Annotated in this window: 47 protein-coding genes and 5 pseudogenes (1 of these 52 running past the window's edge); 31 read left to right on the top strand and 21 right to left on the bottom strand. The window is 71.0% G+C overall.

Annotated elements, in window-relative coordinates; all coding sequences use genetic code 11:
• Together IEY99_RS31660 and IEY99_RS31655 are read left to right on the top strand one after the other, a co-directional pair.
• A pseudogene (locus IEY99_RS31660) lies at positions 1–936 on the top strand (MmpA family trehalose lipid delivery protein) (its annotated part extends 615 nt beyond the left edge of the window); the annotation flags it as partial.
• Positions 937–1,010: 74 nt separating this feature from the next.
• On the top strand, positions 1,011–1,187 hold the full coding sequence (locus tag IEY99_RS31655; protein ID WP_189207782.1) for a hypothetical protein: 177 nt from the start codon (positions 1,011–1,013) through the stop codon (positions 1,185–1,187).
• On the opposite strand, the gene IEY99_RS31650 is transcribed toward IEY99_RS31655, so the two are convergent.
• Positions 1,172–2,338 carry a glycosyltransferase family 4 protein gene (locus IEY99_RS31650; RefSeq protein WP_189207808.1) on the bottom strand — a complete coding sequence of 389 codons (1,167 nt, stop codon included), beginning with the start codon at positions 2,336–2,338 and terminating at the stop codon, positions 1,172–1,174. The two genes, IEY99_RS31655 and IEY99_RS31650, sit on opposite strands and share 16 nt — an antisense overlap.
• A gap of 187 nt (positions 2,339–2,525) precedes the next feature.
• On the opposite strand from IEY99_RS31650, the gene IEY99_RS31645 reads away from it, so the two are divergent.
• Entirely contained in the window at positions 2,526–6,749 is a 4,224-nt protein-coding gene (locus IEY99_RS31645) for an alpha-(1->3)-arabinofuranosyltransferase (protein WP_189207781.1), read from the top strand.
• Here the strand turns inward: IEY99_RS31645 and IEY99_RS31640 are convergent.
• Positions 6,638–7,837, bottom strand: a complete 1,200-nt coding sequence (locus IEY99_RS31640) for an acyltransferase family protein (RefSeq protein WP_189207780.1) — start codon at positions 7,835–7,837, stop codon at positions 6,638–6,640. The two genes, IEY99_RS31645 and IEY99_RS31640, sit on opposite strands and share 112 nt — an antisense overlap.
• 111 nt (positions 7,838–7,948) lie before the next feature.
• Here IEY99_RS31640 and pgfA point away from each other — a divergent pair, with 111 nt between their 5' ends.
• Positions 7,949–9,025, top strand: a complete 1,077-nt coding sequence (pgfA, locus tag IEY99_RS31635; RefSeq protein ID WP_189207779.1) for a cell envelope lipid trafficking protein PgfA — start codon at positions 7,949–7,951, stop codon at positions 9,023–9,025.
• Between the two features lie 92 nt (positions 9,026–9,117).
• Positions 9,118–11,352 carry a penicillin acylase family protein gene (locus IEY99_RS31630; RefSeq protein WP_189207778.1) on the top strand — a complete coding sequence of 745 codons (2,235 nt, stop codon included), beginning with the start codon at positions 9,118–9,120 and terminating at the stop codon, positions 11,350–11,352.
• Positions 11,353–11,709: 357 nt separating this feature from the next.
• On the opposite strand, the gene IEY99_RS31625 is transcribed toward IEY99_RS31630, so the two are convergent.
• Positions 11,710–13,152 carry a hypothetical protein gene (locus tag IEY99_RS31625; protein ID WP_189207777.1) on the bottom strand — a complete coding sequence of 481 codons (1,443 nt, stop codon included), beginning with the start codon at positions 13,150–13,152 and terminating at the stop codon, positions 11,710–11,712.
• 745 nt (positions 13,153–13,897) lie between these two features.
• Between IEY99_RS31625 and IEY99_RS31620 the strand changes: the two genes are divergently transcribed.
• A complete protein-coding gene (locus IEY99_RS31620; protein WP_189207776.1) occupies positions 13,898–15,628 on the top strand; it encodes an AMP-binding protein in 1,731 nt (576 codons plus the stop codon).
• 58 nt (positions 15,629–15,686) lie between these two features.
• Here IEY99_RS31620 and IEY99_RS31615 read toward each other — a convergent pair whose 3' ends face one another.
• The 3 genes from IEY99_RS31615 to IEY99_RS31605 all read right to left on the bottom strand — a co-directional run bounded on the left by IEY99_RS31615 (position 15,687) and on the right by IEY99_RS31605 (position 20,472).
• Entirely contained in the window at positions 15,687–16,184 is a 498-nt protein-coding gene (locus IEY99_RS31615) for a peptidoglycan-binding domain-containing protein (protein ID WP_189207775.1), read from the bottom strand.
• A gap of 44 nt (positions 16,185–16,228) precedes the next feature.
• Positions 16,229–17,125: a GNAT family N-acetyltransferase gene (locus IEY99_RS31610; RefSeq protein ID WP_189207774.1), complete on the bottom strand. Its 897-nt coding sequence runs from the start codon at positions 17,123–17,125 to the stop codon at positions 16,229–16,231.
• Positions 17,126–17,247: 122 nt separating this feature from the next.
• The gene (locus IEY99_RS31605; protein WP_189207773.1) at positions 17,248–20,472 is read right to left on the bottom strand and encodes an AfsR/SARP family transcriptional regulator; all 3,225 of its coding nucleotides are present in this window, start codon (positions 20,470–20,472) and stop codon (positions 17,248–17,250) included.
• 614 nt (positions 20,473–21,086) lie between these two features.
• Here IEY99_RS31605 and IEY99_RS31600 point away from each other — a divergent pair.
• The 4 genes from IEY99_RS31600 (at position 21,087) to IEY99_RS34725 (ending at position 23,662) form a co-directional block, all read left to right on the top strand.
• On the top strand, positions 21,087–21,608 hold the full coding sequence (locus IEY99_RS31600) for a hypothetical protein (protein ID WP_189207772.1): 522 nt from the start codon (positions 21,087–21,089) through the stop codon (positions 21,606–21,608).
• Complete coding sequence (locus tag IEY99_RS31595) at positions 21,584–21,826, top strand: hypothetical protein (protein ID WP_189207771.1); 243 nt, start codon at positions 21,584–21,586, stop codon at positions 21,824–21,826. The genes IEY99_RS31600 and IEY99_RS31595 overlap by 25 nt, the downstream gene beginning before the upstream one ends.
• A gap of 85 nt (positions 21,827–21,911) precedes the next feature.
• Positions 21,912–22,286, top strand: a complete 375-nt coding sequence (locus tag IEY99_RS31590; protein ID WP_189207770.1) for a hypothetical protein — start codon at positions 21,912–21,914, stop codon at positions 22,284–22,286.
• Positions 22,287–22,876: 590 nt separating this feature from the next.
• The gene (locus IEY99_RS34725) at positions 22,877–23,662 is read left to right on the top strand and encodes a hypothetical protein (RefSeq protein WP_229799436.1); all 786 of its coding nucleotides are present in this window, start codon (positions 22,877–22,879) and stop codon (positions 23,660–23,662) included.
• Between the two features lie 161 nt (positions 23,663–23,823).
• Here the strand turns inward: IEY99_RS34725 and IEY99_RS34720 are convergent, their stop codons facing one another.
• Together IEY99_RS34720 and IEY99_RS31580 are read right to left on the bottom strand one after the other, a co-directional pair.
• Positions 23,824–24,111 (bottom strand): DUF4913 domain-containing protein, encoded by a 288-nt coding sequence (locus IEY99_RS34720; protein ID WP_229799435.1) that lies wholly within the window; start codon positions 24,109–24,111, stop codon positions 23,824–23,826.
• 150 nt (positions 24,112–24,261) lie between these two features.
• Positions 24,262–25,149 (bottom strand): hypothetical protein, encoded by an 888-nt coding sequence (locus tag IEY99_RS31580; protein ID WP_189207769.1) that lies wholly within the window; start codon positions 25,147–25,149, stop codon positions 24,262–24,264.
• A 277-nt stretch (positions 25,150–25,426) separates the two neighbouring features.
• Between IEY99_RS31580 and IEY99_RS31575 the strand changes: the two genes are divergently transcribed.
• Together IEY99_RS31575 and IEY99_RS31570 are read left to right on the top strand one after the other, a co-directional pair.
• Entirely contained in the window at positions 25,427–26,869 is a 1,443-nt protein-coding gene (locus IEY99_RS31575) for an ATPase domain-containing protein (protein WP_229799434.1), read from the top strand.
• 76 nt (positions 26,870–26,945) lie between these two features.
• Entirely contained in the window at positions 26,946–28,007 is a 1,062-nt protein-coding gene (locus IEY99_RS31570) for a sensor histidine kinase (RefSeq protein ID WP_189207768.1), read from the top strand.
• A 204-nt stretch (positions 28,008–28,211) separates the two neighbouring features.
• Here the strand turns inward: IEY99_RS31570 and IEY99_RS31565 are convergent, their stop codons facing one another.
• Together IEY99_RS31565 and IEY99_RS31560 are read right to left on the bottom strand one after the other, a co-directional pair.
• A complete protein-coding gene (locus IEY99_RS31565) occupies positions 28,212–28,595 on the bottom strand; it encodes an STAS domain-containing protein (protein ID WP_189207767.1) in 384 nt (127 codons plus the stop codon).
• Complete coding sequence (locus tag IEY99_RS31560; protein ID WP_189207766.1) at positions 28,541–28,879, bottom strand: ATP-binding protein; 339 nt, start codon at positions 28,877–28,879, stop codon at positions 28,541–28,543. The genes IEY99_RS31565 and IEY99_RS31560 overlap by 55 nt, the downstream gene beginning before the upstream one ends.
• Positions 28,880–29,175: 296 nt before the next feature.
• Here IEY99_RS31560 and IEY99_RS31555 point away from each other — a divergent pair, with 296 nt between their 5' ends.
• From IEY99_RS31555 to IEY99_RS31530, 6 genes are all read left to right on the top strand, one after another.
• Entirely contained in the window at positions 29,176–29,901 is a 726-nt protein-coding gene (locus IEY99_RS31555; protein WP_189207765.1) for a VOC family protein, read from the top strand.
• Positions 29,902–30,218: 317 nt separating this feature from the next.
• Positions 30,219–30,698 (top strand): ATP-binding protein, encoded by a 480-nt coding sequence (locus IEY99_RS31550; protein ID WP_189207764.1) that lies wholly within the window; start codon positions 30,219–30,221, stop codon positions 30,696–30,698.
• Positions 30,699–30,965: 267 nt separating this feature from the next.
• Positions 30,966–31,523, top strand: a complete 558-nt coding sequence (locus IEY99_RS31545) for a hypothetical protein (RefSeq protein ID WP_189207763.1) — start codon at positions 30,966–30,968, stop codon at positions 31,521–31,523.
• A 176-nt stretch (positions 31,524–31,699) separates the two neighbouring features.
• On the top strand, positions 31,700–33,046 hold the full coding sequence (locus IEY99_RS31540) for a PrsW family glutamic-type intramembrane protease (protein ID WP_189207762.1): 1,347 nt from the start codon (positions 31,700–31,702) through the stop codon (positions 33,044–33,046).
• A gap of 213 nt (positions 33,047–33,259) precedes the next feature.
• The gene (locus IEY99_RS31535) at positions 33,260–33,952 is read left to right on the top strand and encodes a GNAT family N-acetyltransferase (protein ID WP_229799433.1); all 693 of its coding nucleotides are present in this window, start codon (positions 33,260–33,262) and stop codon (positions 33,950–33,952) included.
• A 520-nt stretch (positions 33,953–34,472) separates the two neighbouring features.
• Positions 34,473–34,982, top strand: coding sequence for a hypothetical protein (locus IEY99_RS31530; RefSeq protein ID WP_189207761.1), 510 nt, complete (start codon positions 34,473–34,475; stop codon positions 34,980–34,982).
• A gap of 192 nt (positions 34,983–35,174) precedes the next feature.
• Here the strand turns inward: IEY99_RS31530 and IEY99_RS31525 are convergent, their stop codons facing one another.
• The 6 genes and pseudogenes from IEY99_RS31525 to IEY99_RS31505 form a co-directional block, all read right to left on the bottom strand.
• Positions 35,175–35,483: a hypothetical protein gene (locus tag IEY99_RS31525; protein WP_229799439.1), complete on the bottom strand. Its 309-nt coding sequence runs from the start codon at positions 35,481–35,483 to the stop codon at positions 35,175–35,177.
• A 249-nt stretch (positions 35,484–35,732) separates the two neighbouring features.
• Positions 35,733–35,858, bottom strand: a pseudogene (locus IEY99_RS34715) (response regulator); the annotation flags it as partial.
• 216 nt (positions 35,859–36,074) lie between these two features.
• The gene (locus tag IEY99_RS31520; RefSeq protein ID WP_189207760.1) at positions 36,075–36,284 is read right to left on the bottom strand and encodes a hypothetical protein; all 210 of its coding nucleotides are present in this window, start codon (positions 36,282–36,284) and stop codon (positions 36,075–36,077) included.
• A gap of 115 nt (positions 36,285–36,399) precedes the next feature.
• Positions 36,400–36,930: a Crp/Fnr family transcriptional regulator gene (locus IEY99_RS31515; protein ID WP_229799432.1), complete on the bottom strand. Its 531-nt coding sequence runs from the start codon at positions 36,928–36,930 to the stop codon at positions 36,400–36,402.
• A gap of 32 nt (positions 36,931–36,962) precedes the next feature.
• Positions 36,963–37,100: a hypothetical protein gene (locus IEY99_RS31510; protein WP_189207759.1), complete on the bottom strand. Its 138-nt coding sequence runs from the start codon at positions 37,098–37,100 to the stop codon at positions 36,963–36,965.
• 45 nt (positions 37,101–37,145) lie between these two features.
• Positions 37,146–37,835 (bottom strand): CBS domain-containing protein, encoded by a 690-nt coding sequence (locus tag IEY99_RS31505; RefSeq protein WP_189207758.1) that lies wholly within the window; start codon positions 37,833–37,835, stop codon positions 37,146–37,148.
• A 248-nt stretch (positions 37,836–38,083) separates the two neighbouring features.
• Between IEY99_RS31505 and IEY99_RS31500 the strand changes: the two genes are divergently transcribed.
• On the top strand, positions 38,084–40,621 hold the full coding sequence (locus IEY99_RS31500; protein WP_189207757.1) for a cation-translocating P-type ATPase: 2,538 nt from the start codon (positions 38,084–38,086) through the stop codon (positions 40,619–40,621).
• A pseudogene (locus IEY99_RS31495) lies at positions 40,618–40,734 on the top strand (mycothiol transferase); the annotation flags it as partial. The gene IEY99_RS31500 and the pseudogene IEY99_RS31495, both read left to right, overlap by 4 nt.
• 38 nt (positions 40,735–40,772) lie before the next feature.
• On the opposite strand, the gene IEY99_RS31490 reads toward IEY99_RS31495, so the two are convergent.
• Positions 40,773–42,494: a sensor histidine kinase gene (locus IEY99_RS31490; RefSeq protein WP_189207756.1), complete on the bottom strand. Its 1,722-nt coding sequence runs from the start codon at positions 42,492–42,494 to the stop codon at positions 40,773–40,775.
• A 196-nt stretch (positions 42,495–42,690) separates the two neighbouring features.
• Here IEY99_RS31490 and IEY99_RS35150 point away from each other — a divergent pair.
• From IEY99_RS35150 to IEY99_RS31450, 9 genes and pseudogenes are all read left to right on the top strand, one after another.
• Positions 42,691–42,839 (top strand): annotated as a pseudogene (locus IEY99_RS35150) (putative PEP-binding protein); the annotation flags it as partial.
• Positions 42,840–42,931: 92 nt separating this feature from the next.
• The gene (locus IEY99_RS31485) at positions 42,932–43,447 is read left to right on the top strand and encodes a flavodoxin family protein (protein WP_189207755.1); all 516 of its coding nucleotides are present in this window, start codon (positions 42,932–42,934) and stop codon (positions 43,445–43,447) included.
• Between the two features lie 217 nt (positions 43,448–43,664).
• A pseudogene (locus tag IEY99_RS31480) lies at positions 43,665–43,982 on the top strand (universal stress protein); the annotation flags it as partial.
• Between the two features lie 231 nt (positions 43,983–44,213).
• Positions 44,214–44,576, top strand: coding sequence for a hypothetical protein (locus tag IEY99_RS31475; protein WP_189207754.1), 363 nt, complete (start codon positions 44,214–44,216; stop codon positions 44,574–44,576).
• 406 nt (positions 44,577–44,982) lie between these two features.
• Positions 44,983–45,567, top strand: coding sequence for a DoxX family membrane protein (locus IEY99_RS31470; RefSeq protein ID WP_189207753.1), 585 nt, complete (start codon positions 44,983–44,985; stop codon positions 45,565–45,567).
• A 78-nt stretch (positions 45,568–45,645) separates the two neighbouring features.
• Positions 45,646–46,647: an Acg family FMN-binding oxidoreductase gene (locus IEY99_RS31465; RefSeq protein WP_189207752.1), complete on the top strand. Its 1,002-nt coding sequence runs from the start codon at positions 45,646–45,648 to the stop codon at positions 46,645–46,647.
• A gap of 29 nt (positions 46,648–46,676) precedes the next feature.
• Positions 46,677–47,666 carry an Acg family FMN-binding oxidoreductase gene (locus tag IEY99_RS31460; protein ID WP_189207751.1) on the top strand — a complete coding sequence of 330 codons (990 nt, stop codon included), beginning with the start codon at positions 46,677–46,679 and terminating at the stop codon, positions 47,664–47,666.
• A gap of 214 nt (positions 47,667–47,880) precedes the next feature.
• Positions 47,881–48,747, top strand: a complete 867-nt coding sequence (locus IEY99_RS31455) for a universal stress protein (RefSeq protein ID WP_189207750.1) — start codon at positions 47,881–47,883, stop codon at positions 48,745–48,747.
• A 134-nt stretch (positions 48,748–48,881) separates the two neighbouring features.
• Entirely contained in the window at positions 48,882–51,131 is a 2,250-nt protein-coding gene (locus IEY99_RS31450; protein ID WP_189207749.1) for a putative bifunctional diguanylate cyclase/phosphodiesterase, read from the top strand.
• 101 nt (positions 51,132–51,232) lie between these two features.
• Here the strand turns inward: IEY99_RS31450 and IEY99_RS31445 are convergent, their stop codons facing one another.
• Positions 51,233–51,856, bottom strand: a complete 624-nt coding sequence (locus IEY99_RS31445; RefSeq protein WP_189207748.1) for a carbonic anhydrase — start codon at positions 51,854–51,856, stop codon at positions 51,233–51,235.
• Positions 51,857–52,110: 254 nt separating this feature from the next.
• On the opposite strand from IEY99_RS31445, the gene IEY99_RS31440 reads away from it, so the two are divergent.
• The gene (locus IEY99_RS31440; RefSeq protein WP_189207747.1) at positions 52,111–52,482 is read left to right on the top strand and encodes a hypothetical protein; all 372 of its coding nucleotides are present in this window, start codon (positions 52,111–52,113) and stop codon (positions 52,480–52,482) included.
• A gap of 14 nt (positions 52,483–52,496) precedes the next feature.
• Here the strand turns inward: IEY99_RS31440 and IEY99_RS31435 are convergent, their stop codons facing one another.
• On the bottom strand, positions 52,497–52,844 hold the full coding sequence (locus tag IEY99_RS31435; RefSeq protein ID WP_189207746.1) for an ArsR/SmtB family transcription factor: 348 nt from the start codon (positions 52,842–52,844) through the stop codon (positions 52,497–52,499).
• A 436-nt stretch (positions 52,845–53,280) separates the two neighbouring features.
• Here IEY99_RS31435 and IEY99_RS31430 point away from each other — a divergent pair, with 436 nt between their 5' ends.
• Complete coding sequence (locus tag IEY99_RS31430; protein WP_189207745.1) at positions 53,281–53,934, top strand: adenylate kinase; 654 nt, start codon at positions 53,281–53,283, stop codon at positions 53,932–53,934.
• A 147-nt stretch (positions 53,935–54,081) separates the two neighbouring features.
• Here IEY99_RS31430 and IEY99_RS31425 read toward each other — a convergent pair whose 3' ends face one another.
• Both IEY99_RS31425 and IEY99_RS31420 read right to left on the bottom strand, forming a co-directional pair.
• Positions 54,082–54,408, bottom strand: coding sequence for a hypothetical protein (locus tag IEY99_RS31425; protein ID WP_189207744.1), 327 nt, complete (start codon positions 54,406–54,408; stop codon positions 54,082–54,084).
• A gap of 212 nt (positions 54,409–54,620) precedes the next feature.
• Positions 54,621–56,999, bottom strand: coding sequence for a glycosyl hydrolase (locus IEY99_RS31420; RefSeq protein WP_189207743.1), 2,379 nt, complete (start codon positions 56,997–56,999; stop codon positions 54,621–54,623).
• Positions 57,000–57,671 lie beyond the last annotated feature (672 nt).

Genomic DNA, 57,671 nt, shown 5'->3' with positions numbered 1-57,671 from the left:
GCCCTGACCGACGCCGACGCGCGCAGCGACCCGGCCGGCGTCGCGGCCTTCGCCGTCCGCGGCGAGGGCTGGAGCGGTCCGCTGGGCGCGCTGGCCGGCACCGGCGGGATCTGGAACGCGCAGACCACGCTGCCCAGCCGGGCCTCGGTGCTGGCTCCCCTCGGCACTGCGCTGCTCGTCGGGCTCGCGGTGGCCGGCTGGCGTCCGCTGCGGGACCGCTGGCCGGCCGGCGTCGCGGCACGCCTGCTCGCACTGGCCGGCGGCGGCTTCCTGATCGCCGCGTTCGTGGTGCTGCCGGGGGGCCGGGCGGCACTGGAGTGGCTGGTCGCCACGGTGCCCGGGGGCGGCATCCTGCGCGACGGTCACAAGTTCGTCCTCCCGTACGCTCTCCTGCTCTGCCTGCTGGCGGCCCTCGGCGCGGAACGGGCCGCGGCCACCGCCCGGGATCGCGCGGGTCAGGAGAGCGCGGCGCGGGTGGTGCTGGCCGGCATCCTGCTGCTGCCGGTGGCCTCGCAACCGGATCTCGCCTACGGCGCCGCCGGCCGGCTGCGGCCGGTGCCCTACCCGGCGGACTTCGCGGCGGTGGCCCGGATCGTCGCCGACCGCCCGGGTCAGGTGCTCTCCCTGCCGTTCGCCGCTTATCACACCTACTCCTGGAATCTCCGGCGGACCGTGCTGGATCCGCTGCCGCGCTATCTCGACGCCGAGGTGGTGACCGACGACCGGTTGGTCGTGGGCAAGGTGGTCGTGGCCGGGGAGAACCGGCGGGCCACCGCGGTCCGGCAGGCCCTCGCCTCCGGTGCTCCGCTGTCCGGCCTGGGGGTGCGCTGGGTGGTGGTGCAGCAGGTCGCCGGAGGGGGCCGGGTGCCGGATACCGCCCTGGCCGGCCTGCGGCTGATGCACGACGGACCGTACTTAGACCTGTACGAGAACCCTCTTCGCAGGGAAGTTACTAGGTGGTAGCGTCCCCGCCCACGCACAGCCCACAAGCGTCGAAAAGGAGTCACATGATGAGCAGAGCCCTTCCGCTGCTCCTAGCTGGGGTCGTCGCCCTCAGTCTGGGCGCGCTTGGTACGGCGGCGCTGGTCAACAGCCTCGCCGGCTCGTCGGAAGCGACGGCGGGAAGCGTGAACGAGGAACAGGTGACCCGGGACGTCTTGCAGACGGGCGTCTACGGCACCAGGTGAGTGCGTGGTCCCGGCGTGCGAGGCGCCGGGACCGCCCTCGGCTGCTCCAGCAGAGCGGCGAACTTCTCCCCCGCCGACGGCCAGGTGAACCGGTCCGCATGTGCCCGCGCCGCGCTGCCCATCTCGGTGCGCAGTGCGTCGTCGGCGAGCAACAGCCGTACCTTCGCGATGAAGTCCGCCTGGTCCTCGGCCAGCAGGCCGGTCCGGCCGTCGACGAGCGACTCCTCCACCCCACCGGCGCCCCGGAACGCGATGTTCGGTGTGCCCACCGCCCCCGCCTCCACGATGGTGAGGCCCCAGCCCTCCTTGAGCGAGGGAGTCAGCGCGAGCCACGCCTCGCTCATCATGACGCGCTTCTCCTCGTCGCTGACGAAGCCCGCGAACCGCACCCGGCCGGCGATGCCGAGGTTCTCCGCGTACTCCCGCAGCTCGTCCTCCCACCAGCCCTGACCGGCCACCACGAGGCTCAGGCCGGGGAACTGCGGGGACAGGGCGGCCACCGCGTCCAGCGCCATCTCGACCCGCTTGTGCGGCACGAGGCGGCCCACCACGACGAGCGACGGCTCCGGCGTACGGGCCACCGGCGCGGCCGGGACCATCTCCGGCGTGCCGTTGTGCACGATCGTGACGCGTTCCGGGTCGATGCCCAGCACGGCCAGCTCGTCGCGGGTGGCGGCGGAGACGGTGACGTAGCGGCACCGGCGGTAGACCCGCGGCGCCAGCCACGACTCGATCCACCAGCCGATCCGGGCGAGGCGCGGCGTCAGCACGACGGGCCACTGCTCGCGGTGCACGTGGTGCACGAGGGCGATGACCGGACGACGGCACCACCACGGCGACAGAAAGGGCAGACCGTTACCGACGTCGACCAGCACGTCCGGCCGGCCACCGCGGCGCCGGCTCAGCGGGCCGAAGCCCGCGATGCCGAGCAGGTAGGTGAGCGCGGCATGCAGGTAGACCGTGTGCCGGCCGCCGCGGCGCAGCACGCGCAGCCCGGCGGCGGTCGTCTCAGCCGCCGGACCCTCGCTGTGAGCTGCGCAGAAGAGCGTGGCCCGGTATCCCCTGCGGATCAGCTCCTCGGCGATCTTCTCCACGTAAACTTCGGATCCGCCACCATGGGGATTGCGAGTATCCCGCCAGTTGAGGAACATGACGTGCCGCTGCGCGGTGGCTGGAATGTCCACATTCACCTCTACTGGTGAGTAACATTTGTTGGCCGCGTCACACTATGGGGCTCCCGAGGGCCCCACATCCGCGAAAAGGAGGAGAATGCATCACCCACTGAACCGTGCCGGCGCCGCCGAAGTGGGTGGTAGCGTTCCGCCTTCGGTCTGGCGGATGCGCCTGGTCACGGCCTGTCTGGGCCTGACCGCGCTGGCGTTCCTGCAAGATCCGGGCCTCACCGTGATCGACACCAAGGTCGACCTGGCGGTCGACCCGGCCGGATGGCTGGCCCGGGCGCTGCACGTCTGGGATCCGGCCGGCACTTTCGGGCAGCTGCAGAACCAGGCGTACGGCTACCTCTGGCCGATGGGCTCGTTCTTCCTGGCCGGCAAGCTGCTCGCGATCCCGGCCTGGGTGATCCAGCGGCTCTGGTGGGCCGTGGTCATGACGGTCGCGTGCACCGGCCTGGTGAAGCTGGCCGAGCGGCTCGGCATCGGCTCGCCGTGGGCCCGGCTGATCGCCGGTGCCGCCTTCGCGCTCTCCCCGAGGATGATCACCGAGCTCGGCCCGATCTCGGTCGAGGCGTGGCCCAGCGCGCTGGCGCCGTGGGTGCTGGTCCCGCTCGTCGGACTCGCCCACGGCGCACCGCTGCTGCGCTCGGTGACCCGGTCCGCCCTGGTCGTGGCCTGCGCCGGCGGCGTGAACGCGACCGCCGTCATGGCCGTGATCCCGCTCGCCGGCCTCTGGCTGCTCGGGCTGCGTCCGGCCCGGCTGCGGATCAAGGCGCTGGTCGCCTGGGGCATCGCGGTCGGCTGCGCCACCGCGTGGTGGGTGGTGCCGCTCCTGCTGCTGGGCCGGTACAGCCCGCCGTTCCTGGACTACATCGAGACCGGGACGGTGACCACGGCGCCCACCGACATGGTCTCGGTGCTGCGCGGGGCGTCGCACTGGCACGCGTACCTGAGCAGCTCGTTCGGCGCGCCGTGGACAGCCGGCTGGCGGCTGGCCACCGAGCGACCGCTGGTCCTGGCCTCCCTGGTGGTGGCCGGCCTCGGCATCGCCGGCCTGGCCCGCCGCGGCATGCCGCACCGGTGGTTCCTGATCACCGGCCTGCTGGTCGGCCTGGCCCTGGTCGGCCTCGGGCACGTCGGGACGGTCTCCGGACTGTTCGCCGAGTCTCAGCGGGCGTTCCTCGACGGCGCCGGCGCACCGCTGCGCAACGTGCACAAGTTCGACGTGATCGTCCGGCTGCCGCTGATCCTCGGCATGGCGCACCTGCTCACGGTGTTCGCCCGGGCCGCGCGCACGGCCACCGGCCCGCGGGTCGGCCCGGCCCGGTGGCGGGCGGCCACGTTGACCGGCCTGGCCCTGATCGGCGTGGCCGGGGTGGCGGCGCCCGCCCTCGGCGGCGGGCTGGCCGCGCAGGGCAGCTTCCAGAGCGTGCCGGGCTACTGGCAGCAGGCGTCGGGCTGGCTCAACCGGCACCTCGACCGCGAACACGTGCTGGTGATCCCGGGCAGCCGCTTCCCGCGCTACCTGTGGGGCAGCCCGAGTGACGAGATCACCCAGCCGTTGCTCGACAAGCGGTGGGGCGTACGCAGCTCGATCCCGCTCACTCCGCCGCAGACCATCCGGGTCCTGGACGCCATCGAGCACACCCTGACCAGCGGCGCCGGCTCGGCCGGGCTGGCACGGTTCCTGTCCCGCTCCGGGGTGCGCTATCTGCTCCTGCGCTCGGACCTGGACTACGGCCGCTCCGGCGCCACCCAGCCGGCGATCGTCCGGCAGTCGCTGGCCCGCTCGGCGGGACTGCGCCAGGTCGCCGGGTTCGGCCCGTACCTGGGCGGCGGCAACCTGCCCGGCATCTTCGTCGACAACGGGCTCAACCCGCGGGTCCGGGCGCTGGAGGTCTGGGAGGTCACGCCGTCCGTCGCGCCCGTGGTGGCGTACGACTCGCGCGATCTCACCACGGTGGTGGGCGGCCCGGAGTCGGTGCTCGACGCGGAGGCCGCCGGAGTCCTGCCGGCGGGGCCCACGGTGCTGGCCGGGGACCGGACCGAGGAGACCGACGACGGGCCGGTGCTGCTCACCGACGGGCTGCGCCGCAAGGAGGTGTCCTTCGGCCTGTCGCACGACAGCGCCTCGGCCACCATGCAGGCCGGCGAGCAGGCCCGGCTCGGCGCGCCGGCCCGCGACTACCTGCCCGCGTGGAGCGAGGGCAACGAGACGGTGGTCGACTACCGGGGCATCGAGGCGGTCACCGCCTCGAGCTCGTTCGCCGAGGCGCAACCGCTGGTCGGGGCGCGGCCCGGCTACCAGCCGTTCGCGGCGCTCGACGGCGACAGGGACACCTCGTGGCGCTCGGCCCCCGGCACGTTCGCCACCGAGCAGTGGTTCGAGGTACGCCTGCCGAGCGCCCAGCCGATCCGCGAGGTACGCCTGACCTTCGACCTGGGCACCGACTCGATACCCACCCGGATCACCGTGACCTCCGGGCCGAACCCGCCGGTCAGCGCGGATGTCACCGGCACCACGATGACGGTGCCGCTGAGCACCGCAACGCGCTCCGACCGGATCCGGGTCGAGTTCGACGAGGTGAAAGACGTGCGCCTGGGCTTCGGCGGCGTCGGCATCAGCGAGCTGACCATTCCCGGAGTACGGGCCGAGCGGACCCTCGTGGTGCCGCCCAGCCCGGTCGCCGGCGTGGCGCCCGGCATGGTCTTCACCGCGGCGCCGGCCGTGCCCGCCTGCTACTTCGTGAACGGCCGCCCGGTCTGCAACGGCGACCTGGCCCGCGCCTCGGAGGACGGCACCCGGATCGACCGGACCGCTACCGTGCCGGTCGCCGCGCCCTACGGGCTCACCGTGAAGGCCCGCCCGCGTCCCGGCTCGGCGCTCAACGCGCTGCTCGACGCCGGCGGGCGAGCCGCAGTGGCCGAAGGCATCACCCCGAGCGTCACCGCGTCCAGCATCGGCGTGCTGGAACCGGCCGCCCGCCCCGGCGCGGTCGCCGACGGCGATCCGGACACCGCCTGGTACGCCGCCGACGAGGATCAGCATCCGTGGCTGCGGATGGTCTGGCCGGCGGCCAGGAAGATCTCCGGGGTGCGGCTGACGGTCGGCGCCGAGACCGCGGCGGCCCGGCCGTGGCAGATCACCGCGATCGGCGACGGCGACGTCCGCAACGGCTTCCTGGACGACGGCGGGACGCTGATCTTCGACCCGCCGATGACCACCGACGAGCTGACCGTGCTGATCGCCGACACGGTGACCGCGGCGTCCTACGACCCGTACCGCAACATGCAGCGGGAGCTGCCGGTGGCGGTCGGCGAGTTCACCGCGCTGCCGGACACCGCGCCGGCCCGGGCGCCGGAGACCACGAAGGTCGACCTGGGCTGTGGCAGCGGGCCGAACGTCGTGGTGGACGGCGTCGCCCGCGCCACGGCGCTCGTCGCCAGCCGCCGCGACCTGCTCGAACTGCGCGAGGTCGAGGCTGAGGTGTGCGGCGCCGGCGCGGCCGACCCGGTGCCGGTAGCCTCCGGCGAGACCCGGATCGTGGCCACCGCCTCGAAGCTGGGCACGCCCAGCAGCCTGGTCATGACGCCGCTGACAGGCGGCACCGCGAGCAACCGGCGCGTCGTGGTGCCATGGCGCGACGTCGGCGCCGCGGCGGCCGGGGCCGGCCTCCGGACCCCGGTACGGGTGGACGCCTGGGCCGCGACGACCCGCCGGCTGCACCTGAACGCGTACCCGCACCAGCGGGTCATCGCCCTGCGGGAGAACGCGAACGCCGGCTGGACCGCCAGCATCGACGGCAAGGCGCTGCCGTCCGTGGTGGTCGACGGCTGGCAGCAGGCGTGGTTCGTGCCGCCCGGCGCGAGCGGCGAGGTGGTGCTGCGCTTCGGGCCGGACCGGCTCTACCGTGCCGCCATCATCGGCGGCGCTTTGCTCCTCACCGGTGTCGCGGTGGCCGGAGCCCTGGCCGGGCGGGTCCGGGGCGGTCCGCCCGCGCCGGCGCCCGCGTCCGGCCGACGCCGCCGGCTGCTGCTGCCGGTGCTGTTCGGCGGCGTCGCGCTGGTGGCCGTGGGCGGGGTGGCGGCGGCCGGCCTGGCCCTGCTCGGCACGGCCGCCGTGCTGGTGACCCGGATCCTCCAGCCGTACCTCGACCAGCAGGACCGGCGGCTGCGCCGGCTCGGCCGGCTGGCCGGCTGGCTGCTGCCGGTCGGATTCTTCGCGCTGGCGGGCCTGTCCGCGATGCGCCTCGAGGGGCACACCGCGGCGCTGCCTCAGCTGACCGCGCTCGGCTCCACCGTGGTGCTCTGGCTCTCCGTGGTCCTGGCCCGCGGCGTCCCCGGCCAGCGGTGGCTCAAACGCTGGGCAGGCTTCTCGATCAGGTAGTAGCTGAGGGCGGCGAGCGTCAGCCCGCCGCCCACGGTGATCAGGTACGTGGACAGCAGCGGCCCGGTGAACTCCGGGCGCCCGGTCACCGCGTACAGCTCCTCCAGCACGAACGGGTGCCACAGGAACAGGCCGTACGACACGGTGCCCAGCCACCGGGCCACGCCGCCGCCGAAGATCTCCTTGGTCCGGGTGTGCGGTCCGAACGCCAGCGGCAGCAGGATCAGGATCGCCAGAAGGGCGTAGAGCAGCAGCTTCAGCCCGAACTCGGTGGCGGTCGGCTCGGCCAGGTCCCGGGGACCGGCGATCGGCGTGGTGGCTATGGCGTAGACCGCCAGCGCGCCCACCCAGCAGGTCAGCGGCGCCGCCGCGATCTCGTCCAGGAAACGCCAGCGCGGCCGGTGCCCGTGCCGCAGGGCGACATGCACCGCGGCCAGCGCCATGCCGCTGCCGAACCACAGGCCGTACGCCGGCAGCCACATGGTGTGCAGGCTTCCGGCCAGCACCCCCGCGCCGATCAGCGCCACCCACGTGCCGGTGATCAGGAACCCGCCGGCGACGATCGCCCACGGCCGTCCCGTTCGCTCGCGCCCGGTCATCAGCAGCGCGGCGAGCAGCGGCAACAGCGCGTAGAACGCCACCTCGGTGGCCAGGCTCCAGGTCTGGCTCAGGCCGTGCTGCAGGTGGTCGGGCCCGTAGATCTGGGTCAGCGTGAAGTGCCGGACCCAGTCGGCCGGGGTGGCGTCGTCGTTGCGCGGCAGCACCAGCAGGCACACCACCACCGTCACCCAGTACGCCGGGAGCACCCGCATGGCCCGTCGCCAGAGGTAGCGGCCGGTGCCGGGACGGGGTTCGCCGGACGCCTGAGCGTGCGCCCAGGGCCGGTACAGCAGGAATCCGGACAACACGAAGAACACCGCCACCCCGGCGTCCATCCGGGCGAACCAGCCGCTCCACGGCCCGCCACCGGTGTTCAACCCGGTGGCGAAACCGACGTGGTGCCCCACCACCGCGAGCGCGCCGATAACCCGTACCGCGTCCAGAGCGGGGACGCGGTGCAGCGTGGCAGTCGAAATTGGCGCAGACATTGCCCGTCCAAGGGTTCCGTAATTATGTAACCGGCGAGTAACCTCCCGGCCATTATCGGCGACAGCACCCCTCACGCGGGACAGCAGTCGGCCGGCTGAAGGGGAGGTTCAATGAAGGCTCGCTTGGGTGTCGTCCTGTTCGGCACCGGCGTTTTCGCCGTGGTGATCGCTGCAGGGCTCGCGTTCTTCGTCGCGCCGTCGGTTGCCCGGCTTCCGTACGACCTTAAGCTGTGCACGGCGACGGTGAAGCAGGACTGCCTGCGGCCGAGCGTCGCCCAGGCGCAGAATGCCCAGTTCCTGTACACCAAGGGCGGCGACGCGCCGGAAGTCGGGATCAAGACCGGCACGCTGCAGTCGACCACCGAGATTTCTCCGCTGCCGGACACCACCGACCGGGAACTGACCGGTGACCTCGCGGGCGAGGCCGTCGTCTGGCGGGGCCTCGGCACGGTCGTCTGGACCGAGCGGAACGAGACGATCAGCCAGTACGAGGCCCTGATCGCCCTCGACCGGGACAGCGCTTCCGCCGTCGGGTGGGACGGACAGCGGCTCAACGACGTGGCCGCGCCGGCCGTTCCGGACCCGGTCTCCTACACCGGCCAGCTCTACAAGTTCCCGTTCGGCACGGAGCGGAAGAACTACGAGTACTTCGACCGTGACCTGCGCAAGGCGCTGCCGATCGAGTTCAAGGAGACCCAGACGATCGACGGCCTCGAGGTGTACCGCTTCGAGCAGGTCGTCCCGGAGACGGCGCTGACCTTCTCGCAGGAGCGGATCAAGTCGCTGATCGGCGCGTTCGCCAAGACCGCCACGAGCGGCGAGGTCAGGTACAGCAACGTCCGGACCATCTGGGTCGAGCCGGTGACGGGCAACTTCATCAAGGTGTCGGAGCAGCAGCGCAAGACCTTCGTGCCGAACGTCGGCGCGCCGACCCAGCTCCTCCACGGCGACTTCGTCTACACCCCCGACACGGTGTCGCACAATGTCGCGTCGGCCGGTGAGAGCAAGCGCCAGATCCAGCTGATCAGCCTCTGGCTGCCGATCGGCCTGGCCGTGCTCGGCGCGATCCTGCTGGTCGTCGGACCCTGGATGCGGGCGACGGGCCGCAAGGCCGCCCGTGGCCGCCACGAGGAGATCACCGGCGAGAACGAGGTCTCCGCGGACGAGGACGGCAAGGTCACGGCCTGACCGATCCGGCAGACCGGGTCCCGCCTCGCGCCAGGGCGCGGGGCCCGGTCGTCGGCCGCCCATTGATCGATGGTTGGCGATATATTGCCGGGATGGGCCAGCAGACCGAAGGGCTGAGCCGGCGTCGCGTACTGGGTGGCGCAGCGGGACTTGCTGCGGGCGCCACGGTGGTCACGGCGGGTCTGCCGTACGGCAGCGCGTCCGCCGCGCAGCAGACGGACCTCGCCCGCTGGCGCGGGTGGGCCGCCCGGGTGACCATCACGCGCGACGACTGGGGTATCGCGCACGTGGTCGGGCGCACCGACGCCGACGCGGTGTTCGGGATGATGTACGCGCAGGCCGAGGACGACTTCGCCCGGATCGAACGCAACTACCTGACCAGTCTCGGCCGTCTCGCCGAGGCCGAGGGCGAAAGCGCGATCTGGCAGGACCTGCGCCAGCGGCTGTTCGTCGACCCACGCTCGCTGAAGGTGGCGTATGCGCGCTGCCCCGGCTGGCTGCGCCGGCTGATGCGGGCGTGGGCGGACGGGCTCAACTACTACCTGGCGACGCATCGCGAGGTGCGTCCGCGGGTGATCGAGCGATTCGAGCCGTGGATGCCGCTGAGCTTCTCGGAGGGAAGCATCGGCGGCGACATCGAGCGGGTGCCGCTCAGCCAGCTGGAGTCGTTCTACGGCGAGCGCCCGCTGCCGATGACCTCCGAAGAGCTCGGGCTGCTGTTCCGCGAGCCCCGAGGCTCGAACGGCATCGCGATCGCACCGAGCCACACCCGCAACGGGCACGCGCTGCTGCTGATCAATCCGCACACCAGCTTCTTCTTCCGCTCCGAACAGCATGTGACGAGCGGCGAAGGACTCGACGTGTACGGCGCGGCGACCTGGGGACAGTTCTTCATCTACCAAGGTTTCAACGCGTACGCGGGATGGATGCACACCTCCAGCGGCGTCGACAACGTCGACGAGTTCGCCGAGACCATCGTGAGCCGGGCCGGCGGCCGCCGCTACTACCGCTACGGTGACGCGCTGCGCCCGGTGACGACCAAGACCATCACGTTGTCGTACCGCACCGCGGACGGTGGCCGGGCAGAACGCAGCTTCACCACGTTCGCCACCCACCACGGCCCCATCGTGCGGGAGGCGGACGGCAAGTGGATCGCGTTCGCCCTGATGAACAAACCGGTCCAGGCGCTGGAGCAGAGCTTCCTGCGTACCAAGACACGCGACTACGCGGACTTCCTCCAGGTGGCCGGCCTCAAGGCGAACAGCTCGAACAACACCGTGTTCGCCGACCGGAAAGGCGAGATCGCTTTCCTGGTGCCGCAGTTCATGCCGGTGCGCGACGACCGCTTCGACTATCGGCGGCCCGTCGACGGCAGCGACCCGGCGACCGACTGGCGCGGCCTGCACAGTCTGCAAAGCCTGCCACAGGTGGTGAACCCACGGAACGGCTGGACGTTCAACACCAACAACTGGCCGTGGACCGCGGCCGGCCCGGACAGCCCCCAGGCCGAGGACTATCCGCGCTACTTCGACACCGCCGGCGAGAACCCGCGAGGTCCGCAGGCGATCCGGGTGCTCTCGGCGCGGCGGCACTTCACCCCGCGTACGCTCATCGACGCGGCCTTCGATCCGTACCTCACCGCCTTCGCCCGCCTCGTGCCCGGCCTGGTAGCGGCGTGGGACAAGCTGCCGCAAGGCAGCACCCAGAAGGCGCGGCTCGCCGGGCCGGTCCGGCTGCTGCGCCACTGGGACTACCGGTGGGGGGCCCGATCGATGGCGACCTCCTTGGCGGTGTTCTGGGGTGAGGCGCTGTGGGCGCCGCTGGCCCAGGCGGCGCGCGACGCCGGCATGTCGATGTGGGACTACCTGGACGAGCGCGCCACCGACGCGCAGCGGCTGACCGCGCTCGACGAGGCGGCGAACCGGCTGCGGCAGGACTTCGGCGGCTGGCAGGTCCCCTGGGGCGAGATCAACCGCTTCCAGCGCAACGACGGCGCGATCGTCCAGACGTTCGACGACTCCAAGCCGAGCATCCCGGTGCCCTTCACCTCCGCCCAGTGGGGTTCCCTCGCCTCGTTCGGAGCGAGGCGCCACCCCGGCACGAAGCGGTACTACGGCACGAGCGGCAACAGTTTCGTGGCGGTCGTCGAGTTCGGGCCGAGGCTGCGCGCCTGGGCGGTGACGGCGGGCGGCGCGAGCGGGCATCCCTGGTCGCCGCACTTCACCGACCAGGCGATCAGGTACGCGAGCGGGAACCTGCGGCCGGTCTACTTCTACCCGGAGGATCTCCGGGGCCACGTCGAGCGGACGTACCGGCCGGGCGCATGACCGTGCCCGGCTGGGACGGATGACTTCGTCCGGTCGGCCAACCAGGTCCGGGCCGGGGAGCGGGGAAGTCGCTGCGGTGGGAGATCTGGTAGGCCCGCTGCCGGCTCACTGCGCCGAGACGAAGGCGCACCTCATGGGCACCCAACAACGGTGACGCGCACATGCCATGCCACCAGCATGGCTACACGACTAGTAGACGCCAGACACCCAAGCGAGTGACAAAGGTGGATGCAGTTGCCGCGATGCGAGGGGTTACCTCTCGGGCCGCCAGGTAGGGCGCACGGGTCGCGGTCCAGCGGCGGGCTGAACGGCCGCTGCCCCCGCCGGGAGGGCGGGGGCAGCGGTGTGGGTTGGCGGTCAGACGGCGGGACTGGTGCCGGCCATCATCCCGTAGCGGGTGTCGAGGGCGTTGCCGGTGCCGTCGCGCATGTAGAGGAAGCCGGTGTTGCCCTGGAACACGAGGCGGGAGCCGCGGATCGCGGGGCTGGTGCCGCGCATCATGCCGTAGCCGGTGTTCGTGGTGGCACCGGTGCTGCTGCGGGTGTACAGGAAGCCGGTGTTGGCCTGGAACGCCACGGTGAAACCGGTACCCGAGGCGGTGATCGCGGGGCTGGTGCCGGCCATCATCCCGTACCGGGTGTCGGACGCGGCTCCGGTGTTCATGACGTACAGGAAACCGGTGTTGGCCTGGAAGGCGATCGCGTACGTACCGTTGGACAGCTTGGTGATCGCCGGGCTGGTGCCGGCCATCATGCCGTAGCCGGTGTTGACGATCGCGCCGCTGGAGTCGCGGGTGTAGAGGAAGCCGTTGTTGGCCTGGAACGCGATGCGCCAGCTGCTGGTGTTGCCGGCGATGGACGGGCTGGTGCCGCGCATCATGCCCAGCCCGGTGTCGAAGGTCGCGCCCGTGGCGGTGTTACGGGTCCACAGGAAGCCGGTGTTGGCCTGGAAGGCGACCTGACCGCCGGAGATCGCGGGGCTGGTGCCGGCCATCATGCCGTAGCCGGTGTTGGTCATGACGCCGCTCGCGCTGCGCGTGTAGAGGAAACTGGTGTTGGCCTGGAAGGCGGTCTGACCGTCGGAGGTCGCCGGGCTGGTGCCGGCCGCCATGCCGTAGCCGGTGTTGGTGGTGATTCCGACGTTGCTGTGGGTGTAGAGGAAACCGGTGTTGGCCTGGAAGGCCACCGGCGGGGTCGTGGTCGTGGTGGGGGCGGTCCCGAAGCCCTCCTCGGGCGGGTTCACCGGCGAGGCCCAGGTCGGGGAGCTCGGGAGGGGCGGGCGCACGGCGCCGTCCATGTCGCCGTACCACATGTTGGAGCACTGCAGCTGCCCACCGCGACGGAGGCACGGACGCACGAAGTGGTTCGACCCGTCGATGCGGGCCGTCCTCACGCCCTCAGACCTGAACAGGATGTCCCAATCGGTCGCCGCGGCCCTCTCGCAGTAGTCCCAGGTGCCGTGCGCTTCCATGGTGTACGTCTCGCGGAAGAAGTGGAGGGCGTCGCCGTCCCAAGTCTTCCCCCAGGCGGCTTCCCCCACCACCCTGTCGACCGTGAAGTTCGTGCGGTCGATCGACAGGATGTCGCCCGCTCGCAGGCCGCTGACCGCGTGGGCATAGACCGAGGCGTTACCCGAGTCGGTGACCAGCTCGATCCCGACGCCGTGCAGGTAGGCGCGGTACATGAAGTCGCCGGTCTTCCGCTTCTCGTCTTCGTAGTCGACCTCGAAGTCCGGCCAGCTGGAGTTGTCCCCGGGCTGGCAGTACTTGGCGGCCTGCGCGGGTGACGCCTGCGTGAGCACGACAACACCGAAAGACGTCACTGACAGCAACAGTGCGCTGACAGCTCGGGTCAACTTCCCTGTGAACACCAACGATCCCTTCGCAATGAACTCGTGCCGCCACGGCCCCGAGCACGATCCACGCGCGGGGAACTGCGAACGGCGATTGCGCAGGCCGCCCGTGACGCCGCGACAAGCTACCCCGCACCGGGAATGAGGGGCTATTCGGGCGTTCGGACTATTTCGCTGGTACGCCCGGCCAGTCGACCAAGACGGAGAGTCACAGGTCGCTCGTAACTGTGGGTGAAGCGGTGATGTCGCGAAGGGGTCGCTGTCTGCTGCTAGGAGGTGGTGACGGATGAGCGCGACCTTCGCCGCCACGATCCGGTATGCCTCTCCCCGGTCGCTTCTCGACGTCGCGAAGCTGACACCGTCCGGATGGAGGGTCATTCCTCGTGACGCATTCGTGCCACGCGCGTCACGGCTCGGACCAGCATTGCCGCCGCTCGCACCGCTACGGATGTCCCGAACCGGGGCCGCCCATGTCTGGGGAGTCTGCACGTTGAGGTGCCGGTGCGGACCGGACTTGACCACATCCGATCGAGCCGGCCGCTGGCGTCGCGCCGGGGCCGGTGTTGTCCGGTCGCGCAAGTACGGCGCAAGGCCTGCCGGCCATCCTCGGTGCGCAGCGGCCGCGTCGACCGCGGTTGGCGCTCGCGCGGCCCGTTGCCCGACCCGCGCCTCCAGCAGACGGAAGGACGACGACGTGACCTCGATAGCCGGTACCGATCCAGCCACGGTGGTCGACCTTGTCGCGCAGCGCCGCGGCGGCCCGGGCACCCTGACGGTACTGGGTGGCGACGCCGGCGTCCGGTCGGTCACCTGGGCCGCCGTCCACGACCGGGCTCGACGGCTGACGACCCTGCTGCGCGGTCGAGGCGTCGGCTCGGGCAGCCGGGTCGGCCTGCTCGCCGACACCGGCGTCGGGTTGGTCACCGCGATTCAGGGTGTCTGGCTGTCCGGTGCCGCCGTCACGGTCCTGCCGATGCCGGTCCGGCGCGCGGACGCGGCGTACGTCGCGCAACTGCGCCGAACCATCGCCGACGGGAGGCTCGGACTCGTACTCGTCGGGGTGCCCCTGGCCGGGCTGCGGCCCGAGCTGGCCGCGGCCGCGCCGACCGCCGATCTGGACGCCGCGGTGGCGGACGCCGCGGTGTACGAGCCGGCGACGCCGGCGACGCCCGCCCCGGACGATCTCGCGGTCCTGCAGTACACCAGCGGCTCCACGCGGCAGCCGCGCGGGGTACCGGTGACGCACGGCAACCTCGCCGCCAACCTGGCGTCGATCCGGGTGGCGACCCGCCACGCGGAGGTGCACGGCTGCCTGTTGAGCTGGCTGCCGCTGTACCACGACATGGGGCTCGTCGGCTTCGCCGCACTTCCGATGTCCTGCGGCTGCCCGCTGGTGCTGCAGCCGCCGGCGGTGTTCGCGGCCCGGCCGCTGGGCTGGCTGGAGGCGGTGGCCGCGTACCGGGCGACGGCGACGGCCGCCCCCAACTTCGCCTGGGGGCTGGCAACCCGCCTCCTGGGCGCGCTTCCACGACATGACACGGGGCTGCGGCTGGACTCCTTGCGCTTCGCGCTGACCGGCGGGGAGCCGGTCGATCCGGTGCTGATGACCCGGTTCGCCGCCGCGGCCCGCCGGCACGGCCTGGACCCGTCCGTCCTGATCTGCGGGTACGGGCTCGCCGAGGCGACCCTCGCGGTGAGCTTCTCCCGGCCCGGTGCGGGGCTGGAGTTCGACGTGGTCGACCCCGACGAGTTGGAGCTGCGGGGGTACGCCGTCCCCGCCGGCGGTCCCCGCCCGGGTCGGGCGCTGGCCCGGCTGGGACCCCCCGTGCCGGGCTGCCGGGTGCGGGTCGTGCACCGGGTGACCGGGCGGCCGCTGGGCGAGCGCCGGGTGGGGCACGTCCAGGTCGCCGGGGCCGGTGTCGTCCGCGGCTACTGGGGCGAGCCGCCGGGCCCGCCGGGTGGCTGGCGGGCAACCGGCGACCTGGGGTACCTGGCCGACGGTGAGCTCGTGGTCTGCGGCCGGGTGAAGGACGTGCTCTTCGCCGCCGGCCGCAACGTGTACCCGCAGGACGTGGAGGCCGTCGCGGGCGAGGTGCCCGGAGTCCGCCCCGGCGGCGTGGCCGCGTTCGCCGTGCCGGACGACGGCGACAAGTCGGGGCACCGGCTCGCCGGCGACCGGCTGGCCGTGGCCGTCGAGTCCCGTGCCTGGTCCGACGGGCCCAAGGCCGCTGCGGTGCGTTCCGCGGTGACCGCCGCCGTCGCGGCGGAGCTCGGGCTCACGCCGGCGGCCGTGGCCGTGCTGGCGCCGGGGCGACTGGGCCGAACCTCCTCCGGCAAGCTGCGGCGGGCCGAGACCCGCCGGCAGTTCCTGGCCGGCGAACTGGAGCCGGAGAGCCCGCCGGCCGGCCCTGCCGGGACCCCGTGACCGAGGCTGCGCCGCAGGGCCGGCGCCCGACCGGCCCTGCGGCAGCTGAGACGGCTGGTCAGCAGTGGTCGAAACCCTGGTCGCTCTCGCGGTACTTCGGCCACTTCATCGCGCCTCGCGTGTCGGGACCGTACGTACCGTCGACGGTCAGCCCGTAGAACCGCTGCACGTTGGCCACGGCGTCGCGGGTGGCCGGGCCGTACTGGCCGTCGCGTTCGATGCCCTGCCCGTAGCAGCGGACCAGGGCGTCCTGCAGCACCTTGACCCCGGTTCCGGAGGACCCGACCCCCAGGATGCAATTGCTCTCGCCACCGTTGCGGGTGATGCTCGGGATCGGGACGAAGTAGCCGGTGCCGGTCACGAAGTCCGTGTGGCTCGCGCAGGTCGGGGCGGCGGCCTCGGCGGGCGGGGCTGCGGGCTCCGGCTGGCCGTGCCTTGCCGGCGGCTCCGCGGTGGGCGACGCCTGGGCGGCTGCCGGGGCCAGCAGGCCGGCGATGCCGGCGGTCAGGCCGGTCATGGCCAGCAGGGTTCGGCGGTGGTTGTCGGTTGTCGTCATGGCTCCTCCAAGGTGTCGGATGTGGACGCGGCGGCGCTCCGGCGTCACCGGGCCTCCGCGCCGGGCCGGTCCGGGTAGATGGCGCACACGTACTGGTCCCAGTGGCGGCCGGCGTAGTAGTCGTGCCCGCGCAGCACCCCCTCCACCTGGAAGAGGCGCCCCTCGCCGCTGCGCACCTGCGGCCAGTTGAACCCGGGTATCTCCATGTAGATCTTGTGCAGGGGAAACGTGTGGAAGAGGTGACGGGCGAAGACGGCGACGGCGTTGGCGGCCAGCCCGGTCCCTACGTACCGGGGCTGGAACGCCGCGCCGAGGTACGCATATCGCATGCTCGGGTCGGCGCCGTAGCTGATCACGTGCCCGACCGGTTCACCGTCCACGGCACGACGGGCCACGTACTGGACCAGCACCTGCTTCCACAGGTCGCCGGCGAACCGCTCGAGCGAGGGCGGCGCACCGCGGTACCGCCAGCGGAAACAGGTCTCGGGCCGGGTGGCCAGGGCGAACAGGAAACCTATGTCGTCCGGTTCCACCGGCGTCAGCCGGAAGGTCGGATCGGACAGTACGGGCGCCAGCGGGTCTTCGGACGAGTGCGGCCGCACCGCCACCTCGGCAGGGCCGGACCGGCGCGGCCCGGGCCCGTCGGCCACCTGGATGGACAGCCCCGGGAAGGCCGTCCGGTCCATCAGCGACAGCACGTCACCGACGCTGACCGGCCGGTCCCGCCCGGCGTCCAGGGTGACGCCATGGCTGCCCAGCCAGCCGAGCACCGTCATCATGTCGAGGCTGTCCAGGGCCAGCTGGTCGACCAGCAGGGCGCCGTCGGTCAGGGTTGCCGGGTCCCGGTCGATCAGCTCGCCGAGCTCGCGGCGGCGGGCCTCCCGGCGGGACTGGTCGGTGCCGGCGCCGACCGGCCCGGTTCGGTGGTCCACGGTGGTCATTCGCTCGTCCCCTCCGTCGGGCTGCTGCGGCGGGCCGGGCAGGTACCGCGACCGTCCCGACCCGTGAGCCAGGCTGCCGTGCCGACCTTGCGCGCGGCTTGCGCGCCGCGGGTGCCCCGCTGTCAGGTCCGGACGAGCAGGCTCAGCGCCTGCCGCTCGGCGAAGCGATGCCCGGTCTCGCGGTACAGCTGGACGGCTCGGCGGGCGTGGCTCGCCGCGGCCCGCTGTCGGCCGCGGAGCAGGTACGCCCGCGCCCAGGTGGACAGCACGTCGCCTTCGAGAACTCGATAGCGGCAGCCGGCGATCACCTCGGCCGCCTCGGCGAGGTGACCCTCGGCCTGCGGCACGGCGCCGCCGTTGACCTCGACCCGGGCCAGTCCGAGCAGGGCCGTCGCCCGTTCGTAGGCGGCACCGGTCCGGCCGGCGATCTGCAACGCCTCGGCGTACGCCGCCCGGGCCGATCCCGGGTGGCCCCGGCACCGGCAGACCGTGCCCAGCCAGTTCAGCGCCGCCGTCTGGTACATCGGGTCGCCGGTGTCGCGGAGCAGCCGTACCGCCCGGTGGGCCGATGCCACGGCACGCTCCGCGTCCGCGCGCGGCCAGTGCACCACCGTCGCGGTGCAGCGGGCGTACGCCTCGCCGATCTGGTTGCCGAGTCTTTCGTAGACGGCCAGAGCGTCTGCGGCGAGGCGGCCCGCCTGGGCTGGCTGGTCGAACGCCCAGCGCAGGGCCGCGAGGCCGAGCAGCGCGTGCCCCTCGCCGCTGCGGCAGTCGATCCGGTGGTACCCCGGCAGCGCCTCGGTCAGGCAGCGGGCCGCCTCATCGAGCCGGCCGAGCTGCCAGTACGCATGGCTGAGGTTGTCCAGCGCGGTGGCCGCGCCGGCGGTGTCGCCGAGCCGCCGGTAGATCGCGGCCGCCGCGGTGAGCTGTGCGACGGCCAACTGGGCTTGGCCGTCATGCCGGTGAGCCAGGCCCAGCAGCACCAGGGCGGCGGCCTGGCCCGTCGGCCAGGCAGCATCCCGGGTCAGCGGCAGGGCCCGGCGGGCGTGTGCCGTCACGCCGGCACGATGACCCGCGGCGAGGTGGGCGTGGGCCAGGTTGAGATGGGCCGCCGCGAGGAACCGGGGCCGGCCGCGCTGCCGCGCTATGTCGAGCGCCGCGGCCGCTACTGCCGTCCACTCCGACGGGACGTCACGGGGGTCGGCGCAGCCGCGCAGGGCACTGCCGAGCCGCCAGCCGGTCCGGCGGCCGGCGCAGTCCGTGCAGTCGCGGACGGTCCCGACAAGGCCGGGCAGCTCCGCGTCGATCCAGGCGGCCGCCGCCGCGGGGCCGGCGAAGAACTCGCCGCCGGCGGCCGCACCGGCCGGCGGGGGGCACAGTCGCGGGCGCAGCATCGCCGCGGCGGCCCACAGCCGGGCCATCTGCCAGTCCAGCAGCGCGTCTCGGGCGCGTGCCCGCAGCTCGGGCGGGTCCGCGGCCCGGAGCCGGTCGGCGGCGAAGCGTCGCACCACGCCGTGCAGCCGATACCGGTCGGCGGCGCACCGGTCGACCAGATGGAGGTCGGCCAGCCCGTCCAGCATCCCCGACGCGTCCGCCGGCGGGAGGCGGGCGAGCGCGGCGGCCGCATCGGCCGTGAAGCCGGACACGTCGGCCAGCGCCAACCGGCGCAGCAGCCGCCGCTGGCCGAGAGTGAGCCCTCGCATGGAGCGGTCGAGGCTGGCCCGTACGCCGATGTCGCCGGCGTCAAGGTCGAGCGCCGTGAGCCCGTCGTCGCGGACCAGTCCGGCGGCATATCCCGCCAGTGATCCGTCCGGCCGATGCATCAGGTTGGTGGCGACCACGCGGACCGCGAGGGCATGCCGTCCGCAGCCGGCCACGAGGGCGGCGGCGCCATCCGGGTCGGCCCGTACCCGGTCCGCTCCGACTATCCGCTCCAGCAGCGCCACGGCGTCGGCGGGGGTCAGCGGCCCGACCGGCACACGCCGCGCGCCGTGCCGGGCCACCAGGCCCGCCAGCAGGTGCCGGCTGGTCACCACGACCACGCTTCCCGGCCCGCCCGGCAACAGCGGCAGGACCTGGTCGCTGCGGTCGGCGTCATCGAGCATCAGCAGCAGCCGGCGGCCCGCCGACAGCGACCGAAACAGCGCGGCTGCCTCGGCCGGGTCGTCGGGGATCCGCCCGGCCGGCCCGCCCAGCGCCCGCAGCAGCCGATCCAGCGCCCGCGCCGGCGTGACGGGCGGTTCCGCCCCGTGTCCGCGCAGGTCCAGGTGGAGTTGGCCGTCCGGATACCGCGCCGCCGCGGCCCGGGCCCAGTGCAGCCCCAGCGCCGACTTGCCCGCTCCGGCCAGGCCGGTCAGCAAGAGCACGATCACCCCGCCGGACGCGTCGGCGGCCGCGTCGGCGGCCGCCAGCCGGTCCAGGGCGGCAAGCTCCGCCCGGCGACCGACGAAGTCCACGGTTCCGGGTGGCAGCTGCGCCGGCACGGCGATCGCGAGGCGCGCGGCGCCTGACCGGCCGTGCGCCGCCGGGATCGTACGCGCGGACGCGGCCTGCCGGACCGGCGCGGTCGTGCGGGCGCCGGCCGGAGCGGCGCCGTACGAAGCACCCAACAGCTCGGCGAGCAGCCGCCGCGCCGACCCGGTCGGTTCGACCCCCAGCTCGCGGACCAAGGTCCGGCGCAGTCCGCGGTAGACCTCGTGCACCTCCCCTCGCCGGCCGGTGGCCGCCAGTGCCCGCATGAGCTGCAGGTGCAGGTGCTCCCGCAGTGGGTGCTCGGTGGTCAGCTGGCGCAACTCGGCCACCAGTCCGTCCGGCCGCTGCGCCAGCAACTCGGCCTCGATGCGGTCCTCGACGGCTTGCAGCCGCAGCTCCGTCAGGCGCGGCAGCGCGGCGGCGCGCAGCGCCTCGGCCGCCACGTCGGTGAGCGGGTCGCCGCGCCACAGCGCGAGCGCCGCGCGGAGGTCGGCCGCTGCGGCGAGCGCGGCGCCGGCCGCGAGGTGGCGCCGCCCGCTGGCGGCGAGCGCCTCGAAGCGCTGCAAGTCGAGCTCGCCAGGATCCACCCGAAGCAGGTACCCGGGGGGTTGCGAGACGAGCCGACGAGGTTCCCCAGCGCCGCGCTCCAGCCGGCGCCGCAGCCGGGACACCAGCGAGTGCAGCGTGCCCCGGTACGACGGCGGCGGGTCGTCACCCCACAGGTAGCGGGCGAGCCTCTCGGCTGGGACGAGGCGCCCCGCGTTGAGGAGCAGTGCTGCGAGCAGTGCTCGCTGCCGGCCCGCAGTGATCTCCACCGGGCTGCCGTCGCGGCACACCGCGACCGGCCCGAGGATGCCGAAGTAGTCGCGCTCCACCCTGCGCCCCGCCTTCGCCGCTCCCCCGCCGGGCTCGCTCCCGGCGCGGCCGCTGCCTCCTCCTGGATCGCCGCCCGCCACCGTAGTGCCGACTGTGGACTGTCGGAAAGCGGTCGTGCGCGATGTGCGAAGCTCCGGGCGGCGCCACTCTTGCCGCGGTAAGCCGCGGTAACAGGATGGGAGGCAGGCACTTGAGCGGGACCACCTCGAGCGCCGGTTCCGGCGACACAAGGTGGAGCCGAATCGATCCGGCGACCTTGTCGGCTCGCGGGTAGTTCGGTCTGTGTGTGGTCCGTCGCAGGCGGATCGTGCTGGGCCGAGTGTCCGGTGACGTCCGGCGCGCCGCCGTGCCGCACCACCACGTGACGGGCCTGATTGCGCAGTTGGTGGCGCTTTTGTCCGTTGCGTCCTCGGCGGCGGGGCGCCAATGTGGGGTCCTTCGCCGGAGTTGTTCGTCGACGCGAGGACGCCTCCGGTGCCCCTGGTGATGGTGATGCCGACCCATGAGCGCAAGCCCAATGCCGAGACATGACTGCCCCCGATCCCGCACCGCGCTCGGCATCCCGTTTACCGGCCCTCGTCGAGTCACGGTTCAGGAACTGGAGGGTAAGACAATGCTGAGGAAGCTGGCCGCGACACTGGTCGCGGCAACTGTGCTGCTCGCCGGCTCGGCGGGCGTCTCGTCCGCTGCACCCGCGCAGCCGGAGTTCCGTGCCCAGTGGCACGTGTCAGGACTTACCGCCGCCCAGGCGGAGAGCCTTCAGCAACGCGTCGACGCCGTCCTCGCCGCCATCCCCGGCGGACACCAGGTCTCCGCGACCGAAGTCAGGTACGACGGCCTCGTCGTGACGTTCGACCCACGGTCGGACAGCAACCCCGGAACCGGCGCGCAGCTGGACGTCAACTGCAGCTACGAATGGTTCTGCATCGTCGTCAGAGGCACCACGTTCAGCTTCTACGAGTGCAGATGGTGGGACCTGACGGACTGGATCGGCGTCTCGCCGTACAACAACAACCAGACCCCGGGCACGGTCTTCCGGGCCTACGACCAGAACTACAACCAGGTGTGGACTTCCACGGCACCGCAGACCGGCTCGGTCGACGTCACCCCGTGGTGGCACATCAAACCGTGCTGACCTGGCGCGCACCGGTCGGGCCCGCCCCGGAGCGGGCCGCCGGGCACGTGCGGGCGGCGTGGTCCGACGAACGCGCCGAGCGGGTGATCGGCTGCAAGGCGTGGGGTGCGCTGGTGGAGGCCCGGGTGACCGAGCTCCCGCCGGATTCGCGGCCGGGCCCGCCGCCGGTCGATCAGCACGACGTGCTCCTCACCCGGCGCCGCCCGGCCGGCACCTGAGCGGGCTCCGAGCCCTCGGGATCGAGAGCGGCGCACCGGTCTCTACCAGCGCGGATATGTCGTACCGGAGCCGTACCGTAGATCCATGATCAATCCCGGGACGGTACCCATCGACGACGCCCGCGAAGACCTCGCGGTCTCCGCGCTCGACGTGTTCCTGACCGCCGTCCAGGCCCGCGCGGCCGAGCTCGAGGCCGCCCCGCTCAAACGCCGTATCGCTGGAATCACCGGCGAGGCGAAACGCGACCCGGCGGCGGACCGCGACGGCCGGTTCGGCTGGGACCTGCCGCTCACCGACGGCCGGATCGTGCGGCTGCTCCTGCCGGGCGTCCCGGTGGAACTGGCCCGCGACAGCGTCGAGGCCAGTAGCCCCTGCCTGTACGTCAACGGCACCGCCTGGTGGTGGTCGGACGCGGTGAACGCGGTCGCCGCCGAGGGCCTGGTCCTCGACCTCGGATGAACGTCGGCCCCGCGCATGCACCGGGCCCGACGGGATGATCAAACTACCCGGCTGTAGTTCGCCCGGGCCCCGTGGCGATGACGAACGCGCAGGTCACAGTGGGTGTGATGGCGGGCCCGGCCAAGCGGAAGCAATGCGGCAATGGATGTCATCCGCACCCACTCGACCGGGCCGCCGCCACTCGCTGCCGCACCCGAACGAGTGCCTTCCCTCGGGTGCGACGTCCAGGTCAACGACTGGAACCCACCGCCCGGTTCCCAGCCCGAAGTTGCCTTCGCCGTCTCGACATTGCCCTGGCCGGCTTCAACTCCCTACGACGTGCCAGACGGCGCCAACGAGACCGGCTACTCCACTGGACTGTGTGGCTCGCCTTCCGCCCCAGCAGCACGGCCCCTCGAGTGGCGCTGAAAGTCAGCGACACGAACTCGGCCCTGGAACCGGTGGCGCTGGAACCGACGGACACGCGGCGCTCGAAGTCACCTACGACATCACCCACGACCACCTTGACGCAAACCCGCACCTGGCATGAGCACAGCTTGAGGTTTCGGTCGATGGTTCCTGCGTCAAACACCTGAACTGAGGGGAACCCCATGAAGCTGTCGCGCCTCAAGGCCGTAATCGGTGCGGCCCTGGTCGGCATGCCGCTGTTGGTGTCTACGCCGGCGTCGGCCGCCACCGCGGGTGGCCCCCTGCCCGGCCCCATCCGCGGAATGGGCTCCGAGGCGCCGTGGATGACCAACTGGGCGGAGGGCCAGGCCACCAACCAGACCGTACGCGCCACCCGGCCCGGCAGCCTGGGCATCGTGTGGCTGTGGATGCGCGACGCCGACAACGCCGAGCACTACCACGCCACCGTGAGCGACGGCACGACCACGACGCGGTACGACTTCTGGGACAACATGGCCGCCGGGGACATTGCCTACCCGGACGCCGTCTGCCAGTCCTACAAGATCACCGCGTGGGGGGAGAACCAGTGGGGCCGGGGCCCCAGCCAGACGATGACCCAGCTCTCCCTGGCGCCAAGCATGGTGATGAAGCCGAGCGCCAGCCGTGGAGCCGACGGGACCACGGCGACGTTCAGCATGCAGTACCCCCAGTGGTGGGGCTACCAGAAGTCGGTGGAAGGCCAGCCGCTGCGCGACGATCCGCGCAACCCGAAGATCACCCTCCAGCTCTCCGGCCAGCTGGTGCGCATGTCGGACAACAGGGTGGTTGCCACCGCCGCAGCGTCCAGCACGACCCGTGGCAACATGTGGACCAAGACATTCACCGGCCTGAACCCCAAGGGTGCGTACGTCTTCAAGGTCAACACGGCGAACGCATGGGGCAGCTGCGGCAGGCAGCAGGGAAAGATCCTGCTCAAGGCCCAGAAGTAGTTCAGGGCTCGGAGTAACCGCTCGTCGGTCCGACCCACGCGCAGCAGCCCGGCGCGGGCAGCTGCGATCGTGGTGGCGCTGTTTCTCGAGCACACTCCGGACTGGCGAGACGTGGGACCGGATGACGTACTCCGGATGTACGAAGGCTCGCGAATCTGCGGTCACGGGCATGTCGGCCGGAGCCGGTTCGACCGGCAGCGGCGACGTGTCGACGTGGCCGCGGTCGGGTGAGCACCTGCCGAACGGCCGTACTCGCCGGTCAGGACCGCGATCTCCGGATCGAGATGATCGCGCCACCAGACGCTCATGCCGGTGTCCTCGGCGACCCGCAGCGTCTCCCCGGCCCGCCACAGGGCGTGGAGGCGGCTGATCGCCTCCGGGTGTTTCCACCACTGCGGGCACCAGTTGACGCCGGTCGCCGCGCCCTGGGTGAACCGCCGCTCCACCACCGGGGCGAGGTCGTGGCGCAGGAAAGAGTCCAGGTCGGTGAAGATCGGCGCCGGCGATGTCAGGGGGCGGGCTCGTGCACCACCACCTGCTGCCCGAGGCGCACCTGTCGGAAGGGCGAAGGTGGCGCTGTCGCAGTGCCGACTCGGTCGTCAGTCGCCCTGCCGCCAGGCGCCCGGTGTGCGCGACGGGTCGTGTCCCAGTCCATAGCCGGCGTGGATTTCCACCGCGCTCACTCCAAGCGCGTCGAGACCTCGGTTGAGCTGCCGATTTGCTTTGAACTCGGCGGTCACGTACTGCTCCCCTTCGACCGCGGTCGCGGGAGCCCAGCCGCTTCGGCCCAGCGCTGTCATGGCCTCGTGCACCGCCACCCACGGGCGGTGTCCAGTGACACCGACCAGTGCGCACACCCGCGTGAACGACACCGGCCGGCCGACCTCGACAGGACCGGTGCCGTCGCACGTCCGCCTGCCGACCCGTGCGGCGAGTGTCGCGGCCGCCTCGATGGCATGGTCCGCGTCGCTGTTCGGCACGTCGACGACCAGTGCCACCCGTACCGTCTCCCGCTCTCGCATCACGGTCTGCAACAAGTGCGCGAACGCCTCCGCCTCGGCGTCCGTGACACCGCCACCGCCGGGATCCGCGTCGGTGTCTTCCGACCGGTCGGCACCGACGTCACCCGCTGCGTCGGGGTTCCCGTCGGCATCGACGTCTGCCCAGTACCCGGTGTCGCGGAAGCGAACGGCCGCATCTCTCCAGGCGAGAAAGGCCGGTTCGGTGCCGCTGTCGGACTCCGGTGGGGCCGGCTCACTGCCGGACAGGAACCCGCGTACGAAGTAGCGGGTCTGCTCGGAGCAGTCGCCGATCTCACCCTTGGACACCCGGGTACGGATGCCACGCTCGGCACAGTAGGCGAGCATGCGCCCGGGAAACGTGTGCGCATTGCCGTCGACCAGATAGTGCCGGCCGCATTGCTCGGTGTCGAACCACAGATCGGGGTCGACGTCCGGAGGTAACGGCGGGTGAGCAGGGAAGGTCATCGGACGACGGTAGGCCGTACCGACGACGTTGACGAACAATTTTGGCGGTGTCAGGCCGTGTCCCGGGGTGGAAGAGGACATGTCGCACCGCGGTGTCGAGGACGCGGTGCGGGCGGCACAGCGCTGCTGCAGCGCCTGAACGGCGGCGCGGGCGTCAGCGTCGCCGAAGGCACCCGCCATGATCACCAGGTCGGCGGGCTCGGCCAATTGCCCGCGCTGTCGTTGGCTCTGTGCCATGGTAAGGAGTCGGACCAGGGCCTGGTGTGGGGAGTCGTTCGTGGCGGACCGGTTGCTCACCGGCGTCGGGGGATTGGACGAGATCCTTCACGGCGGCCTGCTGCGCCAGCGGGCATACCTGGTGCGCGGCGGTCCGGGCAGCGGCAAGACGACGGTGGGTTTGCACTTCCTCCGGCAGGGCGTGGAGGCGGGTGAACCGACGCTGTTCATCAACCAGGGCGAGCCCGAGGAAGAGGTGCGGGCCAACGCCGCGGCGATCGGCCTGGACCTGACGGGCGTGAGCTTCCTCGATCTGACCCCGTCAGGGACACTGTTCGCAGAAGGCCAATCGTACGACGTGTTCCATCCGGCCGAGGTGGAACGGGAACCGACGACCCAGGCGATTGTCGACGCGGTCAGGCAGACCCGGCCCACCAGGGTGTTCCTCGACGTGATGACCCAGCTGCGCTACCTGTCGCTGGACGAGGTCCACTTCCGCCGGCAGGCGTTGACGTTGTTGCGATTTCTCGTCTCCTCCGGTGCGACAGTCCTGTTCGTTTCGGAGAGCCAGGACTCCGACGGGGATGCGGACCTGCAGTTCATGTCCGACGGTGTCGTCCACATGAACAACCGTGGCGGGCTGCGCACCGTCATGGTGTCGAAGTTCCGCGGGTCGGCGTTCGCCCCGGGCGCTCACACCCTCAGCATCGGCGCCGACGGCATGCAGGTGTATCCCCGCCTGACGCCGCAGGACCACGGCAAACCGTTCCTCGCCGAAACCATCTCCTCGGGCGTACCCGAGATCGACGAGCTGATGGCCGGCGGCCTCGAACGTGGCACCGTCACCATCATCACCGGACCCAGCGGCGTGGGAAAGACGACACTGGGTCTGCAGTTCATGAAGGAAGCGGCCGGACGAGGCGAACGCTCGGTCGTCTACACCTTCGAGGAAAGCGCCGAGGTGCTCGCGCACCGCTCGCAGCTGGTCAACATCCCCATCGCCAACATGGTCGCCACGGGCAAACTGAGCCTGGTGCAGGTCGAGCCGATGCGCTACACCGCCGATCAGTTCGGCCGGCTGGTGCGCGAGGAGGTCGAACGAGCCGACGCCCGCATCGTCATGATCGACAGTATCTCGGGCTTCGCGATGTGCATGCGCGAGGAGAAGCCCGAAACGTACCTGCACGCCGTGGCCAAGTATCTGCGCAACATGGGCGTCACCACGATCCTCATCAACGAGACGACCAACATCACCGGGGACTTCCGCGCCACCGACAACGCGATCAGCTATCTCGCGGACAACATCGTCTATCTGCGGTATATCGAGATCCGCGGCGAGCTCCGCAAGGTTCTGGGCGTACTCAAGAAGCGGCTCAGCGACTTCGAGAAGACCATGCGCGAATTCGAGATCACACGGTACGGCGTCAAGGTCGGCGCCGCACTGACCAACATGCGCGGCATCCTGCACGGCACACCCACCCTGCTCGAAACACCACCGCAATGAACGGACGTCCTCGCCGCAGCACCGGCCACCGGCAGCAACGACCGCAGCCGCGAGAACGGCGAGGGGGAGGATTCCGGTGAGCCGCATCGGCCTGCTTCTACCTGCCGGACGCAACCGCCAACTCATCGAGGACACTCTGACCCACAACAACCTCGACGTCGAAGTCGTCACCGCCACCGAGATCGCCGACACTCCCGTCGACGTCCTGCTCGCCGAACCCCGGTCGCTGCTCGAAGCGCTCACCGCAGCCGACGAGCCCGCCCGGAATTCCAGTCCCCTCGACGGCGGTTCCGGCCACCGTCCGCCGATCATGCTTCTCGCCCGGGCCAGCGACCGTCCCGCGCTGCCGGCCGACGTGGTCAACGCGGCGGACGAGATCGTCACCGTGCCGGCTCCCCAGCGGGAACTGCTCGACCGCGTCACCCGCCTGGCGGACAAACACCGACAGGCCGCGGACGAGCGCCGCCTCATGCACGAGCACGTCGCCCACATCAACCACGAACTACGGACACCTCTGCAATGCGTGCTGGCGTTCGCCGAACTGCTGCACGACGACCGCCTCGATCCCGCACACGCAGAGCTGCTGGACGGCATCATCTCCGGTGGCAAACGCATGCTCGAGCTGGTCAACGAACTCCTCGACCGCAGCCGCGCCGAAGCCGGCCACTCGCCCGAACGGACCACCTCGGTCGACTTCGCCGACACAGTCCGCGCTGCGATCGCGAGCGTCCGCCCGCTTGCCGAGCAACGCCATCTGACCCTCACCGTTCGGATGCCCACCGATACGACACCGCTCGTGCAGGCCGACCCGGTGCACGTCCACCGAATCCTGATCAACCTGCTGTCCAACGCCATCAAATACAATCGCGAGCACGGAACCGTCGATGTCTGTCTGCGGATGGAACCGGCACACGTCGCGGTCGACATCACCGACACCGGACCCGGCATCGCTTCCGACGAGCTGGAGCAGATCTTCGAGCCGTACCGACGGCTGCCCGGATCGACCGCCACCGGCACCGGCCTGGGCCTGCCCTACGCACGGATGCTCGCCGAACGCATGCAGGGCGCGATCACCGTCGAGTCGCGTCCGGGGCAGGGAAGCACTTTCACGTTGGCTTTGCCCCGCGCACTCGCGTAGCTCCGTCGCGTTCGGTCGCGCCTCGATGGCGCACGGCGAACCGGCCGGCATAACGCCGATCCGTGAAGGGCGTCGATGCAGCCAGTTGACCTGGGCCTGTCCTGGCAGCACGGTCGGGATCAACCTGCACACCGAGCCGCACGCGCTCACCCTTACTCCTGTGCAGGCGGCCGCGGACAGTCGTTGGATTCGTTGCAGAAGCGTTCAGGGGCGTCTGGGGTGCGGAATGGTCAGGTTGTCCAGGACTCCAGTGATCTGCAGGACTCGGCGTACCGGTGGAGCGGGGTTGATCACGGTGAATCGGCGGCCGATGCGTTTGGCGGTGTTGTGGGCGGCGACTAGCGCGCTGATTACGGTGGAATCGATGAACCCGACGTCGACGAGGTCGACGGTCACCGCCTCGGCGCTGTCTATCGCCTCGTGCAGCAGTTCCTGCAGGCGTCCGACGCCGGTCATGTCGATTTCGCCGGACAGAGCGACGATTCGGTGACCGGCGTCGGCGCGGATGCGGTATTGCCAGGTCGATCTCGTGTTCACCGGCCCTCGTTCCTGTTCATGAATTTTCCGGTGCCGGCGTTGCTCAGCCATCGGATCACCGGTGAAGCCGTGACGCCGTCGGGGCGCCGGGTCAGCACCAGGGTGTCGGTGAGCTGGTGAGCCGGCCACAGTCCTCGGCCGCCGGCCTGCTCGGGTGGCGACAGCCGCACCGGCAGGCCACCGACCTGGCTGCCGTAGTCGACGATTTCGCAGGTCAGCTCGCCTGGGGTCACCTGCGGCTCGGTGGAACTCCGAGACACCAGCACAATCGGCTCGGCGGCCATCGGCTGCGCCCTGAACAGCTCGTCCTCGGCCTGGCGAGCACCATCTGTCACACAAGTGCACAGTAGTGACAACCGGCCGTGAGCGCGACCTTTGCACCAGGGCAAATATGCGCAGGGCACCTGCCTGTGTCAACGTTGCATTGAGGGACGGATTCTGCCTGCCCACGTCTGTTCGGGAGGCGGCGTAGCCTCACCTCACGGCTGTGGAAGGCGCGGGAGCCGCAGGCACCTGACCTTCATCGGTGGGACGTCCGCAAGCCGGTGGTCACCCGGCAACGCCATGAGTTTCACTCCATCGAGGAAGATCGTCAAGGTTTCGCCGGCACGCGGCCGCGGTAGGCGCCGGCATGCTTTCCGAGACACTGCGCCGGGCCACGCATCCCATGGCCCAATTCGACGGACTGGCGCTCGACGCCGCCGACCCTGCGCGCGCCGCGGCTTTCTGGCAGCTCGCCCTCGGCGGCCGGAGCGATGTGGACGCCGACGACAGGCTGCTGGTGAGTCCCGGGCCGGGCCGCCCGGCCCGGGAGATCCTGCGACTGCGCGAGGCGCAGGCTCCCGCCGCCGACGATGCGCGGGTGCACGTCGACCTGCGCCTGGCCGGCCGGGCACCGGATCACCTGCTCGCCGCCGGGGGACGGATGATCCGCCCGCCCGGTGGCGACCCGTGGTATGTGCTGGCAGACCCCGAGGGCAACGAATTCTGCGCGTTCCCCGCCGTGGACGACCGGCCGGCGGGCATGTTCCAGCTGGTCGTCAAGTGCTCCGACGCGCACGGCCTGGCCCGCTGGTGGGCGCACGTGCTCGGTGGGCGGGCGGTGGACGAGGGCGAAGCCGCCGCGGTGGTCGGCGCGCCCGAGTTTCCGTGGGACTACATGGTCTTCGACCCGGTGCCCGAAATCGAACGCTACAGCAGCCGTACCCGCTGGCATCTGGTAGCCCGGGACCCCGATCTCACCGCTTTGCGGGCCGTGGGCGCCCGGGTCCTCGCGGGCCCGGACGGGTCGCGCCATGAGTGGGTGCTCGCCGACCCCGGCGGCAACGAGTTCTGCGTGGCCGTGGGGAAGATATGAGGCCGGCGAAGTACGGGGCCCGCTTCGTGAACGTCGCGGCCTCGGTGGACGACCCGGGAAGCCCGCAGCGGCGCGGACTCGCCGGGCGGTGGGACCAGCTCCGGGCGTACGGTTCGCCTAAATAGTCTGTTCACATTCTCCGTGCCGTGTCGCTTTGCCCATCGGGTAGCCCCGGACGGCTGAACTTCAGCGGGCGCCCCGGCCCGGTCACGGTGCCGTTTCGCCCCGATGACCTAGAGATATGGACACCTGCCTGGTGGCTGTTTGCCCTCGTGCAACGGTCGCGACGGGGTCGGGGCGTCGGTAGCGTGCGGAGCATGACAGACGGTGCTCGGTCGGTCGAGGGCGAGCCGGATACGTCAGAAGCGGCGGCCGCTCCGCCGACCGTGTTGTTACACCAGTACTTCACCAAGGCACAGGTGAGCTTGCTGCGGTCGGCGGTGAGCGCGGCGGTGGCCGGAGCCGGACTGTCCGGCGTGCTCTGCGATGACTTCGTCCTGGCGGTCCACGAACTGGTCACCAACGCGGTACGCCACGGCGGGGGTACCGGGCACCTCGCGCTGTGGCAGCAGGCTGACGTGCTCACCTGCGAGATCGTCGACTACGGCGGCCAGGCCGGCGCGCTTCCGGTGCGATTGGCACCACCCGACCAGACCGGCGGCCGGGGCTTGTGGATGGCGCACCACCTCACCGGCACGCTCGTGCTGACCCAGCGCCTCGACGGAGTCACCGCCGCGGTCAGCGTCCGCGTGACGGCATCACCGGCCACGTCAACGGCGGTTCATCGGCTCTTCTGAGCTTCCAGCTTTACCGGATCACCACCAACCACGTCTCCTGCCGACCACTCGCCTCCAAGCAAGCTGTCCGTACTACGGCGGGTTGGCCGGCTAGATGAAACAGCGTGAACTCGACGATCACTCGCGCGCAGATTGCGACCTGGGATCCGGCGGGATCCCGCCACACAGAGGGAGCCGGCCGGTGAGGGCGTACATGCCCAGGGCTGACCGCGCCTACCTGCGTATGATGCGCGTAAATGCGGCGTAGGACAACAGGAGAGTGGACGGGTGGGCCCGGGACGCAACGCCATAGCCGCGGTGGGCCTGCTGGTCGCTCTCGGTGCCATGGTCGCGGTGCCGGCGGTACCGGCCGCCCTGCTGCCGGACGAGGGCCCGGCGTTGCCGGCCGGACGGCTCGAGGTCGGTTACGGCGTCGCTTTGACAGTGCCGCACGGGGCGCGGCTGGATCTGGGTGATTCCCGGCCCGGCGGCGGCAGTGTCACGTTTCGGGCAGGCTCGGCGACCGTCACCGTGTCGGCCGTGCCGGTGCCCGAGCGGCCGGAGGAATTCGTCGCGCACACCCGTCGTAAGTTCGCCCGCGACGAAGGGCTGAAGCCGGGCCCGGCGCAACCGTTGCGCCTCGACGGCGGGGTGACGGGTGAGCGGGGCGACCTGATCGCCAGCGATGAAACGGCCATCGGGGAACCGGGCTGCTACGGTGCGGCCGTCTCCGAGGGCGTGGGAGCCGTGGCGGTGATCTCACCGGTCGCCGGGTGCGCGGCCGTGCCGGGCGAGATCTGGAGGGCTCTCGCCAGCATGACCTTCGAGCCGGAGAAGCAGCGATGATCTGGCATTCGCCGGGCTCCCGGCCCGCACCGCCTTCCGGGCATTGGCCGGCACCGCCGGGTGGCCATCCGGGCCCGCTGCCGCCAGCGGCACAGCACGCGTACGAGCCATACCGAACGCCCGCATTGTGGGTACTCGGCGCAGTCGTTGGCTTGACCGCGCTGGGAGTGGCCGCGTTGGCGGTTTCGCTGACGATCAGCTCCCCTCGGGCAGCGGCGGCCGCGCTGCCCCTGGCGCTGGCAGCGGCGGCGTCCTGGCTGACGGCGTTGCTCGCGCTGGCCGACCCGGTCGAACGCCGGCCGGCATGGCTGGTGTCGTCGGCGCTGGCCTGGGGTGGCTCGGTCGCGATAGCGGCGGGAGCGGCCGGCGGCTATGTCGTGGACCTCCTCGTGGCCAAGGCCGTCACACCGACGTTCGCCGCGCAGTGGGGTGCGGCGATCGCCGCACCGTACGCGGAGGAGATCGGCAAGGGCGCCGGTGTCGTCATGGTCCTGCTGGTGGCTCGGCCATACATGATCACCGTCTGGTCCGGCGCGGTGTACGGCGCCGTGGTGGGGGTCGGCTTCGCGCTGGTCGAGGACCTCAGCTACGCCCTGGGCGCGGCGGATGAGGTACTTCCCGACGACGCCGGCGCGGCGGTCTCCAGCCTGGTGCTGCGGATGGCGGTGCCCGGGCTCGTCGGCCATCCGCTGTTCACGGCGACGGTAGGTGCCGGCATCGCGTACGCCTGGTTGCGGCGCGACCGGTCCCGGCCGCGCCGACTCGGCGTACTGGCCGCCAGCGCAGCCGGGGCGGCTCTGATACATGCCGTGGTGAACTCGCCGCTGGCGTTCGGCGCTACGGAGCTGCTGGCCGCCGTACCCGGGACCAGCGCAATGGCCGGTTATCTGCTGGTCGTCACCGCATCCGCGCTTCCCGCACTGTGGTGGTTGCATCGGGTACGCCGCTCGGATGCCCGGATGCTGGTGGCCCGGGCCGCCGCGCTCGCCCCTGACGCGATACCACCCGAAGACGTGCAGATCGTGGCCGGAGTACGAGCGCGGCTTTCCTCGGTCTGGCGGATCCGCCGCAGGCACGGCGCCGAAGCCGCCCACGGTGCCGCCAGGCTCCGCCGCGCACAGGTGCGGCTGACCGCCGCGTCGGCCCGGCCATACCGGGGATATCCGCCTGTCGGCCCATTCGGACCGGCAGCGCCAGTGCAGTGGTGGTGGCACGAGGCCGTCGCGGCGCGCCAGGCGTCGCAAGGATCAGCGACCTCCGCACCCCCGTCGGAGCCAGGCGCACCATCGGGTACGGCCCCAGCACCCGATCGACGAACGACCATAGCCGCCGCGACGGTACTGGCCGTCGCCGTCGCCGGCTTGCTGTCCAGTCCTGTCTCGGTCCTCGCAGTGGCCGGTGCCGCGGTCCTGCGGTGGCGCCGGAGCCGTAGTCGCCTGGTGTTCACCGCCGAAGCCTCCGCGGTGTTCAGCGGCTACTGCGCTTTCGCCTCAGTACTCACCAACACCCTTTACCCGCAGTGATCCGTCGGCGGCTCGGGCCGTGAGCCTTCGCTGCCGCCCGTCGGCTGCCTTCGCGTGGCCTCCGTACGCGGATCCTGGGAACCTCGAATGCGCAGCTCGCATGACATGAGCCACACCAACGAGCCAGTCAGTCGCAGCTACTCTGATCCGACGCCCGCCAATCCGCTGCCGCTTCACCGCCGCGGTGCTCGCCCATCGACAAGAGAGCCCAACTTGCCCGACATCGACACCACCGTCCTGGACGACCCGGTCGGGCAGTCACTGAACGGCCGGCACGCTCATCTCGCGCGCCGCGCGGGCAATGTCTGCACCTACCGAACCGGCGTCGCCACGTTCTCCGCGATCCCCGCCGAGCCGACCGCCGCGGATTGGGACGACCTGGCCCGCCTGCTCGGCAGCGGCCAGTTCGCGGACCTGTTCAGCGCGCCGGCCTCCCCGCCCGCGAACTGGGAGCCGGTCTTCACCCTGGCCGGCGTGCAGATGGTCCTCGACGAGGCGCCGGCGGAGACCCGCGGCGACGCCCAGGCGCGCGAACTGGGACAGGCCGACGTTCCCGAGATGCTCGCGCTCACCGAGCTCACCCGTCCCGGACCGTTCTGGCCCCGAACGATCGAGATGGGCACCTTCCACGGCGTACGCGACAACGCGACCCTGGTCGCCATGGCCGGTGAGCGGCTTTGCCCACCCGGATGGACGGAGATCAGCAGCGTCTGCTCAGCACCGCAATACCGCGGACGCGGACTGGCCGCAACCGTGGTCCACGCCGCCATGAAGCAGATCCTTGCGCGCGGCGACCGCCCGTTCCTGCACGTCGCAGCAGACAACCTCAACGCGATCCGGCTCTACGAGCGCCTCGGCTTCACCGTCCGCAGACACGTCCGATTCCACGGCTACCGGACCCCCTGAGGCGCGGACGACAGCATCGGCTCGCCCGTTCGCTGCACACCGTTCCGGCCAGCCGAGCAGCAGGCCCACATGGCTCATCAGCTCCGAGAGCGAGGCGGTCAACACCCCGGCCAAGGAACTGTTGGCAGCTGTTCCAGCCCGGTCCGGACCCCACGTCTCCCCTGTGGTCAAGTCGGCGAGAACTCAGGATTCTGTCCCACGAGCCATGAAGAGCCCCAGGCGAGGCGTCGCGGTCTCAGTCGTCGACCGGCGGACGGCGGACGGTTCCCGGAGGTGCTTGAAGGACCGCCCTGATCCTCTGCATGATGTCGTGCGGTTGCTCGGTGTGGGGCTTGCAAGACGATGCATCAACTCCGACATCGAAAAACGGCATCCTGAAGAAGGTGCCCTCCGCATGAGAGCCGAAGCCGAGAACGTTTTCGCCTTCGTTCTCCGGACCTACGGAGTCGTCTCCAACTCCATCGGTCCGTGACGGACAGCGACCTCCACGATCTCGTAACGCACAACAGGAGGAGTAGCAATGGGCCGCCGATCGCAGCCGAACGGCCGGTTCTCCCTGCGCAGGGCGATGCACTTCGAACCGCTTGAGGCGGCGATCGCCGTCACATCCTTCCTCGTCGCCCTCATCGCAATCACGGTCATCCAGAGCGAAATCGACGCGATCGGCGACCTGACCGACAACGGACACTGTCTGGACGCAGAGGTCGAAGAGGCCGGGTGGCTGAAGAGCCTGCGGCTGGGCAAGTCCGCGGACCTCACCTTCGCGGTCGACGGGGTCCGCTACCACGCCACGCTTCATTACCAAAGTGACCAGACACTGCAGAAACACTCCACCGTGAGGATCTGCACGGATCCCGCCGATCCCACAACCTTCGGCATCGACAGCTATGCAATCACCGGCGATTCGACCGACCTTTGGCTGCGTGGAGTCATCGCCGCTCCCATCGGGTCCGTCGGCGCCATCGTTTTCGTCCTCCTCCTCTCCAAACACCAGTGGCGTTTCCATGACAAGGATTCCGAGCAGGACTGAAACGGCCTGGAGGAACCAAGCGCATCGAATACGGACGACTCGTCGTCGAGTGATCAACTCGTAACGGTCATGACAGACCGATGACACGGTCGGCGCCCAAGCAGGCGATCGAGCCTCCATGACCGCATAACCGGTCTGGGAAAGCTCGGAAGGCGGCAGCCTTGCTCGACGGACGCGCGCCGAGCGCCGCTCTCAAGGATTTGCCGGCGGCGGGCCTCTCGGAGGCATGCCGCCGGGACCGCCCGATCCACCGGGGCGTCCGGAGCCACCCGGTCCGGGCGGGGCACCGGACGGGCGACCGTCGCCGGAGAGCTGACCTCCGGACGGCGCGGTACGGGTATCGACGCGCACGGCCAGCGACACGGCGTAGCCCTTGGTCACGTCGCCGGTGACCGTACCGAGCTGGGTGGCGCCGCCGTCGTCGCCGAAGACGTTGTCGGACGCGAGGGTGAGCTGGGCAAGGTTGGTGACCGACCGCTCGTAACCGGCCTGCTGGAACACGGTGTCGCAGGTGTTCTTCGGCAGGGCGACCTGCGAGGTGGCGATCGCCTTGGTGGAGTCGGTGATGCTGGTCGAAGCCCAGCCCTTGGTCCTCGAGGTCGTCGTCCGGCCGGACGAGCGGCGGCGATCTCCTCGGCGACCTGGGTGGCGTCCACGGCAGCAACCGCGCCGTTCTTCGCCGTCGGCAGCCCGGCCTTGACAGCGGCGGTCAGGTCGTCGTGCGACACCCCTTGGGCCTCGGCCACGTCGTTCAATCGACGAGTCCACCGCCCGCACGTCGCGACACACGTCGATGCCGCTGCCGTCAGGCAGGCGCGCGTCGAGCACCGCCACGTCCGGCCGCAACGCGGGGATCCGGTGGGTCGCCTTCTGCGCGGCGTCGACGGAGCTGGATCGGAGTGCCAAAAGAGACTAGAGAAGGACGTGAAGACCGCCACCTACCGGGCCCTGCACAGCTGTGCAGGGCCGGCGCGGCGGGACGCTTGTCGGAACAGGGCCTTGCGGGCCGTTCGCACCCTCCAGGTAGGCAGGCTCCGGGGACGAGTGGCCCTGACGTACGGAACGGACGAAGCGCCATGCTTGCCTTGACGTTCACGAAAGGCTGACGAGCACATCGCAGCGGTCCAGCGATGCGGACGCGCTGGCTGTGCGCAGGAAGCAGACGACCTGCACCACGATGCTTCCCACGAAAGTGAAGGCCAGGACGACTCTCGCCACGAGCGCCCAGCCGACCGGCTCGGTGTCCAGCTGGAAGGGGAAGACCCGCCGGATACGCACCCGCGCCGCGGCTCCGATGGACATGCGACGACATCAGCGAGGGACGCCAGCCATCGCGGGTCGTACATCATCCCGGAGGAAGTCGACGTGGCGTAGGCAGGCCCGTAGCTTCTTCTGCATCAGATCGGGCCGACGGGCCTCACCGCTTGCCCATTCCTGGAGTCTCGACGTCGCCGCTGGCCGAGCCACTGTAACCCGGCTGGCTCGAGGGGTAGGCGTAGAGCTCGGCGATCCGTACTCGGGATGCGTGAAGCCGGTCGGCGAGCACCGCGAACAACCTGCGAGTCAGTTCCTTGCCGAGGTCGGGATCGTCGGCCATCAACCGGCGTACGCGCGGGGCGTCGAACTCCACGGCCTGGCATTCGTCGGCGACCACAGCGCCCAGCGTCCACCGGTACGGCGCCTGCAGCCAGGACCAGCCCACCACCCCACCGGCCTCGATGCGCTCCAGGACGATGTCGCCGCGGCCGGGCACGGGAAAGTCCAGGGCGACCGCTCCCGAGCTCAGCAGCCAGAAGTGGTTCGCCGCGCCGCCCTCGCGGAACAGACGGTAGCCGGCATGCCGCAGGACCGGCCGGGCCAGCGGGGCGAGCTGCCGTAGCCAGCCGGCCGGCAGATCAGCCAGGAACGGATGCAGGGCGAGGCGGTCGAAGACGGTCAAGGCAGCCATGGTTCACCTCCGGACGCTCAGGGACGTCACGCTCAGGGGCCGTACCGGGTCGGGCTTTCACTGTCCCGGTTTCCGGGCGGCAGGATCCGGTCGAGCAGATCTTCGAGTACGGGACCGGCGGTGATGAGTAGGGCCAGCACCGTCAGGATGGCGATGTGGAACCATGACATGGCCGTTCTCCTTCCGCTCGACCTGAGGTGCCCTATGGCCTGACCTCAGGCGACGCCACGGGCTATGCCGGCACCGAGGATCTCGCGGTCGTCGTAGTCATAGCTCAACTCGTCGACGACGCCCACGACGCCCGGAATCTGGCGGGTGAGCCGGCCGGCGATGTCCGCGCTCGACCACCGGTCGACCCGGCCGGTGAGCGTCACCATGCCCTCCTGCACGTCGGCGCGCACCTTCCCCGCCACATCGTCCAGGTACAGACGGACGATCCGCTCCTCGACCTCACCGCGGATGTCGTCGTCGGGGCGCAGATGCACCTTCAGCAGGTCGCTACGGGAGACGATGCCGATCAGCCGGCCGAGCTCGTCGACGACCGGCAGCCGCTTGACGTTCTCGCTGTCCATCAGCCGCGCCGCCGCCGCGATCGACATGCCCGTCGACGCGGTCACCGCCGGGCTGCTCATGAGATCTCCGGCAGTGGGGGCGGCGGCCTTGGTGCGCTCCCCACGGCGGCGCCGGCCCTCGAACAGCCGCGGCTTCTCCGCACCCGCGTACTCGATCTTGCGCAGCAGGTCCGCCTCGGACACCACACCGATCACCCGCTCGAACGCATCCACCACCGGCACCGCGCTCAACCGGTTACCGATGAGCAGATCCACCACTGCCCGGTAAGGCGCCGCCTCGGCAACCGTGATCACCGGCATCGTCATGACGTCGTCCACACGCCAGTTCTTCATCACGCAACCTCCTTGTCACCTCGCACGCTAGGCCCGCAGCCCAGCCACCGGTCAGGGCCGACCGGCCCCACCTGACAGGACTCCCCACCGGAGGTCCCATCCGGCCGGGACCAACGGCCCGTGCGCTCGGGTGACGTCGTGCGAAGCATGGGAGCCGAGCCGGCAAGAAGGCGCTACGGGTACGGATCCTGCGCCTCGCCCGGAGATATCTCCCTCGGCACGGCCGACCAGCCCACAGGAGGACACCGGTGCAGACATCGGTCAGTACGGTGCACGGCCTCAGCTCCACCGAGGCCGCCACCCGCCTCGCCGCCGAAGGGCCCAACGCCGTGACGGCACCGCGGCCTCGCGGATTGCTGCACCGCATCGGGCAGCAGTTGGCCGACCCCCTGGTCCTGCTGCTGATCGCCGCGGCGGTCGTCACCACAGCCCTCGGAGATCTGCCGGACACTGCCGTCATCGTGCTCGTGGTCGTGGTCAACACGATCATCGGCGTGGCCCAGGAAGTCCGGGCGGATCGGGCCATCGCGGCGCTGGACCAGCTGGCCGCGCCGGAGGCCCGCGTGGTACGGGACGGCACCGATCTCGTCGTTCCGGCGGCCTCGCTGGTCCGGGAGGATCTGGTGCGGCTGGAGGCAGGCGACATCGTCCCGGCCGACCTGCGACTCGTCGACGCCCAGCAGGCGAGCTTCGACGAGTCGGCGCTGACCGGCGAGTCCGTACCGGTCCACCGGGACAGGGGCGAGGAAGCCAGCGCGGGGACCGTCCTGACCACCGGCCGGGCGGCGGGCATCGTGGTCGCGACCGGACCGGCGAGCTCGCTGGGGCGCATCTCCGACCTCGTCTCGAGGACCAGACCGGGACCCACCCCGCTGCAGCGCCGGATCGCCGGCCTGGGGCGAGTGCTGGGCCTCGCCGCCGTCGCCGTCTCGTCGATCGTCTTCGCGGCCGGACTGCTCGCGGGTCAGCCCGTCACCCGGATGGCGATCACCGCGGTGAGCCTGGTGGTAGCCGCCGTACCGGAGTCACTGCCCGCGGTGGTCACTCTCGCCCTGGCGTTGGGAGCGCGGCGGATGGCCCGTGCCCGCGCCATCCCGCGCCGGCTGCACGCCGTCGAGACGCTCGGGTCGGTCACCGTCATCGCGAGCGACAAGACGGGCACCCTGACCGAGAACAGGATGAGCGTGCAACGGGCGGTCACCGCGGACGGTGCCCGCTGGGACATCGCGGGCACCGGATACGCGCCGGAGGGCGAGATACGACAGGACGGGACGCCGGTGCCGTCCTCGCCGGAGCTGCGCCGGCTGGCCCTGGCGGGGTTGCTGTGCAACGACGCCGACCTGATCGCCCCCGGTGAGGACCACCCGCAGTGGCAGGCCGCCGGTGACCCGATGGAGGCGGCGCTGGTCGCCTTCGCCGCCCGCTGCGCGATGACCCCGGCCGCGGAGCGCGCCGCCGCGCCGCGGGTCGCGGAGGAACCGTTCGACCAGGGCACCCGCCGGATGACGACCGTGCACCGCAGGGCGTCCGGCGATTTCCTCGTGGTCCGCAAGGGCGCGCCGGAGAGCCTGCTCGACGTCCGGACGGACGCCGCGCTGCTCGATGCGGCCGCCTCCCTCGCCGCCGAGGGCTTGCGTGTCCTGGCGGTCGCGACGGCCGTCTCGGCCACGGAGCCCCGTCTGGACCGGCTCCCGGCGCTGCGCGTCGCCGGGCTGGTCGGCATCGGTGATCCGTTGCGCGCCTCGGCTCGCGCCACCGCGGACGCGTTCGCGGCGTCCGGCGTACGGCTGGTGCTGATCACCGGGGACCACCCGGCCACCGCCGCGGCCATCGGCACCCAGCTGGGCATCGCCGGTCCCGGCGACCAGGTCGTCTGCGGCGACGCGGACGAACTCGCCGGGGCCCGGGTGTACGCCCGGATCCGCCCTGAGCAGAAGCTCGAGATCATCGCGGGCCTGCAGAAGAGCGGCGAGGTCGTGGCCATGACCGGTGACGGCGTGAACGACGCCCCGGCACTGCGCCGCGCGGACATCGGGGTAGCCATGGGCGGTGGGACGGAGGTGGCCCGGCAGGCCGCCGAGCTCGTGCTGGTGGACGACAACCTCGGCACCGTTTCCGGCGCCATCGGTGAGGGCCGCCGGATCTACGACAACATCCGCCGCTTCCTGCGCTACGCCCTGTCCGGCGGCATCGCGGAGCTGATCGTGATGCTCGCCGGTCCGCTCCTCGGCATGCCCCTGGCGCTGCTGCCCGGGCAGCTTTTGTGGATCAACTTGCTGACGCACGGTGTTCCCGGTGTGGCGATGGGCGCCGAACCCGCCGACAAGGGCGTACTGCGCCGCCCGCCGCGGTCGCCTCAAGAGTCGGTGCTCGGCGACGGGCTCCTGCGCAGTGTCCTGATGATCGGCCTGTGTGTGGCGAGCGTCGTCCTGGCTGCCGGTGTGCTGGCGCAGCGGCTGGACCGGCCGTGGCAGTCGGTGATGTTCGTCGTTCTGGGGCTGGCGCAGCTCGGCGTCGCGCTCGCCGTCCGGGCCCGGCCGGAACCCGGTACACCGCGCAACTGGTCGCTGCTCGCGGCGGTGCTCGGGTCCGGTGTCCTTCAGGTGTCCGCGGTGCTGCTCGAGCCACTGCGTACCTTGCTCGGAACCGAGGCTCTCACGGCGGATGAACTGCTGGTCTGCGCCGTCGTGGCGACGCTGCCGGCACTCGGCCTGCGGATCTTCCGGCGTTGCCGGCCTCGCCGCGAAGCCGCTCGTCGCCGCAGCACCCTGACGGACGTCTCGTGACTCGGGGCGCGCCCTGGAGCCGTCGGCACAGGGCCCACATGACGAGCGAGACCGCCCGGCACGCCGGGCGTGCGGACATCCTGCGGGAACTGCTCGACGGGACCACCGGTCGCTGGGCTGCGGGCCGGTTCACCACTCGCCCGGGTCCGCTTCAGTCCCTGTTGGGCACCCGCCAGGTCAGGACGGTGCCGGTGCCGCCCGGTCCCGGCCCGATCTCGAACTGTCCACCGAGATCGCCGGCGCGCTCACCCATGTTGTGCAGGCCCCCTCTGGCTACTGCGGTGTCGATTCCGGCTCCGTCGTCCTGCACCTGCAGGACGATCTCGCCGCCGAGGGCACTGAGGGAGACCCGGACGGAGGTCGCCTGCGCGTGCCGGGCGACGTTCGACAGTGCCTCGCGGAGCACCGCGAGCAGTTCAGGTCGAATGTCGTCGGGGACGGCGCTGTCCACGGGGCCGGTGGTGTCGAGGTCGGGACGGAAACCGAGCGTCTCCACGGCCTGGTCCACCGCTTCGCGCAGCGCGGTGCGCAGGGTCGCGCCGGCAGGCGCGCGCAGCTCGAAGATGGACCGGCGGATGTCGCGGATGGTGGCGTCCAGATCGTCCACCGCCTCGTTGATCCGCTTGACCGCCTCCGGCTTCGTGACGTGGGCGCTCGCGCTCTGCAGCTGCATGCCGGTGGCGAAGAGGCGCTGGATGACGATGTCGTGCAGGTCCCGGGCGATACGTTCGCGGTCCGCGAGGACCAGCAGCTGCTCGCGTTCTTCCTGCGCCTTGGCGCGTTCCAGCGCGAGGGCCGCCTGCCCGGCGAAGCCGGACAGCAGCGGCGCGTCTTCCTGGTCGACGGGCCGGCCGTTGCCCGGCACGACGATGAGGACCCCGTGCAGGGTGTCCGGGCCGGTCAAGGGAGCGGCGAGCGCGGGCCCTCGAGGCACCGTATCGGGCCAGTCGACGGTGGCGTGCAGGTCCGGTATCGCCCGGTACTGCTCCTGGCCGAACGCCGCGGCGGCGTCCCGGTCGACGGGCACCACATGCCCGACCAGGCGCCGGTACGCCGGGTCCGACCCGTCGGCCACCGCGATGGTGTAGCGCGTCGCTTCGTCGTCGTAGAGCATCACCATGACCAACTTGGCCTCGGAGATCTCCCGGGCGCGCCGGGCGATGAGGCGCAGTGCCTCCGTGCGGTGCACCGTGCCCCGCAGCAGGGAGGTGATCTCGCCGGCGGCGGCCAGCCAGCGCTCCCGGCGCTGGGCCAGCGCGAACAACCGGGCGTTGTCGATGGCCACGCCGGCGGCCGCGGCCAGCGCGACGACGATCTCCTGGTCGTGGTCGCTGAACTCGGCGGCGCCCTGCTTCTCGGCCAGATAGAGGTTGCCGAAGATCTGGTCACGGATGCGGACCGGCACGCCGAGGAAGCTGTGCATCGGCGGATGGTGCGGCGGGAACCCGTACGACTTGGGGTGGCGGGTGATGTCCGGCAGCCGTAGTGGCCGGGGGTCGGTGATCAGCAGACCGAGGACGCCGCGGCCGTGCGGCAGGTCGCCGATCCTGGCGTGCAGCTCCGCGTCGATGCCGTGGGTGATGAAGTCGGAGAGCTCCTCGTTGGTCCCGATGACGCCGAGTGCGCCGTAGCGGGCGCCGGCCAGCGCGCACGCGGCCTCGACGATGCGCTGCAGCATACTGCGCAGATCGAGGTCGGTGCCGATGCCCACCACCGCGTCCAGCAGGGCGCGCAGGCGCTCTCGGCTACTCATCACCTCGCCGACGCGGTGCAGCACCTCCTGCAACAGCTCGTCGAGCTGGACACTGGACAGTGCGGTGAGCCCCAACGACGGCGCCTCCACACGCCGGTCATCCGGATCGGGTACGGCCATGCCGCCAGGCTATCGGGTGCGCCCCGACGCTCGCCAGAAAGGCAAAGTGGCGACAAATGGCATCATTCTCACCTCGTGCCGTCGAGTCCGGCACCGGCTACGAACTCGGCCTGCCGGTCGACAGATCGGCGGGAACGGGACCGACGGGGCGGTGTCAGCCTGCGCTGAGCCGGTCCATCTCCTGATTCGCCGTCAGGGCGAGCGCGGCGGCGATCCGGCCTCGGTGCGGTTCTTCCACGAGGCCGGCCTGGACTACGTGTCCTGCTCGCCATTCCGGTGCCGGTGGCCCGCCGGGAAGCCGGGCGGGCGGCCGTCACGAAGGCGGCGAGCTCGGACACGAGGTGACCCCAGCCGACCGCCGCCGACCACAGGCCCTTGGACTCTGGGCGCGGTGAGCCGCGATCGCGAGGGTGGAGGGAGATGGAAGGGAGGCCACCATGAAAGCACTGATCATCTACGAGTCCCTGTTCGGCAACACCGAGAAGGTGGCCGAGGCGATCGCCGACGGGCTCCGGGAAAGCTACGAGGTCACCGTCGCCGACGTGGCCGGCATGCCGCGGGCGTCCGGCGTGGACCTGCTCGTCGTCGGCGGGCCGACCCACGCCTTCGGGATGACCCGTCCCGCGACGCGACGACAGGCCGGCCAGCAGGGCGACGTGCGTCCCGGCGCCGTGACTGCCGGGCTGCGCGAGTATTTCGACTCCGCACCGTCGCTGCACGGCGTCCCGGCCGCAGCCTTCGACACCAAGGTGAACAAGCCGTTGCTCCCGGGATCAGCCGCCCGTGCAGCGCAGAGGCGGCTCCGCGGGCTCGGCTGCCGGATCCTGATGCCTGCCGAGCACTTCCTGGTCACGGGAACGCCAGGCCCGCTGGCCCCGGGCGAGGAGGACCGGGCTCGCCGCTGGGGCGCCGGATTGGCAGCCGTCGCGGCGACCGGGAAGCACCGAGTGTGAACCATGCATCCGGCCGCGGCTGACCGGCGGCCACGGCCGGAACCTTCTGCCCTGTCGAGGAACATCGATGACGCCGAGCATCGAGAGGAGACCACGAAGGGACAAGCCATGAACACCAAGGCGATCGTCGTCGCGACCGACGGGACCGCATCGGGCGCAGCCGCCGTGCGCCGGGCGGCACGAGAGGCGCAGCGCCGCGACAGGCGGTGTCGACGACTCCCCCGGCGCGGAGCACCTCCTCGGAATCGCGTTCGAGGCGGCGGCCGACCGCGGTACCACCCTCATCGTGGTGCGCTCGTACCTGCCGCTGGTGCCCTTGTGGCCGACCGCGACGCCGCCGGCCAGGGAGGTCTCAACGCCCCGGCAAGACGCGGAGGAACCGAACCGGCTCGACCACCTCGTGGCGCCCTGGCATGCCAAGTTCCCCGAGGTGCCGGCCCGGACGACGGTGTCGCACGACAGCACGGCAGCGGTCCTCACCGGCGTCTCGCACGACGCACAGCTGGTCGTCGTCGGCTCCAAGGCCACGGTGTGATCGGGGGAACTCTCATGGGACCGACCAGCATGCAACTGCGGCACCACGCTGACTGCCCGGTCCACATCGGCCGGCGACCGTCGGCACGGTCGTGCAAACCGGTAGTGCGCTACCGCGGCCGGGTGGGTAGGGACATCCGGCCCTACCGGTCCGGACGCCGGAAGGGCTATCCAGAAGAAGAGGCAACCACGCCGCCGTCCGTGCGGCCCGCACCACCGTCAGGAGGCCGTCATGCTCACCGCGACCGACGCCCCGACCCGGATCGCGCCGCACACCGAGGTCGTCCCGGTCCGCCGCGGCGACCGGGAGATCGGCGCCTACGTCACCGACGCTCACGGCACGAGGTTCGTACCCGCCGTGGACGCGACCGCGGTCGCGATGGCCGCCCTCGCCACCGCCGCCGTGGCCACGCTCGGCGTGTCGATCGGCCTGGCCCTGCGCCGGCGCCCCGCCATCGGCACGGTCACGATGGGCCCGGGCGGCTGGGTCAGCCTGAAGCGCACGTCCTCGCCCCCGTTGCGGGCCGCACGGCCGGACCACCGGCCGTGGTGGGCCCATGCGCTGCGCGCGCACCGCCTGGTCGTCCAGCGCTGAGCCGGTCGCCGATGCCCGCTCCAGGTCACCGGTAACCGTCGCCGGCCGGGTCTCGGCCGGGGTCGTAACCTCGGGTCCATATCCGAGGCTGATGGTGCGCTGCTTCCCGTCCGAGGGGAGGCGTTCGGCCCTGCCGGGGCAGGTGCCACCCGGTCCCGCACCGGCACAGCGGCATGTGGTCCCGGCTGGCTGAGACCCGGCACCGGACTCGTGGCGCTACCGGCTTCGGCAGCGCCCCGAGGCGATCCGGCCGCATCAGCGCGCTCCGGAGTGCCGATGCCACTGGTGAATCGCCGGAACCCGCCGGTCGGGACTTTCGTCCCGGCACTGTCGGGCGTTCAGGCCCGGGTGCGCGCTGCCGCCAGGAGGCAGAGTCAAGACGACGACAACGACCGAGGAGGACACCATGACCACCATCAGCCGCGGAGCCGCAGCCCACCTGGAGCACGTCGAGGCGCCCGGTGCCATGCTCACCAAGGCGGCAGCTAGAGCGCTGGCCGTGTTCCGCATCTCCCTGGGGTTCGTCTTCCTCTGGGCGTTCCTCGACAAGACCTTCGGCTTCGGCTATGCGACCCCCGCCGAACGCGCCTGGATCAACGGCGGCTCTCCCACCAAGGGGTTCCTGTCCTCCGTCGATATCGGGCCCTTCGAGGGGACCGCCCACGCCATCGCCGGCGAGCCGTGGGCGAACTGGCTGTTCATGCTCGGCATGCTCGGCATCGGGCTTGCCCTGATCCTCGGGATCGGCATGCGCCTGGCCGCCGCGGCCGCGACGCTCATGATGGCGTTCATGTGGTTCGCCGAATTCCCTCTCGCCCAACACACCAGCAGCGGCAAGCCCAGCGGCTCCACGAATCCCATCACCGACTACCACTACATGTACGCCGCCGGCGCCATCGCCCTGGCCCTGACCTACGCGGGCCACACCTGGGGACTGGGCCGCTGGTGGGCCGGTCTGCCGTTCGTGCAGCACCACCGTTGGCTGATCTGAACCGCCACGGGCACCGGGAAGCGGACCAGGCACGTACACCAATCGGCACCGTCGTAGCGGAAGGCAGGAGGACCCGTCATGACCGCACCGTCCGAGCGACCGGCACGAAGCCGCGCCGCCCAGGCGCTCGAAGCCGCGGCACGGGCGTCCCTGCACGCGCCGTCGGTGTTCAACACCCAGCCGTGGCGCTGGCGCCTCGGCCAGGACCGGCTCGAGCTGCACGCCGACCGCGGCCGCGCCCTGACCGCGACCGATCCGGACCGCCGGCTGCTGCTGCTCAGCTGCGGTGGGGCACTGCACCACGCCCGGGTCGCGCTGGCCGCCGCCGGATGGGCACCCCGAGTGGTCCGCCTGCCCGACGAGGCGAACCCCGACCTGCTGGCGCTGATCACGATCACCGGCACGGACACCGCCGACCCGGACGGCGAACGCATGGCGGCGGCGATCCCGCGCCGGCGCACCGACCGCCGCGCCTTCGCCGAACGCCCCGTGCCGGAAGAGACCCTGACCCGGCTGCGCCGTACGGTCGAGGCCGAGGGTGCGTACCTGCACGTCGTGCGCCGTGACCAGATGCCGATGCTGGCCACCTCCACCAGCCGCGCCGCCGACGCGGAGAGCCGGGACCCCGCGTACCGCGAGGAACTGTGGCACTGGACGCACCGTCCGCAGGACAGCGGGGACGGCGTACCGCCCTCGACCGCGGTACAGCAGGTCCCGAGGCGCGTACCGATCCGTGACTACGCCCCGGAGGGTACGGCGGGACTGGCCGCCGGTGACGGCTTCGACCTCGGTGCGGCGTACGTGATCCTCTTCGGCGGCAGCGACGGCCCGCTGGACCTGCTGCGGGGAGGTGAGGCGCTCTCGGCGCTGCTGCTGACCGCGACCGCCGACGGCCTGGCCACCGCACCGCTGAGCGACACCATCGAGGTGCAATGGCCCCGGCGACTGCTCACCGACCTGCTGGCCGGCGTCGGCGAACCCTACGTCGTGGTCCGGCTCGGCTACAGCGACACCAGCGAGCCGCTGCCACCGGCCCCCCGGCGGCGGGCCGCCGAGGTCATCGACATCGACGACGAGTGACCCGGACCCGGCCGGAAAGGAGCACCGCTGTGAACACCCCGACATTCGACGCCTCGGCTCTGCGCATCGCCGCGGTCGCGGCGGTCCGCGCACCCTCCATGCACAACAGCCAGCCCTGGCGGTTGCGGCTGCACGACGGAGGGATCGAGATCCTCAGCGACACCGCCAGACAGCTGGCGATCGCCGACAGCACGGGGTGGGCGGTCCGGATCGCCTGCGGTGCCGCCACCTTCAACGCCCGCATGGCGCTGGCCGTCGCCGGCACCCCGGCCGCGGTGCGGTGGCGCCCGTATCCCGCCGAGCCGGAGGTCCTCGCCCGCCTCACACCCGTTCAGCCGCGACCCGCCACCTACGCCGAACAGGACCTCCACGCGGCCATCCCCCGCCGCACCAGCAACCGTAAGCCGTTTCGGCCCGAGCCCGTTCCCTCCGGCGTCCGGCTCGCACTGATCGAGGCGGCTCACGCCGAGGGCGCCTGGCTCGACCTGCTCGTCGGCATGACGGCCCTGAGCGGCTTCGCCGAGATCGCCCAGAGCGCCGACCGGGTGCTGCGCCGCGACCCGGCGTACCAGGCGGAACTGGCCGGGTGGACGCGCGCCGACGCGGCAACCGACGGGGTACCGGCCACGGTCGGCGCGCCGGTCGCGGAACCGCAGGACCTCCTGCCGCAGCGCGCCTTCACGGACCGGCGGCGCGCGCCGGGCCGCGATTTCGAACCCGAGCCACTGGTAGCGGTCCTCGGCGTAGCCGGTGACCGGCTCATCGACCAGCTGGTCGCCGGCCAGGCCCTGCAGCGGGTACTGCTGACCGTCACCGGCGCTGGCCTGGCCTGCTCCATGATCTCGCAACCCATCGAGGTGCCCGCTGCCCGCGACCAGCTCCGCATCTCTCTGCGCCGGGCCGGGACACCGCAGATGACGCTGCGCATCGGGTACGGCGACCCGAGCCGTCCCACACCGCGCCGCGAGGTGGACGACGTCCTTGTCCGCTGTGGAGAACCCGTCGCTACGCGGCGGTGACCGACTCGTCGCGGCTGCCGTCGGTGCTGACGGCAGCCGTCCAGGCGTGGGAGCGGGACGATCGTGTCGCGGGCAGCGTCGTCCGCGACTGTCAGGCAGGCGCCACTGGGCGCATCTGCGGATTCATCGGCAACAATGGTCCGGGACCTCCGGGTCCCACGGAAGGGCCGACCGGCCCTACGGCCACCGCACCGTCGTCGTCGAGGCTGGGACCATGACTGGATCTGCTGCACGAGTGATCATCGGCTTCGACGGCTCCCCCGCGGCGAGCGCCGCGATCGAGGTCGGCGCCCGGCTGTTTCCCGGCGCGCGGGCGTGGATCGCTCACCTGTGGGAGCCTCCGTTCGCCAGCGAGACGCTGCGCCGGCGGCTGTGGAGCGGGACGGCCAACGTCGACGAGTACGTCGACGCGATCGAGCGCGAGGGAGCGCGGGAGGCCGAGCGCGTCGCCGGAGTCGGGGTCACCCTGGCCGAGGCCGCCGGCTTGCGGGCCGAGGCGCTGGTGGAACGGGGCTACGGCGGCGACGGGGTCCAGTTCGCGCAGCTGGCCGAGAAGGTCGACGCCGAGGTGGTCGTGGTCGGTTCCCGCGGACTCGGCGGCACGCGGGCGGTGCTCGGCAGCGTGTCGGACATGGTCGTGCACTACGCCCAGCGACCGGTCCTCGTGGTTCCGCACCCTCTGCTGGCCGCGGAGTCCGCCGCCCTCGCCGCCGGGCCGGTCGTGACCGGCTGGGACGGCTCCGCGTACGCGGAAGCCGCCCTGGCCGCGGCAGGGGCGCTGTTCGGCGACCGGGAGATCGAGCCGGTAGCCGTCGACGAGCGCCCCGGAGGTGACCTCGAGGCCGGCGGCCGGGCGGTGACCGTGCTGCAGCACGACGGCATGCTGCCCCGATCCCATCGTGCGGTCGCCGCGATGCTGAGCGCGCACGCCCGTACCCGGCATGCCGCCGTCCTGGCCGTCGGCTCGCGCGGCCGTTCCGCGGTCGAGGAGATCCTGCTGGGCTCGGTCGCGATGGCGACCTTGCACCATGCGCACCGCCCGGTCCTGATCGTCCACCGCCACGGAGAGACCGGGGCATAGCAGCGGGCTGGCAGGTCCGCGTGCCGGACCTGCCAGCGCCCGGTCTGCTCCTCGACGCGGATGCACCACGGGTACACGCCGATTGCTCCACGGGCGCACCTCGTCGTATCTCGCCACCACCGATAATTGCGAACGTGACTCCACGCCTGCAGCCGCCTGGACAACCCGCCGTGGGCCCTCGGGTGTATCGCTGGTATCTCGCGGCGAACGGTGCCGTCCTGGCCCTCGGGGTGATGTTGCCGGCGAGCGCGCGGGTGTGGGCGTACCTGGCGGTGGCAGCGTCGGCGCTGGTGGCGATCGTGGTGGGAGTACGCCGCTATCGCCCGGTGTGGTCCCGGCCGTGGTGGCTGACGACGGCGGCCATCGGCATGTCGTTGCTGGCCAACGCCGGCTGGGCCGCGGCGATGGCGCCCTCGGGAGTTCCGCACTTCCCGTCGTTCGGCGACCTGTGCTACGTGGTCACGTTGTCGCTGCTGACGGCGAGTGTGTACCAGTGGGTACGGCCCGGCGCCGCCAGTGGCGGCCTCATCGACGCCGCCATCGTCACGATGGGCGGCGCCGCGGTGCTCTGGGTTCTGGTCGTGGCTCCGCTGATGTACGACGCGCCGTTCACCGGGCTCCGTCTGGGCGCCTATCTGAGCTACTCCGCGGTCGACCTGATCATCCTGGCCCTGACGATCCGTGTCGTAGTGGTGACGCGGGTCAGGTCGGTGGCCTACCGACTGGTCGTTGCCGCATCCACGGTCTTCGTCCTCACCGACACCCTGTACTACGCCGTTCTGTTGTCCCACAACGTCCGCCTGGACAGGCCCACCGCGGTCGGCTGGCTCGCGGCGTACGTCTTGATGGGTGGCGCCGCACTGCACCCCTCCATGGCCCGCAGTGTCGGCAGCATGCCCCGCCCCTCCCTGTCGTCACGCAGCCGGCTGTGGACCTACACCGTGCTCGCTACCACGATCAGCGCACTGATCGTCGTCGCCGTCGCCCCCGACCTGTCACCCGACCGACTCGTACGGCTGGTCGTCCTGGTGGGCCTGAGCTGCGCCGCTTCGGTGATGCTCATCCTTCGCCTGGCCCAGCTGGCAGACCTGCTGAACCGCCGGGCCCATCTGGACCCGCTCACCGGCCTGGGAAACCGTGTAGCTCTCCAGAACCACCTGGACCGTCCGGAACGGCAGGATCAGGTGCTCCTGCTGATCGACCTCGACGGCTTCCGGGACTTCAACGAGGCATTCGGCCACCAGGACGGTGACGCCGTGCTCATCGAGATCGGGCATCGTCTCCGCGCGGTGGCGCCCAGCGACGCGGTCGTCGTGCGACTCGGCGCGGACGACTTCGCCGTTCTTGCCGCCTCCCCCGGAGACGACCTGGCCGACCGGATCCTGGAATCGACACGACTTCCCGTCCGGATCCGCGGAGAGATCGCCCGCACGTTCCACGTCAGCGTCGGCGTCGTCTCGTTGCCCGGCGGCGGCAGCCATCCTGCCGCTCTGCGCGACGCCGACCTGGCTCTGGCCACCGCCCGCGCCAACGGCGGCAATCAGTCGGCAATGTTCGACCCGGGGATCCACGCCGAACGGCGCGCCAACAGCGAACTGGTCGCACAGTTCCATGACGCCCTCGCCGCCGGCGAGTTCACCGTCCACTACCAGCCCATCGTCGATCTCAGCACCGGGCGGATCGTCGCCGCAGAGGCGCTGCTGCGCTGGACGCGACCCGACGGCACCCGCGTACCTCCGGACCGCTTCATCCCTCTCGCCGAGCAGAGCGGCGCCATCGTCGCCATCGGCGACTGGGTCCTCGCGCAGGTGTGTGCCGACCTGACCGGGCTCTGGTCGACCGACGGCCTGTCGGTCACGGTCAACGTGTCCGCACACCAACTGCGCGACCCGGCATTCGCCGACCGCGTCCTGACCCTGCTCACCGACGCCGGCGTACCGGGCCGCGCGCTCATCGTGGAGATCACCGAAACCGTACTGGTCACCTCGGTCAGCGACGCCGCCGCCGTCACCGCCCAGCTGCAGCGGCTGCGCGACCACGGAGTCCGCATCGCCATCGACGACTTCGGCACCGGCTACTCGTCTCTGGCGTACCTGCGGGAACTGCCCGTGGACATTCTCAAGATGGATGGCTCCTTCACCGCACGACAGATCGACCACGGCGGGCCACGAGAGATCGCCTTCATCCGTACGATCGTCGAGCTCGGACGCAGCCTGGACCTGGTCACCATCGCCGAAGCGGTGGAGACCGCCACGCAGGCCGATCGCCTCCGCGACCTCGGCTGCCACCTCGCCCAGGGCTATCACTACGCGAAGCCGGCGCCCATCGCGGAACTGCGCGACCGACTGCTTCGGCAAAGCCCGCTCGCCCCTGCCGTGCACTGACTCCACTGCCGGGCCGGTGCCCGGACGGCGGTCGGCCGCCCAGGTGCCGGCCCCGGTCGCGGGCCTGGGCGAGCATCGCCGCCGGCCGGGTTGTCCGCGGTTCAGTCCTCGAGGCCGTATTCCGCCACGCGGCTCACCGTGCCCTCAGCGAGCCGGTAGGACAGGCCGACCACCGCGCATCGGCCGTCGGACACCGCGTTGGCCAACAGCGCCGAGCGTTCGACCAGCCCCGTGACGGTACGCCGGATGTGTGCATCCACGAACTGATCGATTTCGGTGAGTCCCGCCGCCCGGGCGGCGAGCACGCTCGGCATCACGCGCTCCACGACGTCTCCGAGGTAGCCGGCCGGTGCCGCGCCGCTGCGTTCGGCTTCGCTGGCCGCAGTGACGGCGCCGCAGGAGTCATGGCCGAGAACGACGACCAGCGGTGCGCCCAGCACGGTGACGCCGTACTCGATACTGCCCAGGACCTCCGCGCCCGCCACGTGACCGGCGGTGCGGACCACGAACAGGTCGCCGAGACCCCGGTCGAAGATGATTTCCGCGGCGAGCCGTGAGTCCGAGCAGCCGAAGAGCACCGCGAATGGACGCTGCCGTGGCGCCGACTCCGATCGGCGATCGGCATCTTGGTTGGGATGAAGCCGTTCGCCATGCACGAAGCGGGCATTTCCTTCCAACAGCACGGCGTACGCCTCTGCGGGCGAGGAGGAACCGAGATCAGGCATGCCGGAAACCTATCGCCTGACCACCGGGAGCCGGAACCGAGGTCGTGGGCCGCACCGGCACGGCATGAGCACGCGGGGCGCGCCCGAGAATGGGCTGACAAATCCATCAGTTGCAAAAGTCTTCAAGTCGGCGGCCATTCGGCACAATGATGTCGATCATTCGTTGACAGGCGCCGGACACCGTGTGCGTTGGACGTCTGCCCGTCGCCGCGATCCTCGACGCATCACGACATGCGAACGCTGAGGAGTCGGACATGCCAGAGATGGACGTGGCACTCAAGGGCACGATGCAGATCGACGGCGCAATCGGGGCCGCCCTCGTCGATCACACCAGCGGCATGGCGCTGGGTACCGCCGGTGGCAGCAGAGACCTCGACCTGACCGTCGCCGCGGCCGGCAACACCGACGTGGTACGCGCGAAGCTGCGCGCCATGGAGATGCTCAACCTCACGGAGAAGCTGGAGGACATCCTCATCACCCTGGACACCCAGTACCACCTGATCCGTCCGGTGAGCAGCCGGTCCGGGAAAGGGCTGTTCCTGTACCTGGTCCTGAACAAGGACCGGGCGAACCTGGCGATGGCCCGCCACCAGCTGCGCGCGATCGAGCAGGGGCTCGACGTGTGACCGCCGGGGATGCGTCAAGGCTGCGGCAGGGCACCACTTTGATCGTGTAATTCGGCCAGCAGTCCGTCCCTGTCGGTCAGGATCTCACCGAGAATGCGCCGGCCGGCAGCCAGCAGATCCAGTACGGCGGGGGTACTGAGCGCGTACATGACCGCGCCGCCATCCCGGTAGGACACGACGATGCCGGCCCGGCGCAGGACGGCGAGCTGCTGCGACAGGTTCGACGACTCGACGTCGATCTCCGCGAGAAGATCACGCACCGGACACGGTCCAGGCTGCAACAACTCCAGGATACGAATCCGGACAGGATGTCCCAGGGTCCGAAACATCTCTGCTTTTGCCTGGTACAGCGGCCTTGACACGTATGTCTCCCTACAAGGTCGCCACCGACCGAGCGTTGATGGCTGTCCGACCCGCGACCATCCCACCCGAGGATCGGCGGGAGGGACGGTTACAGGCTAACCGGACTCGTTGCGAAGGAACCACGACCGAGCCGGCACACGATGGAGGCCTGCGGGTACTCGTCGCAGCTCGTACGGGCGAGGCTCGGTGCGCCGCCGCGCGGGTCCGGTTGACCGTTGCGAGCCAGTCGCCGGTCAGGCGTTCGAGGGGGTGGCTTGCACGCTTGTTCTCATCACTGCCGTGGCCGCCTGATGCGAACCCTCCGGCCACGCCGGCGACGAGGTTCCGGGAGGAAGCGACGACGGCGCACCATATGCTTTTCCTGATCTGGAGACCGCCACGCGATGAACACCGACGGCTGCGCGGCGATGTCGACCGAAAGGTGAAAGGACTGCGATGCGGGTCTTGCTGGTCGCCCCTCCCGGAGCAGGCAAAGGGACCCAAGGTGCCCTGATCGCCACGCACTTCGACATTCCGCATATCGCGACCGGAGACCTGCTCCGCGAGCACGTAGCCCAGCGAAGCACCCTCGGCAACGCCGTCCAGGAACACCTGAACCGGGGCGAACTGGTGCCGGACGAGATCGTCCTCGACATGGTCCGTACGGAGCTCATCGACGCGAAGGAGCACCGCGGGGGTGGCTACGTGCTCGATGGCGTGCCGCGGAACATGACGCAGGCACGAGCTCTGTATCAGGTCGGGCTGGACCTGGACATGACCGCGAACGTCGCCCTGCATTTGAAGGCCGACGACGATGAACTGACCCGCCGGCTTCTCGCACGCGCGGCCCTGGAACATCGATCCGACGACACCGAGGAGGTCATCCGCCGCCGGCTCGCGCTCTACCACGAGGTGACGCATCCGATCGTCGACTGGTACGGCTCACGCGGCATCCTGGTGTCGGTCGATGCCATGCGACCGGTCCAACATGTGGCCCGGCAGATTCTCACCGCCCTGGAGACCATGAGTACGCTGGTCGACTTCGTTCCGGAAAGCGCCCGACGCTCGATCGACCTCACCGGGCTGGGCGCCGCATTCGGCGACGCCTGAGCCGCCGCAACACGCGGCGCTCGACGCTCGGGGTGTCCGTCGGCGAACATGGAAGCCGATCTCCGGGGGCTGCCGGGCAGCGAGGCATCCCGCGACGGCACGTCACCGCCGAGCCCGGTCGACCCCGCGGTCTACCGGCTCCGGAGCTCATCCACGCCAGAATGTCGGCCGGGTCAGGGCAGCCGCCAGCAGCGGCAGGATCGGCGGCCAGGTGAGGACGAACAGACCGGCGAGGCCCAGCCAGAGGTCGATCAAAGCCAGGACACTGCACGCGACAGTGAACCCTGCGTTGCCCCGGAACGCCAGCGGAGCAGCGGACAGTGCGACGTAGACCCCGAAGAACGGCAAGGGCCACAACTTGCCGCCGGAGTTGACCCATATTCCCGTGCCTACCAGTACGCAGTAGACCAGTGCGCCCATCGCCAGACGGCGCCGTTGCACACCGATCCGATCCACTTGAACATGTTCAACCATGGGCTCATCCTACGGGTTCCCGATCTTCGATGAGGTCCCGCGCCGCTGAGGCCGCTCCCTTGCGGTGGTCCCGGCCGAACCCGGCACGGGACCACCGCCACCCTCCGCATCTTCACCGCCTCGGGCCCCGGGGAGGCAGCCGCGCGGACGACACGGGGCGACACCGCGCCCCCATCTGCGGAACGGGCGCCTGACTGCGGTTCACTGCCCGGTCAGGAGGCGATCCTCACCGGTTCGAGTCCGAGGTCGAGGTCGCGCTCGGCCGAGATGTCGACCCGCGTGCCGGCCAGTGTGGTGGCCTGCCTGGCGTTCCACTGCTGCGGGAGCCGGACGCGCACGGCTTCGCCGGTGGTCCAGAGGACGGAGTGCTGCTGTGCGCCCTGCTGGATGCGCAGCACGTAGATGTTGTCCCTGATGATGTACGACTGGGTCACCTTCCCGCCGCGGAGCCACTCGGCGGCGGCGCGGTAGCCTCTGCCTTCCTCACTCGGTGTGGTGTAGTCCGATGTCGCCGACTCGAGCAGTTCGGCGTCATGGCTGCCTTCCAGGGTGTAGAAATTGAAGTTCTCCACGCCGCGCCCGGCCATGAGGAACAGTGCCCGGGCGACCGCGGAGCGCCGTTCGACGGCGTTGATCTCCCGGCAGTTGCCGGGTGCCGCCGCGCAGAACTCGGCGTCGCAGGCACCCTCCTCGAGGCAGACCGCCACCTTGTCGTCGAGGCAGGGTCCGACCCCGCCGACGCAGTTGGAAGAGCTGCCCTCGGTGTTCCAGAGCTTCTTGTCCTCGATGCCGTGCCGCTTCATCACGTCGCGGATGTTGTCGATGTAGCCCGCGTTCTCCGGGTTGGTGCCGAAGTACCAGTGGAAACCGATGCCGTGGACGGCTTCCGCGCCGCCGGCGGCGAGGAACCGGTCGAGCCAGTTGACGCCGCCGGTGGTGATGCCGGGGCTGAGCAGGATGGCTTCCTCGTCCTCCTGGTCCAGCACGTCACGCGCCAGCCGGGCGAGCTGGGCCATGCGTTCGGGGGTGCCGCTGTAGAAAGACCTGCCGTCCGCACGGAGGCCGGCGTCGGGCTCGTTCCACAGCTCGTACACGTCGATCTCGCCTTTGTACCGGCGGGCGACGGTACGCACGTAGTCCTTCCAGTCCTCGTCGTTCTTCGGGGGCGCCGCGGCGAAGTTCGGGCTGTCGGGCTTGGAACTGGCCCACTTCGGCGTCTCCCCCATGGTGTAGACGATCTTCAGCTTGGGGTCGAGCGTCTTCCGGACCTGGATCAGCCTCTTCATGAAGGTCTGGTCGAGCCGCTGGCCGTAGTTGCCGTCGTCCCAGGGCCAGACGTCCTGGTCCTTCTCCAGGAAGCGCCACGCGGTGTTGGTGTCCCAGAGCCGGACCACGTGTTGCCCCAGGGCGGGCCACTGCCACTTCGGGTTGTGCATCAGCGGGGTATGGATGCCGAACAGATCGTCCGAGACCACGCCGGTGCCCACCGGGTGCGCGGGATTGTCATGCACCTCGGAGATGGTGACATCGTCGATGTAGATGTTCTTGCCGACCTGCCCGACGGTCAGCCGCAGTTGAATGCCCGTCCCGGCGCGCTGCACACAGACGACGTCCATTTCCACCGGCTGCCAGGACCCGCCGAGCTTGAGATTGCGTACGGTGAGAAAGGTGTACGGCTCCGGGGCCCGCCGCACTCCGAGCTGGGCCGGCACGTCGGCCTGTCCTTGGTCGGCCCGCAGCTTCCCGGTGAGGCGATACTTCTTACCTGGCTGGCAGGTGAACGAGTAGTACAGTTCTGCCTTGCTCTCCAGCACCTGGTTGTCGACGACGTACGTCCCGCGCTTGAACCGCTGCGAGGTCGTGCCGTCGACGAAATAGCCGGCGCGGGTCTCAGGACCGGCCTCGAACGCGTCCGCCCTGTTGGAGGGGTCGTTCGGCCGCCAGCCGCGCGCGTACCGGCCGTGGCTGTACTCCCCCTCGAAGTCGACGTCGTGAACGAGCGTGGTCTGCTCCGTCGCATCGATGCCGGCCGGGATGTCGATGGGCGCGACCCGATCGGAGCCGGTGACGCGGAAGACGGCGTACCGGTCGATGAACACGTCGACCCCGGTCTCCTGCAGTCCGATGCGGAACGAGCCTGCGACGGACGCGGTGTAGGTTCCCTGGAAGGTGAACGACTTCCACTCCCGGGTGACCTCGATCGTCTGGCTCGCGTCCGGTGTGAACGGGCGGACGTCGCGCCGCAGGAACAGATCGACCTTGGTGGTGCGTTCCGCCCGCGCCATGAACTGGACCCGGTACGCCTGACCGCGGACGAAAGGCTGCGGGTTCACGAGGTGGACGTCGGCACCGTCCGGCCGGCTCTCCACCCGGAAGCGCTGTGCGCCGCCGACCGCTCCCGCGCTGTCGCGGACGCCCTCGCCCTTCGACAGGATCCAGCTGGCCTGCTGGCCGTTGCTGTTCGCCCAATGATTCGCAGTGAATCCCGGCGCCGTTCGCTGGAAGTCCTCCTCGAACTCCTGGGTGAACAGCCGCGTCAGCCATGCCGGATCGGTTGACGCCGCGTTCGCCGGGCTCGCCGCGGTCGTCACGGCCACAACGGCGGCGACGACGAATGCCAGTACCGGTCGGCGCCGGCGGAGAGTACTTCCCGGACGGTGCCGGCGCGTTCGCGCCTCTGGTTCCCTTCCTGCAGCCACTGCTTCCCAACCACCTCTCTGGACTCGACGACGGTTCTCCGAAGGCGGGGCCGCCGCGCGGCTGCCGCCCTCGGCCGTGGGAAGCCTACGGACATGACTTGAACGCGTTCAATGACGTACGTCTCATGTGGACTGTCTGTGCGCCTACGACGGAGAGCGGGTATGGTCAGCAGACTGCTGCCGGTCGGCGCGACCGCCGCGGGTCCCCGCTCCCTCCCGCGGGCAGGCCTGATCTCCCATGACGCCCACCGCAACGGTGCCGCGGCCGACGTGGCCGGAGGGTCAGCCGCCAGGTGACGACGTCTCACCGAGCAGTGCCGGCGGAGAGATCGCCCTTCCGACTCGGGCCGGCGCCGCTGCTCGTGGCGCGGGTCTTCCGGCGGGTCGCGACTCGGGTCGACGGGAACGGCGCCGCACGTCAGGGCGGCGCGGTGCATCGGCAACTGGCGCAAGAAACGAGACCGGCCGGCATGCGGGGGCATGCCGGCCGGTCTCGGAGGTGGAAAGGTCAGCGGCTGCCGAAGACCTGGGTGTAGTACGGGGTGCCGTTGGCGGAGTAGACCA

This window comes from Couchioplanes azureus, assembly GCF_014648355.1.
Taxonomy (GTDB): Bacteria; Actinomycetota; Actinomycetes; order Mycobacteriales; family Micromonosporaceae; genus Actinoplanes; species Actinoplanes azureus.
This window is presented reverse-complemented; position numbering and strand designations above follow the sequence as displayed.

Coding starts and splice junctions, on each gene's coding strand:
- IEY99_RS31655 (WP_189207782.1), top strand. CDS start 1,011: ATGAGCAGAGCCCTTCCGCTGCTCCTAGCTGGGGTCGTCGCCCTCAGT.
- IEY99_RS31650 (WP_189207808.1), bottom strand. CDS start 2,338: ATGTTCCTCAACTGGCGGGATACTCGCAATCCCCATGGTGGCGGATCC.
- IEY99_RS31645 (WP_189207781.1), top strand. CDS start 2,526: ATGCGCCTGGTCACGGCCTGTCTGGGCCTGACCGCGCTGGCGTTCCTG.
- IEY99_RS31640 (WP_189207780.1), bottom strand. CDS start 7,837: ATGTCTGCGCCAATTTCGACTGCCACGCTGCACCGCGTCCCCGCTCTG.
- pgfA (WP_189207779.1), top strand. CDS start 7,949: ATGAAGGCTCGCTTGGGTGTCGTCCTGTTCGGCACCGGCGTTTTCGCC.
- IEY99_RS31630 (WP_189207778.1), top strand. CDS start 9,118: ATGGGCCAGCAGACCGAAGGGCTGAGCCGGCGTCGCGTACTGGGTGGC.
- IEY99_RS31615 (WP_189207775.1), bottom strand. CDS start 16,184: ATGACGACAACCGACAACCACCGCCGAACCCTGCTGGCCATGACCGGC.
- IEY99_RS31610 (WP_189207774.1), bottom strand. CDS start 17,125: ATGACCACCGTGGACCACCGAACCGGGCCGGTCGGCGCCGGCACCGAC.
- IEY99_RS31600 (WP_189207772.1), top strand. CDS start 21,087: ATGCTGAGGAAGCTGGCCGCGACACTGGTCGCGGCAACTGTGCTGCTC.
- IEY99_RS31590 (WP_189207770.1), top strand. CDS start 21,912: ATGATCAATCCCGGGACGGTACCCATCGACGACGCCCGCGAAGACCTC.
- IEY99_RS34725 (WP_229799436.1), top strand. CDS start 22,877: ATGAAGCTGTCGCGCCTCAAGGCCGTAATCGGTGCGGCCCTGGTCGGC.
- IEY99_RS31580 (WP_189207769.1), bottom strand. CDS start 25,149: ATGACCTTCCCTGCTCACCCGCCGTTACCTCCGGACGTCGACCCCGAT.
- IEY99_RS31565 (WP_189207767.1), bottom strand. CDS start 28,595: ATGGCTGAGCAACGCCGGCACCGGAAAATTCATGAACAGGAACGAGGG.
- IEY99_RS31555 (WP_189207765.1), top strand. CDS start 29,176: ATGCTTTCCGAGACACTGCGCCGGGCCACGCATCCCATGGCCCAATTC.
- IEY99_RS31550 (WP_189207764.1), top strand. CDS start 30,219: ATGACAGACGGTGCTCGGTCGGTCGAGGGCGAGCCGGATACGTCAGAA.
- IEY99_RS31530 (WP_189207761.1), top strand. CDS start 34,473: ATGGGCCGCCGATCGCAGCCGAACGGCCGGTTCTCCCTGCGCAGGGCG.
- IEY99_RS31520 (WP_189207760.1), bottom strand. CDS start 36,284: ATGTCCATCGGAGCCGCGGCGCGGGTGCGTATCCGGCGGGTCTTCCCC.
- IEY99_RS31515 (WP_229799432.1), bottom strand. CDS start 36,930: ATGGCTGCCTTGACCGTCTTCGACCGCCTCGCCCTGCATCCGTTCCTG.
- IEY99_RS31510 (WP_189207759.1), bottom strand. CDS start 37,100: ATGTCATGGTTCCACATCGCCATCCTGACGGTGCTGGCCCTACTCATC.
- IEY99_RS31505 (WP_189207758.1), bottom strand. CDS start 37,835: ATGAAGAACTGGCGTGTGGACGACGTCATGACGATGCCGGTGATCACG.
- IEY99_RS31490 (WP_189207756.1), bottom strand. CDS start 42,494: ATGGCCGTACCCGATCCGGATGACCGGCGTGTGGAGGCGCCGTCGTTG.
- IEY99_RS31485 (WP_189207755.1), top strand. CDS start 42,932: ATGAAAGCACTGATCATCTACGAGTCCCTGTTCGGCAACACCGAGAAG.
- IEY99_RS31475 (WP_189207754.1), top strand. CDS start 44,214: ATGCTCACCGCGACCGACGCCCCGACCCGGATCGCGCCGCACACCGAG.
- IEY99_RS31470 (WP_189207753.1), top strand. CDS start 44,983: ATGACCACCATCAGCCGCGGAGCCGCAGCCCACCTGGAGCACGTCGAG.
- IEY99_RS31465 (WP_189207752.1), top strand. CDS start 45,646: ATGACCGCACCGTCCGAGCGACCGGCACGAAGCCGCGCCGCCCAGGCG.
- IEY99_RS31455 (WP_189207750.1), top strand. CDS start 47,881: ATGACTGGATCTGCTGCACGAGTGATCATCGGCTTCGACGGCTCCCCC.
- IEY99_RS31445 (WP_189207748.1), bottom strand. CDS start 51,856: ATGCCTGATCTCGGTTCCTCCTCGCCCGCAGAGGCGTACGCCGTGCTG.
- IEY99_RS31440 (WP_189207747.1), top strand. CDS start 52,111: ATGCCAGAGATGGACGTGGCACTCAAGGGCACGATGCAGATCGACGGC.
- IEY99_RS31430 (WP_189207745.1), top strand. CDS start 53,281: ATGCGGGTCTTGCTGGTCGCCCCTCCCGGAGCAGGCAAAGGGACCCAA.
- IEY99_RS31425 (WP_189207744.1), bottom strand. CDS start 54,408: ATGGTTGAACATGTTCAAGTGGATCGGATCGGTGTGCAACGGCGCCGT.